General features: G+C 38.8%; 38 protein-coding genes and 1 tRNA gene (2 of these 39 only partly in view). 18 read left to right on the plus strand and 21 right to left on the minus strand.

Annotation, left to right across the window (positions count from 1 at the left end):
* A protein-coding gene (locus OGI71_RS08400; protein ID WP_282254944.1) for a multidrug efflux SMR transporter crosses the window boundary here: on the plus strand, nucleotides 1-71 show its 3' end. 262 nt of this gene lie to the left of the window's left edge; 71 of the gene's 333 nt are visible here — the last part of the coding sequence; the start codon falls outside the window, past its left edge; the stop codon is at nucleotides 69-71.
* A gap of 53 nt (nucleotides 72-124) precedes the next feature.
* Nucleotides 125-1,420: a DEAD/DEAH box helicase gene (locus OGI71_RS08405; protein WP_282254945.1), complete on the plus strand. Its 1,296-nt coding sequence runs from the start codon at nucleotides 125-127 to the stop codon at nucleotides 1,418-1,420.
* 156 nt (nucleotides 1,421-1,576) lie between these two features.
* On the opposite strand, the gene OGI71_RS08410 is transcribed toward OGI71_RS08405, so the two are convergent.
* From OGI71_RS08410 to recQ, 3 genes are all read right to left on the minus strand, one after another.
* Nucleotides 1,577-2,671: an SGNH/GDSL hydrolase family protein gene (locus OGI71_RS08410; RefSeq protein ID WP_282254946.1), complete on the minus strand. Its 1,095-nt coding sequence runs from the start codon at nucleotides 2,669-2,671 to the stop codon at nucleotides 1,577-1,579.
* A gap of 80 nt (nucleotides 2,672-2,751) precedes the next feature.
* The gene (kdsA, locus tag OGI71_RS08415) at nucleotides 2,752-3,567 is read right to left on the minus strand and encodes a 3-deoxy-8-phosphooctulonate synthase (protein WP_046672855.1); all 816 of its coding nucleotides are present in this window, start codon (nucleotides 3,565-3,567) and stop codon (nucleotides 2,752-2,754) included.
* A gap of 18 nt (nucleotides 3,568-3,585) precedes the next feature.
* On the minus strand, nucleotides 3,586-5,775 hold the full coding sequence (gene recQ, locus OGI71_RS08420; RefSeq protein ID WP_282254947.1) for a DNA helicase RecQ: 2,190 nt from the start codon (nucleotides 5,773-5,775) through the stop codon (nucleotides 3,586-3,588).
* A 101-nt stretch (nucleotides 5,776-5,876) separates the two neighbouring features.
* Between recQ and OGI71_RS08425 the strand changes: the two genes are divergently transcribed.
* The 4 genes from OGI71_RS08425 (at nucleotide 5,877) to OGI71_RS08440 (ending at nucleotide 9,067) form a co-directional block, all read left to right on the plus strand.
* On the plus strand, nucleotides 5,877-6,842 hold the full coding sequence (locus OGI71_RS08425) for a KpsF/GutQ family sugar-phosphate isomerase (RefSeq protein WP_282254948.1): 966 nt from the start codon (nucleotides 5,877-5,879) through the stop codon (nucleotides 6,840-6,842).
* A 98-nt stretch (nucleotides 6,843-6,940) separates the two neighbouring features.
* The gene (locus tag OGI71_RS08430; RefSeq protein ID WP_077434338.1) at nucleotides 6,941-7,315 is read left to right on the plus strand and encodes a DUF1573 domain-containing protein; all 375 of its coding nucleotides are present in this window, start codon (nucleotides 6,941-6,943) and stop codon (nucleotides 7,313-7,315) included.
* A gap of 96 nt (nucleotides 7,316-7,411) precedes the next feature.
* Nucleotides 7,412-8,611, plus strand: a complete 1,200-nt coding sequence (locus OGI71_RS08435) for a pyridoxal phosphate-dependent aminotransferase (RefSeq protein ID WP_282254949.1) — start codon at nucleotides 7,412-7,414, stop codon at nucleotides 8,609-8,611.
* Nucleotides 8,612-8,773: 162 nt separating this feature from the next.
* Nucleotides 8,774-9,067, plus strand: coding sequence for a hypothetical protein (locus OGI71_RS08440; RefSeq protein WP_282254951.1), 294 nt, complete (start codon nucleotides 8,774-8,776; stop codon nucleotides 9,065-9,067).
* 59 nt (nucleotides 9,068-9,126) lie between these two features.
* On the opposite strand, the gene cmk is transcribed toward OGI71_RS08440, so the two are convergent.
* The 3 genes from cmk to topA are packed head-to-tail and all read right to left on the minus strand — an operon-like array spanning nucleotide 9,127 to nucleotide 12,637.
* On the minus strand, nucleotides 9,127-9,822 hold the full coding sequence (gene cmk / locus OGI71_RS08445) for a (d)CMP kinase (protein ID WP_282254952.1): 696 nt from the start codon (nucleotides 9,820-9,822) through the stop codon (nucleotides 9,127-9,129).
* The gene (locus tag OGI71_RS08450; RefSeq protein WP_282254953.1) at nucleotides 9,822-10,235 is read right to left on the minus strand and encodes a hypothetical protein; all 414 of its coding nucleotides are present in this window, start codon (nucleotides 10,233-10,235) and stop codon (nucleotides 9,822-9,824) included. The genes cmk and OGI71_RS08450 overlap by 1 nt, the downstream gene beginning before the upstream one ends.
* Nucleotides 10,236-10,237: 2 nt before the next feature.
* Nucleotides 10,238-12,637 (minus strand): type I DNA topoisomerase, encoded by a 2,400-nt coding sequence (topA, locus tag OGI71_RS08455; protein WP_282254954.1) that lies wholly within the window; start codon nucleotides 12,635-12,637, stop codon nucleotides 10,238-10,240.
* Between the two features lie 308 nt (nucleotides 12,638-12,945).
* Between topA and OGI71_RS08460 the strand changes: the two genes are divergently transcribed.
* On the plus strand, nucleotides 12,946-13,857 hold the full coding sequence (locus tag OGI71_RS08460; RefSeq protein ID WP_282254955.1) for a glycerophosphodiester phosphodiesterase family protein: 912 nt from the start codon (nucleotides 12,946-12,948) through the stop codon (nucleotides 13,855-13,857).
* 93 nt (nucleotides 13,858-13,950) lie between these two features.
* Here the strand turns inward: OGI71_RS08460 and OGI71_RS08465 are convergent, their stop codons facing one another.
* Nucleotides 13,951-14,766 carry a patatin-like phospholipase family protein gene (locus tag OGI71_RS08465; protein ID WP_282254956.1) on the minus strand — a complete coding sequence of 272 codons (816 nt, stop codon included), beginning with the start codon at nucleotides 14,764-14,766 and terminating at the stop codon, nucleotides 13,951-13,953.
* Nucleotides 14,767-14,876: 110 nt separating this feature from the next.
* On the opposite strand from OGI71_RS08465, the gene OGI71_RS08470 reads away from it, so the two are divergent.
* From OGI71_RS08470 to ppk2, 4 genes are all read left to right on the plus strand, one after another.
* Nucleotides 14,877-15,581 (plus strand): DsbA family oxidoreductase, encoded by a 705-nt coding sequence (locus tag OGI71_RS08470; RefSeq protein ID WP_282254957.1) that lies wholly within the window; start codon nucleotides 14,877-14,879, stop codon nucleotides 15,579-15,581.
* A 69-nt stretch (nucleotides 15,582-15,650) separates the two neighbouring features.
* A complete protein-coding gene (gene smc / locus OGI71_RS08475) occupies nucleotides 15,651-19,193 on the plus strand; it encodes a chromosome segregation protein SMC (protein WP_282254958.1) in 3,543 nt (1,180 codons plus the stop codon).
* 174 nt (nucleotides 19,194-19,367) lie between these two features.
* The gene (locus tag OGI71_RS08480; protein WP_282254959.1) at nucleotides 19,368-19,661 is read left to right on the plus strand and encodes a hypothetical protein; all 294 of its coding nucleotides are present in this window, start codon (nucleotides 19,368-19,370) and stop codon (nucleotides 19,659-19,661) included.
* Nucleotides 19,662-20,461: 800 nt separating this feature from the next.
* Nucleotides 20,462-21,271, plus strand: coding sequence for a polyphosphate kinase 2 (gene ppk2, locus OGI71_RS08485; RefSeq protein ID WP_282254960.1), 810 nt, complete (start codon nucleotides 20,462-20,464; stop codon nucleotides 21,269-21,271).
* Nucleotides 21,272-21,360: 89 nt separating this feature from the next.
* Here ppk2 and pckA read toward each other — a convergent pair whose 3' ends face one another.
* Nucleotides 21,361-22,977 (minus strand): phosphoenolpyruvate carboxykinase (ATP), encoded by a 1,617-nt coding sequence (gene pckA / locus OGI71_RS08490; RefSeq protein ID WP_282254961.1) that lies wholly within the window; start codon nucleotides 22,975-22,977, stop codon nucleotides 21,361-21,363.
* Nucleotides 22,978-23,222: 245 nt separating this feature from the next.
* On the opposite strand from pckA, the gene OGI71_RS08495 reads away from it, so the two are divergent.
* Complete coding sequence (locus OGI71_RS08495) at nucleotides 23,223-24,059, plus strand: MBL fold metallo-hydrolase (protein WP_282254962.1); 837 nt, start codon at nucleotides 23,223-23,225, stop codon at nucleotides 24,057-24,059.
* Between the two features lie 106 nt (nucleotides 24,060-24,165).
* Here the strand turns inward: OGI71_RS08495 and OGI71_RS08500 are convergent, their stop codons facing one another.
* From OGI71_RS08500 to rpe, 4 genes are all read right to left on the minus strand, one after another.
* Nucleotides 24,166-25,038 carry a hypothetical protein gene (locus OGI71_RS08500; RefSeq protein ID WP_282254963.1) on the minus strand — a complete coding sequence of 291 codons (873 nt, stop codon included), beginning with the start codon at nucleotides 25,036-25,038 and terminating at the stop codon, nucleotides 24,166-24,168.
* Between the two features lie 176 nt (nucleotides 25,039-25,214).
* Nucleotides 25,215-27,482, minus strand: a complete 2,268-nt coding sequence (locus OGI71_RS08505; RefSeq protein WP_282254964.1) for an aconitate hydratase — start codon at nucleotides 27,480-27,482, stop codon at nucleotides 25,215-25,217.
* A 51-nt stretch (nucleotides 27,483-27,533) separates the two neighbouring features.
* Nucleotides 27,534-30,296, minus strand: a complete 2,763-nt coding sequence (locus OGI71_RS08510; RefSeq protein WP_282254965.1) for a bifunctional aconitate hydratase 2/2-methylisocitrate dehydratase — start codon at nucleotides 30,294-30,296, stop codon at nucleotides 27,534-27,536.
* A gap of 364 nt (nucleotides 30,297-30,660) precedes the next feature.
* Nucleotides 30,661-31,341 carry a ribulose-phosphate 3-epimerase gene (gene rpe, locus OGI71_RS08515; protein ID WP_282254966.1) on the minus strand — a complete coding sequence of 227 codons (681 nt, stop codon included), beginning with the start codon at nucleotides 31,339-31,341 and terminating at the stop codon, nucleotides 30,661-30,663.
* 152 nt (nucleotides 31,342-31,493) lie between these two features.
* On the opposite strand from rpe, the gene OGI71_RS08520 reads away from it, so the two are divergent.
* The 5 genes from OGI71_RS08520 (at nucleotide 31,494) to OGI71_RS08540 (ending at nucleotide 37,664) form a co-directional block, all read left to right on the plus strand.
* Nucleotides 31,494-33,611 carry an HDIG domain-containing metalloprotein gene (locus OGI71_RS08520; RefSeq protein ID WP_282254967.1) on the plus strand — a complete coding sequence of 706 codons (2,118 nt, stop codon included), beginning with the start codon at nucleotides 31,494-31,496 and terminating at the stop codon, nucleotides 33,609-33,611.
* Between the two features lie 127 nt (nucleotides 33,612-33,738).
* Nucleotides 33,739-33,825 (plus strand) — tRNA-Ser (locus OGI71_RS08525).
* Nucleotides 33,826-33,930: 105 nt separating this feature from the next.
* Nucleotides 33,931-35,136, plus strand: a complete 1,206-nt coding sequence (locus tag OGI71_RS08530; RefSeq protein ID WP_282254969.1) for a tyrosine-type recombinase/integrase — start codon at nucleotides 33,931-33,933, stop codon at nucleotides 35,134-35,136.
* Nucleotides 35,137-36,229: 1,093 nt separating this feature from the next.
* Nucleotides 36,230-36,652, plus strand: coding sequence for a hypothetical protein (locus OGI71_RS08535; RefSeq protein ID WP_282254970.1), 423 nt, complete (start codon nucleotides 36,230-36,232; stop codon nucleotides 36,650-36,652).
* A 439-nt stretch (nucleotides 36,653-37,091) separates the two neighbouring features.
* A complete protein-coding gene (locus OGI71_RS08540) occupies nucleotides 37,092-37,664 on the plus strand; it encodes a hypothetical protein (protein WP_282254972.1) in 573 nt (190 codons plus the stop codon).
* Nucleotides 37,665-37,865: 201 nt separating this feature from the next.
* Here the strand turns inward: OGI71_RS08540 and OGI71_RS08545 are convergent, their stop codons facing one another.
* A complete protein-coding gene (locus OGI71_RS08545) occupies nucleotides 37,866-39,320 on the minus strand; it encodes a hypothetical protein (protein WP_282254973.1) in 1,455 nt (484 codons plus the stop codon).
* 154 nt (nucleotides 39,321-39,474) lie between these two features.
* Between OGI71_RS08545 and OGI71_RS08550 the strand changes: the two genes are divergently transcribed.
* Nucleotides 39,475-39,627 (plus strand): hypothetical protein, encoded by a 153-nt coding sequence (locus tag OGI71_RS08550; protein WP_282254974.1) that lies wholly within the window; start codon nucleotides 39,475-39,477, stop codon nucleotides 39,625-39,627.
* Between the two features lie 986 nt (nucleotides 39,628-40,613).
* Here OGI71_RS08550 and OGI71_RS08555 read toward each other — a convergent pair.
* The 8 genes from OGI71_RS08555 to OGI71_RS08590 form a co-directional block, all read right to left on the minus strand.
* On the minus strand, nucleotides 40,614-44,708 hold the full coding sequence (locus OGI71_RS08555) for a two-component regulator propeller domain-containing protein (RefSeq protein ID WP_282254975.1): 4,095 nt from the start codon (nucleotides 44,706-44,708) through the stop codon (nucleotides 40,614-40,616).
* Nucleotides 44,709-45,470: 762 nt separating this feature from the next.
* Nucleotides 45,471-47,669, minus strand: a complete 2,199-nt coding sequence (locus OGI71_RS08560) for a glycoside hydrolase family 3 N-terminal domain-containing protein (RefSeq protein ID WP_282254976.1) — start codon at nucleotides 47,667-47,669, stop codon at nucleotides 45,471-45,473.
* A 622-nt stretch (nucleotides 47,670-48,291) separates the two neighbouring features.
* A complete protein-coding gene (locus OGI71_RS08565; RefSeq protein ID WP_282254978.1) occupies nucleotides 48,292-51,153 on the minus strand; it encodes a sugar-binding domain-containing protein in 2,862 nt (953 codons plus the stop codon).
* 34 nt (nucleotides 51,154-51,187) lie between these two features.
* On the minus strand, nucleotides 51,188-52,285 hold the full coding sequence (locus OGI71_RS08570; RefSeq protein WP_282254980.1) for a hypothetical protein: 1,098 nt from the start codon (nucleotides 52,283-52,285) through the stop codon (nucleotides 51,188-51,190).
* A gap of 47 nt (nucleotides 52,286-52,332) precedes the next feature.
* Nucleotides 52,333-53,475, minus strand: coding sequence for a M43 family zinc metalloprotease (locus tag OGI71_RS08575; RefSeq protein ID WP_282254981.1), 1,143 nt, complete (start codon nucleotides 53,473-53,475; stop codon nucleotides 52,333-52,335).
* A gap of 87 nt (nucleotides 53,476-53,562) precedes the next feature.
* Nucleotides 53,563-55,236 carry a DUF1735 domain-containing protein gene (locus OGI71_RS08580; protein ID WP_282254982.1) on the minus strand — a complete coding sequence of 558 codons (1,674 nt, stop codon included), beginning with the start codon at nucleotides 55,234-55,236 and terminating at the stop codon, nucleotides 53,563-53,565.
* Between the two features lie 11 nt (nucleotides 55,237-55,247).
* Nucleotides 55,248-57,065, minus strand: a complete 1,818-nt coding sequence (locus OGI71_RS08585; RefSeq protein ID WP_282254983.1) for a RagB/SusD family nutrient uptake outer membrane protein — start codon at nucleotides 57,063-57,065, stop codon at nucleotides 55,248-55,250.
* Between the two features lie 41 nt (nucleotides 57,066-57,106).
* Nucleotides 57,107-57,671, minus strand: the end of a protein-coding gene (locus OGI71_RS08590; RefSeq protein WP_282254984.1) for a TonB-dependent receptor. The gene runs 2,585 nt beyond the window's last position; the window shows 565 of its 3,150 coding nt (coding positions 2,586-3,150); its start codon lies beyond the right edge, outside the window — the gene reads right to left on this strand; its stop codon occupies nucleotides 57,107-57,109.

The raw sequence follows: 57,671 nt of genomic DNA on the forward strand, positions 1-57,671 counted from the left end.
TGATCGGAATGATATTGATCGTCGCTGGGGTAATTATTATCAATGTCTTTTCAAAAATGGGTGCACATTAGCTGATCTAAAAACTAAATGTGTATTTTTGCAACTTACATAAACTAAAGGATACGTGTCGTTAGAGAAACTAAAACTAAGCAAAAGATTGACTGCTACGATGACCGAGCTCGGTTATTTGGCTCCAAAGGAAGTTCAGAGTAGGTGTATTTCCAGAATTCTTGGCGGACAGGATGTTATTGCGATTGCTCCTGAAGGAGCGGGCAAGACCACAACTTATGTATTATTTACCTTGATGAAATTAAAATTCACGGATGATGAGGCACCTAAGTTTTTAATCTTGGCTCCCAATGAAGAACGCATCGACGAGATCGTTGAAAAATTTTACCAACTAAGCAAAAATAGAGATCTTCGTATTATTGGATTACGTGCAGGGGGAAGTATGGAAGAAGAAATAGAAGAATTAGTTGCTGGAAAGGACATTGTAGTTGCAACACCGAACCGTGCACGGGCAATCTATCTCAAATTAGCCCTCAATCTAAACCGTATCCAAACATTAATTATAGATGATGCAGAAGAAATCATCAAACAGGGCATGCAAAATCCTGTAAGAGAATTAGCAGAAAGTTGTGGTAAAGTACAACACCTGGTCTTCAGCACTGTTGAACATCAGAAGCTGTATGACATGATTGACAAGCATTTAAATGAGGATTATGCTTTGATCGAAGTGGATGAATTGGAGAATAAAACCATTGACACTTTAGATCTTTTATTGTACCATCTTCCCAATTTCACCACAAAAATCAATCTACTGAATTACCTTCTACAAGATAAAGAGGTTTTTCAAAAAGTGATTGTTTTTGTAAATTCAAAGCTTACAGCACAAAAGCTTGCTACTAGCCTATTTCAACAAGGGAAAGAGGAAATCGCTATTCTAAATCCACTATTTTATGATGATTTTGGCTTTGAAACAACAGCAGACTTTATAGAAAGTGAGCAAACTCGTGTTTTGATTATTGCCCGGGAAAATACCAATGCAGTTGATGTCGCAAATATTCCTTTTATTTTTCAATTTGAATTGCCAAATGAAAAAGAGGAATTTTTAAACCATTTAGTCAAAAATGACGAAAATGAGGACTCCGTGGTATTGACATTTACGACCGATCTGGAACTCCCTATGGTCAGAAAAATAGAACAGGCTGTGGGTAAGCGAATGGATGTACTGGATCTTCCGGAGGATCTGCAGATTTACAATCCTACAAGTGATAAAAAGAAAAAATCAACCAAGGAGGAACAAGAAGATAGTTCCCGTGGTGGAGCTTTTCACCAAAAGAAGGAAAGTAACGCCAAAACTTTCAATTATGGAGGTGGTGAAAAAGCAAAAATGACGATGAAATTGAAAAAGAAATAAATAAAAAAAGGGAAGTTTAAACTTCCCTTTTTTTATTAAAATGTCTGCTTTTTATTGATTCCGTAACATGTCAGTGATCTCACTACGCTCAGTTTATTGGCAAAAAAACTCCAGCCAATTTTCAAAGCTAGGCGCTTGTGAGAAAGTATAATAGCTCTATTTCAGCACCTTTTTTAACAACTTGATATACGCATTTGCGATATGTTCCATCCCCTGATCATTTGGGTGTGCATAATCTACTGTTGAGTTTAAGTCCAGCCCCAGTTCCCCACTCGATAGCATAAAAATCTGCCGAACCCCTTTTGACTGTAATTTCTCGTAGGTTGTTTTCAATACCCGGCTACTTTGCTGATATTCTTTATTTTTGTCTTCGTTAAATACGGTATTGATATTTCCAGAACTATGCTGTGTCAATATGATCGGTGTTGTCGGGTGTTCTTTTCTTAAAAATGTAACCGCATTGACCAATAGCGAATCCAATTGTTTTTCGCTGAGTGATTTAGTAATCGCAAGATTCGGAATACAATCCAAAATATAGCATGCTGCGTCCACCTGATTCATTACATTTAGGATAGGCTGTTCAAGACGACCGTTACCTGAAAAACATAAATTCAGAATCTCGTTATTAACAGCTCTACCTACCTGGCTTGTCCAAACAAGACCTGGCCGGCTGGTACATGCCCCTTGTCCTATAGAAGTACCATAGACCACAATAGGTTTCAGGGTAGCGGTATGTGTATATGTTAACTTCGCATCATTAGGCACACCAATACTCAACCATTTAACCGCGTTATACAAAGGAAGATACAAACGATAGTTAAAGTTATTATTCTTACCTATATGCTTCCAGGTATAAGAAATCGTGTCTGAAAAATCATAACTACCGTAAGCCCATTTCCAAACTTTATGTGTTGTATCATAGCCATAAAGATCCAGTCCACTGACACCGGTAGTAGGCATATGGGGCATATTCAATCCACCTGCAACTTGATATTGAACTGTAATTTCCGAAGCTGATGTCTGAAAATCGATATAGAGTCCAGCAGAATTTTGTCCCAGTTCCCAAACCGGTTTGCGCACCTGCTTTTCCAGCTCATCCGGTAGTCGACCAAAGGCTGTAAGCTTCTGATTGTCGAGCCGGCCTTCTACATGTTTATCGTCAAGGGGCGAAAACCAGGTATAATTTTGCTGTCCTTTGACAATCGAAAGTGAGAACAGCATCAGTGCCATGAGAGAAACTTTTGAAAACATACGATACTTTAGGTTTGAATTTGAATTGATTAAAAAAAGGAGCCTAATTGGCTCCTTTTTATTACGATTTATTTATTATACTATAAAATAGCTTGTCTTACACGTACTAGTTTTTCCATCAATCCTTCAAGCAGATCAAGGTGCAACATATTTGCGCCATCAGATTTTGCATTTGCAGGATCAGGATGGGTTTCGATAAATAGACCATCGGCCCCAACAGCAATCGCCGCTTTGGCTATTGTTTCGATCAGTGCAGGCTTTCCACCTGTTACTCCTGAAGTCTGATTTGGTTGCTGAAGTGAATGTGTACAATCCATCACAGTCGGTACATTAAAGGAACGCATTTCGGGAATCCCTCGATAGTCAACGATCAGATCCTGGTAGCCAAATGTATTACCACGATCGGTCAAAAATACCTTTTCATTACCAGACTCGACAATCTTATCTACTGCAAACTTCATGGATCCTGCACTTAAAAACTGTCCTTTTTTTACGTTAACGACTTTATTAGTTTTTGCTGCAGCGACCAATAAATCCGTTTGTCTACATAAAAATGCTGGAATTTGAAGAACATCTACATAAGCTGCGGCCATTTCCGCTTCATGGCTTTCATGTATATCTGTTACCGTAGGAACGCCGAAGGTCTTCCCTACTTTTTCCAAAATTTTCAGCGCTTTTTCATCCCCTATACCCATAAAAGAATCCAAACGAGATCGGTTGGCCTTACGGTATGAACCTTTAAAAATATAAGGGATATTGAGTTTATCTGTAATAGTAACAATCTTTTCAGCAATCCGCAAAGCGATTTCTTCTCCCTCAATTGCACATGGCCCTGCCATTAAAAAGAAATTCTGCGAAGTTCCATTCTTTATTTCAGGAATGTATTTGTTGATCATATGAATTATATAAAAATTTTAATTACCCAATTCCGATAAAAATTTGATACGCATCAATTGAAGGTCTTCAAAACTATAATCGTCACCTCCTAATTCCTTAAGCGCGTCGTTGATCGAGTCAGTTTCAGCTGTTTTAAAGTAATCGTACACTTCGTCCTGACGATCTTCATCAATAATTTCGTCAATAAAATAATTGATATTTATCTTGGTACCGGCATTAACGATCGTTTCAATTTCCTTTAATATTTCCTCGTAGGTAATCCCCTTCGCTGCTGCAATATCATCCAGCGCAATCTTGCGGTCAATATTTTGGATGATAGCCACCTTCAGCGCAGATTTATTTGCTGTACTTTTGATGACCAGATCTACAGGCCTGTCGATTTCATTTTCCTCCACATAGTCCTTGATCAGCGCAATAAAGGAAGCACCAAATTTAATCGCCTTACCATTCCCTACCCCTTGAATCTGTTTTAATTCGTCGATATTAACTGGATAATGTGTACACATTTCCTCTAAGGAAGGATCTTGGAAGATCACAAATGGTGGCAATGACTTACTCTTAGCGATCTTTTTACGCAAATCTTTAAGCATACCCAGCAAGGTCGTGTCGAGTGCTCCAGTTCCATGACCAGCCTCGTCTCCAGCAGTACTTTCTGCACTTTCGATAGGACGGTTTAAAACAAATTTTAACTGGTAAGGATTGTCTATATAATTCCGACCAATATCCGTTAATTTCAGCAAACCATAGTGATCAATATCTTTCTCAACAAAGTTGTCCAATACGGCTTGGCGTAACAGCGATTTCCAATAGATGGTACCTTTTTCCTTCCCTGAACCAAATAGACGGTGCTCGTCATGTTTATAGGAAGATACAGGTTGATTGTTCTGCCCGATCATCACGTTAATCACATGGTGATCGTCAAATTTTTCACCCTGTTCTTTAATAAAGCCCAGTACATCTTTTAGGGATTCCTCGGCTTCAAAATATTCTTTTTCCGAACGGCAATTATCGCACATATTACTACAGCCCTGTTCGTCAAAGTTTTCCCCAAAATAATGAAGAATCTGCTTACGACGACAGACTGCAGATTCGGAATAATCGATGACTTCTTTCAGTATCTGTGTACCGATCTCGCGTTCGGCCACAGGTTTGTCTTTCATGAATTTTGTCAGCTTTTCAACATCTTTCTCCGAATAGAAAGCCAAACAATAACCATCGCCCCCATCACGGCCAGCACGCCCAGTTTCCTGGTAGTAGCCTTCCATGGATTTCGGAATATCATGGTGGATAACATAACGGACATCCGGTTTGTCAATCCCCATACCAAACGCGATTGTCGCGACAATCACTTCTACATCCTCCATCAAAAATTTATCTTGCGTATCAGCCCTTGTTTTAGCATCAAGGCCTGCATGGTAGGGCAGCGCTTGAATACCGTTCAGGTTCAACACCTCGCTTATTTCTTCAACTTTCTTTCTGCTCAAGCAATAGACAATACCAGTTTTACCTGGTTTTGTCTTGATAAAGCGCACAATTTCTTTGACCACGTCTTTTTTGGGACGTACCTCATAGTATAAATTGCTCCGATTGAATGATGATTTGAATAGCACGGCATCATTCATCTGTAAGTTTTTACGGATATCAGATTGCACTTTTGGCGTCGCTGTTGCTGTCAACGCAATAATTGGAATATTAGCGCCTATCTCATTGATAACTTGACGTATTTTACGGTATTCCGGTCTAAAATCATGTCCCCATTCTGAAATACAATGTGCTTCATCTACGGCAACAAAAGACACTGTAATCTGATGCAGGAACTCCACATTATCTTGCTTAGCAAGTGATTCTGGAGCTACATAGAGTAACTTGGTCTTTCCTGCAAGCACATCTTCCTTTACACGGGTGATTTCACTCTTGTTCAGTGAGGAGTTTAAAAAATGAGCGATACTATCTTCGCCGCCGAACGCGCGAAGTTGATCTACTTGATTTTTCATTAAAGCAATCAACGGGGAAATTACAATTGCGGTTCCCTCACTCATGAGTGCTGGCAGTTGATAACAAATTGATTTCCCTCCCCCGGTTGGCATAATAACAAACGTATCCTTCTTTTGAAGAATGCTGGTTATAATAGCCTCTTGATCTCCTTTAAAAGTATCAAAACCAAAAAAATCCTGTAAATTGTCGAAAAGTGATTTTTCTATTTCCATTGCGCCTTGGGCAAAAATAAGATAGATAAATGAAGAAATAATCCTGAAAAATAATCTATTTTTGCAATCTATTCTAATACATAAAAGTAAGAGTATTTTTTGTGAAAAACAACTACGAAATAAAAAATATAGCTATTCAAGCTATTCAAGAAGAAGCCAAAGCAGTAGCTGCTCTGGCTCAATATATTGATGATGATTTTGTTACCGTAATAAATAAAATCCTGCATCTTCAGGGACGGGTAATCGTCACAGGTATCGGAAAAAGTGCCATTATTGCGCAAAAGATTGTTGCAACATTAAATTCGACAGGGACACCGTCAATATTTATGCATGCAGCTGATGCCATCCATGGGGATCTGGGTATTATCCAACAGCATGATTTAATTATTGCCATATCCAAAAGCGGCAATACACCTGAAATTAAAGTTTTGGTCCCATTTCTAAAACAAACCAAAAATACTTTGGTGGCTTTGGTTGGCAACACAGCGTCCTACTTGGCAAAAAATGCAGACCACATACTGAACACCACTGTTGAGAAAGAAGCTTGTCCAAATAATTTGGCACCAACCTCAAGCACGACAGCGCAACTAGCCATGGGCGATGCACTAGCTGTCGCGCTACAGGAATGTCGTGATTTTACGGACCAGGATTTTGCCAAGTACCACCCTGGTGGTGCCCTGGGCAAAAAGCTCTACTTAAAAGTGGCTGACTTATCCGATCAAAATGGTAAACCTAGCGTGCAATTGGATGCCAACGTCAGAGATATCATCATCACAATCACACATTTCAGACTGGGAGCAGTAGCAGTCTTAAACGGCACACAAATCCAGGGTATTATCACCGATGGGGATATCCGTCGCATGCTCGAAAGACACACTGACCTTGCTGCGATCAATGCCGCAGAAATTATGGGCAAATCACCAAAGGTGATCGATAAAAATGAACTTGCAGCGAATGCTCTCCATATCATGCGGGAAAACAACATCACGCAGTTATTGGTATCAGATCAAGGGAACTACGATGGGGTTATCCATATACAGGATCTGCTTAAAGAGGGTATAATCTAACTGTAATAAAGTTGTTAGATGTGTAATAAATTGACAATAAATATTACATTTGGCATATCAGTTGTACTAGTTTAATCACAAAGTAATATCTTAGAAGCATGAAAAAGTATATAACAATTTTAGCAGTGATCATTTCCTTTATCGGTTTTTCGTCTATGCAAGCTGGACAAGGGGAATTTAAATTTGAAAAAGAAACACATGATTTCGGCAAGATTCCGGCTGGAACACCTGTATCGTATAATTTTAAATTTTCAAACACAGGCAGTGAGCCTATTATCATTTCGAACGTAGTCCCTACTTGTGGCTGTTCGGTGGCCGAGTTCACTAAAACCCCCATAAAACCGGGAGAAACAGGAACAATCAAGGTAACGTATAACGCTGCGGCTAAGGCACCATTTACCAAAAGTTTTACGGTACAATCGAATACGAAAACACCTGTAAAGACACTTTATATTAAAGGGATTGTGGAATAAAAATCCGACAGATAAAACGAAAAAAGCCACATCCTGATGTGGCTTTTTTCGTTTTATTTTGGTTAGCTTTGCACAACTAATTTTAAAAAAACTATAATGCCAGTAATATCAGAAAAAGGGCTAAATATGCCTGCGTCACCCATCAGAAAACTGACGCCTTATGCTGATCAAGCAAAAAAAGAAGGTAAAAAAATATACCACTTAAATATCGGGCAACCAGATATCCAAACACCTGAAATTATGCTTAATGCTTTGAAAAATATTGATTTCAAAGTATGGGCTTATACACCTTCTGAAGGTACCGCCTCCTACCGAAAAAAATTAGCCGAGTATTATAATAAGCTAAACTACAATATTGAACCTACTGACATCCTGGTAACCAATGGTGGCTCAGAGGCAATCACAATCACCATGCAAGCCTGCTTAAATGAAGGTGAGGAAGTGATTATCCCGGAACCGTTTTATGCAAACTACAATGGTTTTGCCTGTTCATCGGACATTGTGATCAAACCGATCATGTCTTACATTGAAAGTGGATTTGCACTACCTTCTATTGCTGAATTTGAGAAAGTAATTACCGAGAAAACCAAAGCAATCTGCATCTGTAATCCCAACAATCCGACAGGCTATCTTTATTCGAGAGGAGAACTAGAAGCATTAAGGGAGCTTTGTCTGAAATATGATCTCTATCTGTTCTCTGATGAGGCTTATCGCGAATTTTGCTATGATGGTAGAGAGTTTATATCTCCAATGCACCTAGAAGGCCTCGAGAATAATGTTGTTATCTTTGATACAGTTTCAAAACGTTATTCAGCATGTGGTGCCCGTATCGGGTGTATTATTACCAAAAACAAAGAATTATATCAGACGGCATTGAAATTTGCGCAGGCGCGCTTAAGTCCATCTTTGGAGGGACAAATTGCCGGCGAAGCTGCTGTTGATACACCGGATAGCTACTTTGAAGCAGTATCTAAAGAATATACAGCCAGAAGAGATACATTGGTCAATGGGTTAAATGCTATTGACGGCGTATATTCCCCTAATCCAGGAGGTGCTTTTTATGTGGTTGCGAAGTTACCAATCGATAACGCGGATAAATTCTGCCAATGGATATTGGAGGAGTTTTCCTACAATAACGAAACGGTCATGATGGCTCCGGCAACTGGCTTCTATAGCACAGAAGGTGCTGGAACAAATGAGGTTCGCCTTGCTTATGTGCTGAATCAAAATGATCTTAAAAGTGCATTGACCTGTTTGGAGAAAGCACTAGAAGTATATCCAGGAAGAACGAATTAAAAAACAACGATTATACGTTACCAAAGCCGGCCCCAAAAAGGGTTTGGCTTTTTTTGTGCCCCAATGATATCTCCAGGCCAGTTTTCTTACCAATTTTAAAAAAAACAAAACAAACTTTCGAGCGACATTGTTCTTATTACAGTATAACTAAAGATATTGCATATGGATAAATTGAAGAAATTCCAATTGATGGAAAAAATAGCGAGAGAATTAGAAGATGTCAGAAATAGCCAACAGGCTGTTTTAGAAAAGATAGGCAAAATTGAAGTTGATAACATCGAACTCGGTGATAAGAATATTGAAAAGACAATTCCCGAAATCTATCAACGTACAGCGGATAATTCAGACGCTATTAAAGCGCTTCTGGAATCTTTTCAAGAACAGACAGCAGAGTTTGGTGAGAAAAACAATGTAGAAAAGTTATTGGAGCAACAACAAATCAATAGTATAAAATAGTTGTCTTCAAAATACAAAAAATGCCGATTTTTCAATCGGCATTTTTTGTTATATCGCGTTTATGCTTGGATTCTTGATGCTTTGACTTTTAAATATTCCTCTTCAACAAAATGTAGCTGCTGCTCTGGAGTCAAATTTGAGTTATCCAATACGATAGCATCTTCGGCTTGTCGCAATGGACTCTCAGCGCGGGTACTATCAATACGATCCCGATTGGCAAGATTTTCAACAACCTCTTCGAGTGTGACATCCTCCCCTTTCTCCGTCAATTCCAGGTATCTTCTGGCCGCCCTAACTTTCGGATCTGCGGTCATAAAGATCTTCAAATCCGCATCAGGGAAAACGGTAGTACCAATGTCACGGCCGTCCATAATAATATTTCTCCGGCTACCCAATTTTTGCTGCTGTGTCACCATAGCGGTTCGCACCGCTTTAATTGCACTTACATCACTGACCTTATCAGAAATATACATCTGACGGATTTCTTCAGAAATATCTTCATCGTTGAGGTGAATCTCCGTTTTGACAGCATTTGGGATAAAATCAATATGGATATCATTTAATGCATTATCAATCGCATCTTGATCATCCAGAGCAATATTATGACGAATAAAGTAGAGTGTTACTGCTCTATACATCGCGCCGCTGTCAATAAAGGCAAATTTCAGCTTTTTAGCTAAAGCTTTGGCAAGCGTACTTTTTCCACAAGAGGAAAAGCCATCTATGGCGATAATAAAATTGTGTCTTCCACTCATTATTCGTTTCCTCCTATGATGACACCGGGTTTATTGACCAAGGGAACCTTAGTTAGGTTACCATCCACGATGCTTTCTGGTAAAAAGATATATTTTTTATCGTAAATAATATTGTCAATATAAAAGCTCAACCAATATTCATTGGTCAGACCAAACACCTGCTCATCGATCGCTTCAACCCGATCAAAGGATTTGGGCTCTATATTTCCGATGAAATGCCGTAATGTTGTGGTGGTAACCTGTCTTCCTTCCTTTTCACCATACCCTTTTGAACTGATAAGCACATTCTGTATCGCAATATTCTTATCGTTAATAACGTACACGGTCCAGTTTTTAGTCTCCACGGTCTCGCCCTCCAAAACCACAGCAATCATGATATCTTTTACTATATTTTCTGGCAAATCTGCTTTCATCCCTATTTAGACTTTGTCGTTTTCTTAGCTGGAGCTTTCTTTACTGTTGCTTTTTTAGCAACTGTTTTCTTTTCGGCAGTTTTTGTTTTAACGGCTTTACCCTTAGGAGCATCTGCTGCTGCCCACTTCAACACATCTTCGTAACTGATCTTTTCAATTTCTGTTCCTTTCGGAATTTTCAAATTCTGCTTGCCAAAACGAATAAATGGTCCCCAACGGCCTTGTTCAATTTGCGCATCCGGATTTTCATCGAATACGCGGATCACTTTTTCAATATCTTTCTGACGTTTTTCTTGAATGATCTGAATGCATTCCTCTTCGGTTACATCCAAAGGATCTACTCCTTTTGGCAAGGAATAGAAAGCCGAGTTATGACGGATATAAGGCCCAAATCGACCGATAGCAACTGTCATTTCCTTATCTTCAAATACACCAACTTTTTTGGGCAATTTGAATAACTCCATCGCATCCTCAAAGGTGATTGTTTCAATCATCTGCCCTTTGCGTAGGGATGCAAATCGAGGTTTTTCTTCGTCATCAGGCGAACCGATCTGAACCAAGGGACCAAATTTTCCAATACGTACAGAGACAGGCTTGCCTGAAACTGGATCTACACCTAGCTCACGCTCATTGTTGGCGCGATCAGCATTCTCCAATGTATCTTCTACTTCAGAGTGAAACGGCCCATAGAAATCGTGCAACATCTTTGTCCATTCGGTCAGTCCATGTGCAATATCGTCAAACTCTTTCTCGACATTCGCTGTAAAGTGGAAGTCTACAATACCGTTGAAATGCTCTACAAGGAAATCATTCACAACAATACCGATATCAGTTGGGAACATTTTCCCTTTTTCTGCTCCTGTTATTTCCGTCTTAGTGACAGCTTTCAATTCAGTATTCTCAAGCGTCAATACACGATAATCACGTGATCTTCCCTCTCTTTCTTCTTTCACAACATAGCCACGATTTTGGATGGTAGAAATTGTTGGTGCATAAGTCGAAGGTCTACCGATACCCAGTTCCTCTAATTTCTTCACCAATGCGGCCTCAGTATAACGTGCCGGAGGTCTTGTAAAACGTTCCGTTGCAGACATACTTTTTAAGGTCAGTTGTAATCCAACTGTCAACGGCGGAAGGATCGCATTATCACTGTCTTCATCAAGGGTTGTCTCCTGATCATCATCAACAGATTCCATATAAACTTTCAGAAAACCGTCAAATTTCATCACCTCTCCGGAAGCGTTTAGATCTTCTGAACGCGTGGAAATCGAAATTTTCGCTAGGGTCCGCTCAAATTCAGCTTCACTCATCTGGGAAGCAATTGCTCTCTTCCAGATCAGTTCATACAATCGCTTTTCAGCAGAATCGCCTTCAATTGTATGTTCAGAAAAATAAGTAGGACGTATAGCCTCGTGCGCTTCTTGTGCGCCCGAAGTTTTTGTTTTATATCTTCTTACTTTATGGTATTGGTTACCATATGCCGATTTAATTTCTTTTTCAGCTGCGTCTATTGCAGTATCACTCAAATTGACAGAGTCGGTACGCATATAGGTGATACGTCCGGACTCGTATAAACGTTGGGCAACTTGCATTGTACGTGCCACAGAGAATCCTAGCTTTCTACTCGCCTCCTGTTGCAAGGTAGAAGTTGTAAATGGAGCCGCTGGTGAACGTTTCGATGGTTTTGTCTCTAAATTTTTAACGGAGAACAAAGCCGCCTTACAGTCTTCCAAAAATTGAGTAGCCTCAGCTTCTGTCGCAAATCGTTGTGGAAGCTCAGCTTTAAAACTATCTTTTACTTTGCCTGTATGAAAGAAAGCAACTATCTTAAATGCCGCCTCAGGTTCAAACTTGTTAATCTCACGCTCCCTGTCGACGATCAATCTCACGGCAACAGATTGTACACGACCCGCGGATAAAGATGGTTTCACCTTTTTCCATAAAACGGGTGACAACTCAAAGCCCACCAATCGATCTAATACGCGTCTCGCCTGTTGTGCGTTAACGAGATTATAATCTATTTTACGGGGATTGTCAATGGCTTTTAGTATTGCCGGTTTCGTGATCTCATGAAACACAATACGTTTAGTACTTTCATCTTTCAGTCCCAATGTCTCAAATAAATGCCAAGAGATAGCTTCCCCCTCACGGTCCTCATCGGATGCGAGCCATACAGTTTCTGCTGCCTTAGCTAATTTTTTCAGCTCGCTTACGACTGCCTTTTTATCAGAGGGAACTTCGTACTTCTGTTCGAAATTATTCTCTGTATTAATTGCATCATCGGTTTTTACCAGGTCACGGATATGTCCATAACTTGACTTTACCAAAAAATCACTTCCTAAATATCCTTCTATCGTTTTTGCTTTCGCTGGAGACTCAACTATCAATAAATTTTTCGCCATCTAATTTGAGATTTGTGCAAATAAAGGGAATTCTAAAAGGAATGACAATAATTTCTTGCAAAAAAGACAAAAAAAATAGATTTCGCCTTGACATATAAGTGTATTGTTCTATTTTCAATCCTGTTGTAATCGTCCCAGAAAGGCTTTCTTCTTGTAAAGAATGATATTTAACAAACCTGTAAAACTTCATTTTTCTTCACTTCAATAATTCCGATAGTTCATTTCAGTTTGTTCTGTTTCGAAAACACTGTATATTCGCCTATTCATAGCGGGGTCATTCACCCTTATTTTGTTTAAATATAATAATAATGAAAAGAAGTCTTCTTAGAATAGCCTTTTTTGGTCTGATATTATCATCTGTGTCTTGTTCAGTTATGAAAGATTCCGCAAAAACAACCAACAGCTTCCCTAAACTAAGTTTAGAAGCGCATCGTGGCGGACGTGGCGTGTACCCCGAAGAATCCATTGCAGCAATGAAAAATGCAATTGACCTGCCCCAAGTAACAACTCTGGAAATGGATTGTCACATTACAAAAGACCGAAAGGTCGTTGTTTTTCACGACGATTATCTCAATCCCAAATTTGTGTTAAAACCAGATGGCACTGAGATTCCCGAAAAAGATAAATCGTTGAAAATATATGCTATGAACTATAAAGAACTGTTCAAGTACGATATTGGTTCCAAATTTTATAAGGAGTTTCCCGAACAGAAAAAACAAATTACACGTATTGCAAAACTCGCCGACCTCATCGATAGTACAGAGGCCTATGCCCTCCAAAAGAGAACTGCGCCTATGTTTTATAATATTGAGGTGAAAAGTAAAGAGGATAAAGACGGTATCTATCATCCCAGAGTGGAAGAATTCGTTGATTTAATGGTACAGGTTATCACAGAGAAAAAAATTGCAGCACGCACCATCATTCAATCCTTTGATATTCGAGCAGTCAAGTATCTAAACAAAGCCTACCCACAATTAAAAGTTTCTTACCTTATTGATGCCAACTATACAAAAAATGCACAGGAGACAATCGCAGCATTAGGTTTTACACCTTTCATCATCAGCCCGCACTATAAGCTGGTGACCAGCGAATTTGTCAAACAATACCACAAAGCGAATGTTAAGGTAATTCCATGGACGGTAAATAGTAAAACAGAGATTGAGCAATTGAAGGCGCTGAAAGTAGATGGAATTATCAGTGACTATCCCAATCTGTTTTAATCCTTGATTTCTTGACAACGATCAAAGGTCACTTTGTTCAACTAAAGGTGATCTAAACCTGAAAGACCAAAATAAAGTAGCTTGCGCTGTCCACTACTCTATTTTGGTCTTACTTTTAAGGGCTTTATCAATATACTCCCTACCTTTTTGAACTAAAAACTCTGCACGGTGGTAGTCCCACAAATTACAGATGTTGTAGGGGATATTTACAACGACATCCGGCCGATAGAGATCAATAATCATACGGCTCATTTTTCTACGCATCACATAATAGGAAGCTTGTAGAATATCCAGAGAATTTGAGGTTCTTGTATCCAATTTTTTGATAACAGAATACTGTTTATCTGGTTTTGACTCCAGATTGACCGCTATAATTAAATTTTCTTTTCGTGTGACATGGTTGATGGGTAATGGATTGAGCACACCCCCATCTACATAAACATGAGTATCTTCCTCTATTGCTGTAAAAACAGCTGGTATCGCGATAGAAGCCCGAATTGCATCATACATACTTCCAAAATCGAGTACGACTTCTTCTTCATAATTCAGATCGGTAGCAACAGCCTTGAATAAAATAGGAAACGTTTCGATATTCGCATCGGGAATAACCGATTTCAAGGCATTGAAGACTTTAATCCCCTTCATCATTCCTAGACCCTTCCAGCTGAAATCCATCATATTGAAAACTGATTTCTTTGTTAGATTATGCATCCAGTCCTCCAGCACATCCATCTTTCCCTGGGCATAAATTCCACCGACCAATGCGCCAATGGAACAACCCACAATTTCATCGATCTCAAACCCCATTTCCTCTAGTTTACGGATAATACCGATATGTACCAATCCTCTCGCTCCCCCGCCCCCGAGGACGAGTGTTACTTTACGATTCAAAAAATCTTTCTCTGACATATACTTAGACCTGCAATATAATGATGTTGACATTGACCCAACAATGTAATCCGATAATCACCGTTATTATATGTATTTTTGATTACAATATACGGAGTAAAATAAGAAATATGAAAATAGAAATTTGGTCGGACATCATTTGTCCGTTTTGTTATATTGGTTTGACAAAGCTTGAGTTGGCCCTACAGGAAGTTGAGCAGGAAGTACAAGCCGAGATTACCTGGAAATCCTATCAGCTCAATCCAGAATTTCCCGAAGACGCTCCGGGAATGCCAACTTACGATTACCTTGTGCGTACAAAAGGGATGAGCATGGATGATGTCGTGGCAATGACGGCACAGCTCAGTGCACAAGGCAAAGAACTTGGTATCACATTGAACTTTGATAAAGCAATTGTCGTAAATACCAAAAAAGCACATCGTCTCCTTCATTTTGCGCAGGCCCATCAAAAAGGAACTGCTTTGAAAAAATCATTGTTCAAAGCTCATTTTACAGACGGTTTAGATGTCAACGATAATGCAACCCTTGTTAAACTAGCAAATCAAGTAGGCCTCCCTGTTCAAGCGGCACAGGAACTTTTAGACTCCGATAAATATGCTTACGATGTCAGTCAGGACATTCAGGAAGGTGTCAACCTCGGTCTTCGTGGTGTACCATTCTTTGTCTTTGACCGGAAGTACGCGATTCCCGGCGCACAACCCATGGAAGTTTTTCACAATACGATCAAAGAATGTTTGGCAGGACAATCCGCCCCATTACAACAAAGAGGTGAAGAAGGGCCTTCTTGCGATCCTGAAACAGGAAAATGTGAGTAAAGAAAGAAAAAAGTTTTATTTTAATTTACTATTTTCGCAAGCTTATAACGACAAACAATTTTGGTATAAATGCAGTTAACCAAACTAGAAATAAAGGGATTTAAGAGTTTCGGAGACAAGATCACGATCAACTTCAATGACGGTGTTACCGCGATTGTCGGGCCAAATGGATGTGGGAAATCCAATGTGGTGGACGCAATACGCTGGGTACTTGGTGAACAAAGTACAAAGATGCTACGTTCTGATAAAATGGAAAATATTATTTTTAACGGAACAAAGAACAGAAAACCAGCTAATCTTGCGGAAGTTTCCTTGACCTTCAATAATAACAATAATATCCTCCCAACAGAATTCTCTACTGTTACGGTGACACGTAAACTATTCCGAAATGGGGATAGTGAGTATCGTTTGAATGATGTAAAATGTCGTTTAAAAGATATCACAGATTTATTTTTGGATACCGGGGTCGGTGCCGATAGTTATTCCATCATCGAATTGAAAATGATCGATGAGATCATCAACAATAAAGACAATTCGCGTAGAAATCTTTTTGAGGAAGCATCCGGTATTTCAAAATACAAGGTGCGCAAAAAACAGACGCTAACAAAATTAAAAGATACTGAAGCTGACCTCAGCCGTGTGGACGATTTACTGTATGAGATCACAAAAAATCTTAAATCGCTAGAAAACCAAGCAAAAAAAGCAGAGAAATATACCCTACTCAAGCAGGAATATCGCCAAAGTAGCATTGACCTCGCTTACTATAGAATTGCTGATTTCTCGACTGAACTTGATCGACTTCAAACGCAGGAGTCTAAAGTTCAAAAGGATGCCGCAAATTCCCAGCAATTGATTCTCAATGCGGAGACTGAACTTCAATCATTGCGTCAGGTAAATTTGGAGCAGGAGAAGAACCTTTCTGTACAACAAAAGGCTACACAGGAATTTGTCAACAAAATCCGTGGCTATGAGTCGGAAAAGAAGATCAAAAATGAGAAAGTAAAAAATCTTCAGGATAAAGAAAATCGATTAAACCTTGATGTCAATAGCGACAAGCAACAACTGAATCACGTCCTTTATACCATTAAAAGACTGAATGAGGAGCTATTTGATGAGCAAAATAAACTTGACTCACTCAAAGACAACCTGGAATCCAATAAATCTGAGGTAGATGCTCTGAGGGGTCAACAACAATCTGCCAAGGGGAAATTGGACATCTTCAACAAAAGCAATGCTGAACTACAGGCTAAAATCTATAAACTTGAGAAGGATCTCGCCGTTTTTAATATCCAAAAAGAAGCCCTTCTTCAGGAAGCTGTCCGAAACAGTGTAGATACAGAATCAAAAGAAGCAGAATTACTGCAATTTAACAGTGCTGTAGCGGAATTGGAAGGCCGTATAGAAGCGCAGCAATTGCAGTATGATTCGGCCAATCAACTCGAGGAGGAACTGCAAACACAGATCCTTCAATGCCAGACAAATTTAGAGGAGTTTAAAGCACAACTTGCGAAAGACCTTAGATTGGTCGATGCCAAACAGAACGAATATAATTTGACAAAATCCCTTATTGACAATTTAGAGGGGTTCCCAGATTCCATTCGATTCTTGAAGAAAAATGCGGGTTGGAAAAAACAGCCACCTCTCTTCTCCGATGTACTATTTTGCCAGGAAAACTATCGTGTTGCGATTGAAAACTACCTGGAACCGATCATGAATCATTATGTTGTCGAGACACAACAAGATGCCGTTCAGGCCATCCAGTTATTGAGCGACGCCGCAAAAGGTCGTGCCAATTTCTTTGTTTTGGATGCTATAGATACAGCTGTCAAGAAGCCCGTTCCTCCACACGATAATCTCATGTCCGCGTTGGAAGTGATCACTGTGGATGAAAAATATAAAGCGCTTTGTACCTTACTCCTTCAGCATGTGTATATTTTAAAGCAGGAAGGCGAAAAGGAAATGGAGCAGAAGCTTCCCGAAGTAGGCCAGGTTATCTTACAGAAGAATGGTCGCTACGCCAAACATCATTTGGGCCTTTCTGGTGGATCTGTTGGATTATTCGAAGGGAAACGTATCGGTAGAGCGAAAAACCTGGAGGTTCTCTCTCAGGAAATTAAAGCGCTTAATCTGGAGATTGCTAAACTTGAAGACAAAATAACGGCTGAAACAGCACGTGTGGAAGCCTTACGTAGCAACTCACAAAAAGAACTTATTGATGAACTACGTTTTCAACTGAATAGACTCAACAATGAGTTGATTACGGTAAAAACCAAACAGGAGCAATATCAAGCTTTCATCAACAATTCGCAAATACGGAAAAAAGATATCCAGGAAAAAATTGCGACTATCGAGTCCGATCTTACGGTTGCCGAACCTCAGCTTCAGGAATTACGTATAGAAAAAGATCAAAGTGTAACCGAACTTTCCGAATTGCAAGATCAATTTCATGAAATTTCAGAGATATTAAACGAAAAATCCATCGCCTATAACCAGGAAAATATCAGTTATCATCAACAACTGAATAAAGTCGCTAATATTAGCAAGGATCTCGAATTCAGAGAGACTCAAAAAGATGATCATGAAATCCGTATCCAGCGAAATAGTATTGAACTCGTTGAAGTACAGGAAGCATTGCGAACTACGATCCCATTTGAGGACGAAGAAGATGCAGATCTTATTGCTATGTATGAGCAGAAGATTTCATTGGAAGAGGGCCTAAAAGAGTTAGAGGAAACGTATTATGCGGACAAGCAACAGATCAATAATCTGGAAGATTCACTGACTCAGCAACGCCGCTCAAAAGAACAGAGTGACTTTCTTGTCGGTGAGATTAAAGATAAGAAAACTGCCTTACAAATTGATCTCAATGCGCTCAAAGAACGTCTGTCGGTAGAATTTAATATCGAATTGAAAGATCTAATTGAACGTGAGGATGTACCGGAAATAGCAGAAGATCAATCCAGTTTAGCGACAAAATGCAGCAAGCTCAAAAAGCAGCTCGATGAGTTTGGGACGATCAATTTAATGGCTAAAGAGGCCTTTGATGAGATGAATGAGCGTTATGACTTTATCAATAAGGAAAAAGCAGATCTGATCGAAGCAAAAGGCTCATTAATGGCAACAATCAAAGAAATAGATGATACTGCTAAGGTACAGTTTATGTTTACCTTTAATGCTGTACGGGACAATTTTGTTAAGGTATTCCGTTCATTATTCAATGAAGAAGACAGCTGTGACCTGGTTTTGACTGATCCGAGTAATCCATTGGATTCGGATATTGATATCATTGCTCAACCAAAAGGAAAACGCCCATTGTCAATCAACCAGCTATCGGGTGGTGAGAAAACCTTGACCTCAACGGCATTGTTATTTTCATTGTATCTGTCAAAGCCGGCACCTTTCTGTATTTTTGATGAGGTCGATGCTCCACTGGATGATACCAATATTGATAAATTCAACAATATCATTCGTGATTTCTCCAAAAATTCACAGTTTATCGTTGTATCCCACAATAAGAAAACAATCGCAAGCACAGATATTATCTATGGTGTGACTATGGTCGAACAGGGCGTCTCACGTGTAGTAGCGGTAGATTTAAGAGAAGTAGCTTAGCATTATATTTTACGTAAAAGAATAGTAAAGCCCTACAAGCAAAATTGTAGGGCTTTTTTATGCCTGATAATGTTCCTGCCTTCAAATGAGGCTTTTTAAGTAACCTGAATAAGTAAATTATTAGGATAAATGAACTTTATTTTCTAATTTCTGACAATTATCAACGATTAAATTGTGAAATTATTAGCTGGGCTATTAACCTGCGCAATCTTACAGTCTTGCCAGGTAAACAACCTAGGTAAAAAAGATAAACACACATTGTATGTAAATGCAGTGATCCCAGCACATAAATTCTTAAAGATTTCAACAGAGAACGCGAGCACGTTTTCTGTCGATGCCGTCAATAAATCGAGCAATACGATAGGGTTAGCGACTGATACCATTGAAATCATCATGAAAAAAGGCAAAGAATACTCCCTGAACATAGGTCAGAAAGGAAGTGTGTCCATCAAAAACCCCTCCGGGTAGGAAGTTGGCGTAAAGCTGAAAGTCTATAATCACTCTTCGAAAATTATCCAGTATACGGATAACCTATAAACAGATAATGTATAATAGGCGTGAATTCATATTTTTAATTTTTAGGGGTCATTTATCCTTCACCACTAGACGTTTCTGATTAATCAAAAGATAAAAAGCCCAGAGTGGGGAACTCTGAGCTTTCGTTAGCCATATATTAACCTATTTTATGAAAAGTATTTGAAATTAAAACGCCACTTGTTTCAATTAATTATATGATTACCATTCCTTTAACATTTTTTAACATTTAAATAATAACTCTCCTATCTTCATACTTTTAGGAGAGCGCACGAACCAAAGTTGTTCGCTGGAAGGTCAAGCCGGATATTCGAAAACAATATATGATCTTCACCCTTGTATAATTATAAGTAGCTGCGAGTCGAAGACGTTTGCTGAAGAGCAAATTGGGTACCTGAAAACGATTCAACAATATACGCCCCTACCCTATGGTATATTCGTAGTCAGATGCAAGTTAAAGTCTTTCACTGGAGAGCCAATTGGATACCCGAAAAACTTTACTGCATAAAAACAAAAAGCCCGAAGTTGAGAACTCCGGGCTAACCTAACCAATTATTAACCTAAATTTATGAAAAGTCTAATTCTTAATCAAAGCATCCTTTTGCATTGCTTTTCCTTATAACGTTAGCTTCCCAATCAATATTACATGTGCTGGTCTGATTTATTTCAATTTTGACATTTTTTAACAATTCAATAAGTAACTTTAGGTGAACGAACTTGAAAAACCAACTATTATGGCAGAATACGATTTAAAAGAGCTTGAAAAAATCCGTCAAAACAAAGATGTCCTTGACTATTTGGAGCAACATGGGGTTTTGGAAATCAAAAAATTTAACGATGTCTATGACTATGAAAAAGAGCTCTATGATCTACAGGTTACCTTGCTCAAATTACAATATGATATTATTGAAAAAGGAAAACGTGTTGTCATTATATTCGAGGGAAGAGATGCCGCTGGAAAGGGAGGTACAATTGGTCGGGTGACCGAGCATTTAAATCCCAAAAAGGTACGTGTTGTGGCATTACCCAAGCCAACTGTTGAGGAGAATGGTCAGTGGTACTTTCAACGGTATATCAAGCATCTACCCAATGCCGGTGAAATGGTCATTTTCGACCGTAGTTATTATAACCGTGCTGTGGTAGAGCCTGTATTTGATTTTTGTACGAAGGAGCAGCATGAATTATTCATGCAACAGGTACCGGAATTTGAAAAGCAATTGATTGATGATGGTATCATCCTAATCAAGCTGTTTCTGAGCATTAGTAAAGAAGAGCAGGCGGAGCGATTGAAAGAGCGGCAAGAAGATATTCTAAAGCACTGGAAGGTTGGGGTTTTGGATCAACAGGCACAGGAAAAATGGGATGTTTATACGGGTTATATTGAAAAACTCTTTAAAACGACTGCCACCAAAAAGTCGCCTTGGTTTGAAATCGACAAAGACAATAAAAAGAAAGCCCGCTTAGCAGCTTTTCGGATAATTATCAATGCAATTGCCGGAAATGAACAGGAGAAATTGGATGATTTTGTGAACAAACACAATTAAAATGCGTCTTTAAAAAATGCCTCCAAAAGACCGTATCTTTTTGGAGGCATAACTCGTTAATTCATAACTCGCTAAGTAATGCTATACTTTTAAACGAGTATTGTCGTAGCGATCCGAGGGCCAGCCATTTGTACCGAAGCTGGCATTGAATGATCAAATTTTTCAAAATTTCCAATAAACAATTTTGCCAATCGTTTGGCTTGCACGTCATAGGCTTCATTATTGTTCCATAATCCCCTAGCGTCTAGAATCTGTTCGGGAACATATTCGCCACAGCTGGTCGGATAATCCAATCCAAAAATCTCATGCTTATTAAATTGAGCCTCCAATAGTGATCCATCCATTGCAGCACGAATTAGTGCCCGTGTATAGTTCAGTTTAATACGACGTCCGATACCATAAGGCCCTGCAATCCAACCTGTATTAACCAACCATACTTTGATATTGGGATTTTGCTCCAGTTTGGCCCGTAGTAACGCAGCATACTTCGCTGGGTGTAAAGGTAAGAATGCTTGACCAAAACATGTTGAGAAGGCTGCAGTAGGTTCCTTCACCCCTACTTCGGTACCGGCTACTTTTGCGGTATACCCACTCACAAAATGATAGACTGCCTGATCTACCGTTAACAATGAAATCGGGGGCAATACACCAAAGGCATCGGCAGTCAGAAAGAAAATATTTTCAGGAGCATTACCTATTCCCGTCATCTCAGCATTTTCCATGAAATCGATCGGATAGGAAACCCGCGTATTTTCGGTTTTACTGATATTGTCATAGTCTGGTCGATCAAACTCATCCAGGACAACATTCTCAAGCAACGAGCCAAAACGGATGGCATGGTAAATCTCAGGTTCTTTTTCCTCTGTAAGTCCTACACATTTTGCATAACAACCACCTTCAAAGTTGAAAATCCCCTTCTCGCTCCAACCATGCTCGTCATCACCGATCAATTTCCTGTTTTTATCAGCCGATAATGTGGTCTTACCCGTTCCGGAAAGTCCGAAGAATAAGGCCGTTTTACCATCTTTGGAGGTATTCGCCGAGCAGTGCATCGATAATACATTATGTTCATGCGGCAAAATAAAATTCAAGATGGAAAAGATACTTTTCTTGATTTCACCAGTATATCCAGTCCCCGCAATCAGCACCATTTTTTTCGTAAAATCAATGGCTACAAAATTCTCGTTTCGAATGCCATAGTGTTGCGGATCCTCGATAAGTAATGTCGGCGCAGCTAATATTGACCATTGCGGTTGACTATCAATATCACCCACAGATCTCAAAAACAGATTGTTAGCAAAAATACTTTGATAAGCTGTTTCTGTGATAACACGAATAGATAATTGATATGCTGGGTCCGCTCCTGCCGCACAATCCCGGACGTAAATTGTTCTGTTACTCAAATGTGCAGCAACCTTTGAAAATAATGCATCAAAATTGGCCGGGGTCATCGGCTGGTTGATTTCACCCCACCATACTGCATCCTTAGTCAAGGAGTCCTCGACCAAAAAACGGTCTTTGGGGGATCTTCCAGTAAATTTTCCTGTATCAGCGGCTAATGCTCCAGTGTCAGACAGTCTTCCCTCTTGATTCGCTAAAGCATGTTCGACCAACTCTGAAACAGGTAATTGATAAAATACATTTCCTGTATAATCAATTTTCAAATATTTCAAATCAGGCGCGTTTCCAATGTTACCCTTTTTCATATTTTTTGTTTGTTTTAAAATGTGCCCAAAGTTAAAGGCAAATTTCGCTAAAAACAAAACTTAATTATCTAAAAATCAGGCTTATTGTATAAAAAACACAAAAACAACAATCTAACTATCAATTAGTTATGAAGGTAAAATAAATTAAACTTTTTAGCATATTTTTTTAGCACAATCCCTTCATGTACCGTCCATATATTTTATATTTTTCGTAAATTGTTCCAAGCTTTACAAATATTAATAAGATGAAATTACATGCGATAGAAACAGGCTTCTTTAAATTGGACGGCGGTGCCATGTTTGGAGTGGTTCCCAAAAGTATCTGGAACAAAACAAACCCGGCTGATTCCAACAATATGTGCACATGGGGCAATCGTTTACTCCTCATAGAGGAAGGTAATAAATTAATGCTGGTGGACACAGGCCTTGGCGATAAACAAAACGAAAAATTCTTCAGTTATTACTATTTACACGGTGATGCCACATTAGATAAATCGCTTAAAAATATTGGCTTTGACAGAAACGATATTACAGATGTCATCCTGACACATTTGCATTTTGATCATTGTGGTGGTGCCATTATCCGTGAAGGGGAAAAATTATCTCCTGCTTTCAAAAATGCAGACTTTTGGAGCAATAGTGACCATTGGGCCTGGGCTACAGCCCCCAATCCGAGAGAGAAAGCATCGTTTCTAAAAGAGAATATCCTTCCTATTCAAGAAAGTGGCCGATTGAAATTCGTTGAAGATAGCAAGGATCCATTTGGCAAGGACATCAGCATTCGCTATGCCAACGGCCATACCGAAGCGATGATGTTGCCACAGATTCAATATAAGGGAAAGACAGTGCTCTATATGGCAGATCTGTTGCCCTCTGTCGGTCATATTCCGATCCCATATGTCATGGGCTATGACGTGAGGCCATTAGTCACCATGGAAGAGCGCAACAACTATTGGAATGAAATCGTCGAAAATGAATACATTCTCTTCTTTGAACATGATCCGGTTAATGAATGCTGTACCTTACAACATACGGAAAAAGGAATCCGGGTAAAAGATATCTTTAAATTAAGTGATATTTAGGAAAACATCAGTTAGCTTATGAAATGATTCTGTTTCCTGATGAAGCTACCATAAGAAAGGGGATGTTTTGACATCCCCTTTCTTATGGTAGTATAGATTGAAATCGTTAGAATCTAAAGCCCAAAGCCCAATAGTTTTCAAAAAACCAGATCTGTTGTGTGGCTTTGTCGACGCCTCTTCTACCCGTTGTGCGGATATTGTACAAATCAGTCCAACCTGTTTTAAAGTTTCCTTGCAAATAAAGTCCTTTATAAAAACGGTAGTGTAAACCAACTTTTGCAGATGCACCGTATCCAGCAATATTCCAAAAGTGATTAGCCCCCTCACCAAAAAGGCGGACATCAGATCGTGGTATCAAAAGTCCTACATCTACACCAGATTCCATCGTGAGTACCTGTTGACCTTTACGATTGTTGATGATATCATCGTATCGCTCCAACCCTACAGAGGCGAAATTGTATCCATCCGTATGTTCAAAAGTCAACATCGCAGAATCCACCGTAATCTTTTCGCCATTATATTGTCCTGCACGATTGCCGGTTGGTATGCCAGGGTTTGAGATTTCATCACCAATATAACCTGTGATCTTGACCTGTTGTGGAATATCCACAACATATTTCATATGATCCCAACCTAAGGAAATGGAGTAATTGTCCTTGATATAATAACCGAAGTGCAGATTAAATTGTGGAATAGTCAAACGACCGGGGTCAAAATAAGTCGACCCAAATTTCGTCGGGCGGTCACCCGCTTTTACATCGTGGAGGATGAAATCATAATTTGGACCTGTAAAATGTATATCGGATTTTGCGTAAGAAGAAAAGTTATACCCCCAAAAAAAGAAAAACTTCCCTTTATTACTTTCTGTCCTTAAATTCCTTGGTTTAAAAATGCTTTTTCCTATTTCTGGATTTTCCTGTGCAAATAAACTCGAAACACTTAATGCAAGTGCTCCAATTGTCAAAAATATTTTTCTCATATCGGCGCTAAAAACGTTGGGCAAAAGTACCCTCATTCTATTTTATAACCAAATAAATTGCGTGGAAATTAGTAAAATATGACGAAGATCACAGAAATGTTTTACCATTTGAACTTGCATAAAAAAAGCTGCTTTCGGATGAAAGCAGCTTTTAACTAAATTTTTATGGAATCAATTTATTTCACTTGATTCTTACGGATGATATTCAAAGCACCACCGGCTTTAAACCATTCAATCTGTTGTGCATTGTAGGTGTGGTTTGCCAAGATCTCCTCTTGAGTTCCATCCGCATGGTGCAACACAAGAGTCAATGGTTTTCCAGGAGCGAACTCCGTCAAACCAAGGATATCAATCGTATCATTTTCTTGGATTTTGTTATAGTCGTCTTTGTTAGCGAAAGTTAAACCCAACATACCTTGTTTTTTCAGGTTCGTCTCGTGAATACGAGCAAAAGATTTAACCAATACTGCGCGGACACCCAAATGACGTGGTTCCATCGCGGCATGCTCACGGGAAGACCCTTCACCATAGTTCTCATCCCCTACCACAATTGATCCGATGTTATGTGCTTTATAGTCACGTTGCGTTGCCGGAACAGGACCATATTCACCTGTCAATTGATTCTTCACGTTATCGGTTTTCTCATTGAAAAAGTTAACCGCACCGATCAGCATATTATTTGAGATATTATCTAAGTGACCACGGTATTTCAACCAAGGACCAGCCATAGAAATATGATCCGTCGTACATTTACCTTTTGCTTTGATCAATAGTTTCAACCCTTTTAAGTCTGTACCTTCCCAGGCTGCAAAAGGTTCCAACAATTGGAGACGGTCTGATGTCGGTGCTACGTCAACAACGATAGCACTACCATCCGCTGCAGGAGCCTGATATCCCGGATCATCAACAGCAAATCCTTTTGTTGGTAATTCATCTCCCACAGGAGGATCCAACTTCACTTGCTCACCTTTATTGTTCGTTAGTGTATCCGTAACAGGATTAAAGCCCAAATCACCGGAAATTGCAATTGCAGCAACCAGTTCTGGCGAAGCAACAAATGCATAGGTATTTGGATTACCATCCGCACGTTTTGCAAAGTTACGGTTGAACGAGTGAACAATCGTGTTTTTCTCTTGCTTGTCCGCACCCACACGATCCCACATACCGATACATGGACCACAAGCGTTGGTGAATATAGTTGCGTTAAGATCTTCGAATGTTTTTAATAAACCATCACGATCCGCTGTAAAACGAACCTGCTCAGAGCCCGGGTTGATACCAAATTCAGCTTTAGTGATCAATCCTTTGTCAACAGCTTGTTTGGCAATAGAAGCGGCACGCGACAAATCCTCATACGAAGAGTTTGTACAAGATCCGATCAATCCCCACTCCACTTTCAAAGGCCAGCCATTCTTATCAGCCTCTTCACGCATGCGCGAAACTGGCGTATACAAATCTGGCGTGAATGGACCATTTAATGAAGGTTCGAGTTCCGAAAGATTAATTTCGATCAATTGATCAAAATATTGTTCAGGATTAGCATAGACTTCAGCATCAGCTGTCAAGTGTTGTTTGATGGCATTGGCGGCATCCGCAACTTCAGCACGGCCTGTCGCACGAAGGTAACGCTCCATGGACTCATCGTAACCAAATGTTGAGGTCGTGGCACCAATTTCAGCGCCCATATTACAGATTGTACCTTTACCTGTACAAGATAGAGACTCTGCACCTTCGCCAAAATATTCAACGATTGCGCCAGTTCCTCCTTTTACAGTCAAGATTCCCGCAACTTTTAGGATAACGTCTTTTGCTGCAGCCCAACCACTCAATTTACCGGTTAATTTAACACCGATCAATTTTGGAAATTTTAGCTCCCAAGGTAAACCTGCCATCACGTCACAGGCATCAGCACCACCTACACCAATTGCAACCATACCTAGACCACCGGCATTTACAGTATGTGAATCCGTACCGATCATCATACCACCTGGGAATGCATAGTTTTCCAGTACAACTTGGTGGATAATACCTGCACCTGGTTTCCAGAAACCTATACCATATTTATTTGAAACAGAGCTCAAGAAGTTAAATACTTCCGAACTTTCGTTTTTAGCACGAGCTAAATCTTTATCTGCGCCTTCTTTCGCCTGGATCAAGTGATCACAGTGAACGGTAGAAGGAACCGCGACCTTTGGACGTCCAGCCTGCATAAATTGCAACAAAGCCATTTGTGCAGTTGCATCTTGCATCGCTACACGATCAGGGGCAAAATCAACGTAAGAAACGCCGCGCTTATAATCTTCTGTCGCATTACTATCCCAAAGGTGGGCATATAAAATTTTCTCAGATAAAGTCAAAGGTTTGTTCACCACCTGACGAGCCGCAGCAATGCGCTCATCATAACGGCTATACACCTTTTTAATCATATCTACATCAAAAGCCATATCTCTCTTATTTATGTTATTTAATTAAGTTACTGAAACCCTGATAGCTTTTTACTTTGTCGGAATAGGCGCAAATTTAGTTAAGTTAATGCCTTCGACAGCAGCTTTGTATTCTTCAATATTAGGAATACGGCCTAAAATAGCTGAAAGTACAACAACAGGTGTAGATGCCAATAGGGATTCTCCTTTTTTACCATCTCTGTCTTCTACTACACGGCCTTGAAACAACCGTGTTGAAGTAGCCATCACCGTATCACCTTTGGCAGCTTTCTCTTGGTTACCCATGCAAAGGTTACAACCAGGACGCTCTAGGTACATGATATTTTCGTATTCTGTACGGGCAGTGCTTTTTGGCAATGCATCACTGAACTCAAATCCAGAGTATTTTTGCAAGAATTCCCAATCGCCTTCTGCTTTCAACTCATCAATGATATTATAAGTCGGAGCTGCAACAACCAATGGTGCCTCAAAAGTAACAACACCTTTTTGCTGTTCAATATTCCGCAACATTTTCGAAACGATTTTCAAATCGTCCTTATGCACCATACATGAACCTACGAAACCTAAATCCACCTTTTTGTTTCCACCATAGTAAGAAAGATCACGAATGGTGTCATGTGTATAACGCTTAGAAACGTCTGCGTTATTTACATCTGGATCCGCAATCATTGGCTCTTCAATAAGATCCAAATCAACGACAACCTCAGCATAGTATTTCGCATTGTTATCTGGCGTCAACGCAGGTTTCGCTCCAGATCTGATTTCTTCGATACGTTTGTTCGCTTTATCGATCAAACCTTGCAAAACGTTGTTTTTATTTTCCATACCCTTATCAATCATGATTTGGATACGATTTTTAGCGATTTCTAAAGATTCAATTAATGTATCATCCTGCGAAATACAGATGGATGCTTTCGCTTTCATCTCCGCCGTCCAGTCCGTAAAAGTAAAGGCCTGATCGGCAAGTAATGTACCGATATGAACCTCAATAATTCTACCTTGGAAAACGTTTTCCCCAGCGAATTGCTGTAACATCTGCGCCTGAGTGGCATGTACAACATCACGGAAATCCATGTGTTCTTTCATGCTGCCCTTGAAAGTAACTTTTACAGATTCCGGAATCGGCATCGAAGCTTCACCCGTAGCCAATGCCAATGCAACAGTACCCGAGTCAGCTCCAAAAGCAACACCTTTAGACATACGTGTATGGGAGTCACCACCAATGATGATCGCCCATTCGTCAATCGTAATATCATTTAATACTTTGTGGATCACGTCTGTCATGGAGTGATAAACGCCTTTTGGATCGCGTGCTGTGATCAAACCAAAATCGTTCATAAATTTCATCAATTTTGGAATGTTCGCTTGCGCTTTCTTATCCCAAACAGATGCTGTATGACAACCTGATTGATAAGCACCATCAACCGTAGGAGCAATTACTGTAGCAGCCATTGCCTCCAACTCCTGAGCAGTCATTAAACCTGTCGTATCTTGAGATCCAACAATATTCACTTTCACGCGCACGTCAGAACCAGCATGCAATACTTTGCCTGGTGTTACACCTACCGCATTTTTGTTGAAGATTTTCTCTACAGCAGTTAAGCCTTGACCTTCAATGGTAATTTCTTTTGAAGGAGCAAATACTGTAGGTGCTTGGATACCTAAAGTTTGTGCTGCGAAAGTTTGGATTTTTTTACCAAATACGATAGCATAAGAACCACCCGCTTTGATAAACTCCATTTTTTGTGGTGTCAATGCCTTTGAAATATCAATTAGCTCCTGCTCACCATTATATAATTTTTTTGTCTTGGTATTGATGGTTAATACAGTACCTGTAGCAACAGAATAAACCTCCTCTAAAATAGGCTCATTTTTATCATTGCGAACAACGTTTCCGTTTTCATCGACTTTCTTCACCCAGTTTTTAAGATCGATACCGATACCACCTGTAACATCTACTGTCGTCAAGAAAATTGGAGAAATGCCATTCGTACCACCTACAATGGGCGCGATGTTTACAAAAGGAACATAAGGACTAGCTTGTTTACCGGTCCATAAGGCCACATTATTTACACCTGACATCCGTGAGGATCCCACACCCATTGTACCTCTTTCGGCGATCAACATCACACTTTTACCTGGATGCTGTGCCTGTAGATCTTGGATTTGTTGTTGTGCTTCTGGCGTGATCATACATTTACCGTGCAATTCACGATCAGAACGCGAGTGTGCCTGGTTACCAGGAGATAGTAAATCTGTAGAGATATCACCTTCACCTGCGATAAAAGTAACTACCTGAATTTCCTCCGTTACTTCCGGAAGTTTCGTAAAAAATTCAGCCTTTGCGTAGCTTTCCAAGATATCTTTTGCGATAGCATTGCCTTGTTCATAAGCGTCCTTCAAACGAGCAGTATCGGCATCATATAAGAAAACCTGTGTTTTAAGTACTTCCGCAGCTTGACTTGCGATCGCAGCATCAGCACCTAAAGCAAGATCCAATAATACGTTGATAGAAGGTCCACCCTTCATATGAGACAATAGCTCAAAAGCAAAATCAGGTGTGATCTCAGCAACAACTGATTCACCCAGAATAATTTCTTTTAAGAACTGCGCTTTAACACCAGCTGCAGGCGTTGTCCCCGGCAAGGTATTATAGATAAACAATCTTAAAGATTCTGCTCTATTTTCATTGTTTAAATCTTTAATCTGAGCAATTACTTCACTTAGTAATTCTGCTCCGTCAATAGGCTTAGGATGTAATCCTTGGCCTTCTCGTTCTACAACCTCTTGTACGTAATCGTTGTAAATACTCATAGATATCAATCTTTCTATTTTAAGGGTAGTTCAGCAGATATACTCTTATCTTCCTACACTACCGTGTCTGTAATATAATTAAGCGAATATATAACCTGTGTAGCCTTCCTACATTAAATTATAAATGCCCGTTCAGTTCGCATTTTCAAGTTGATTCATTTACCGTAAATCAACTATTATGACTAAATACAAAAATAGTGAAAATCCAACTTTAAACGCATGCATTCCATTTATTTAAATCAATTTGGAATTGTTCTAAACAGAACTTATGCAATCCAGCCATTTTTTTTTGAAACTATTTTTTTCGTCCTATCCATCTAAAAAAAAGAGGTGATTTATTTTACTAAATCACCTCTTCCTATCTTTATATATTTTCTATATTTATATCTATATCTTTCAGCGATTTAATGGTATCCATAGGCGCTGCGGCATTGAACACAAAAGAACCTGCGACCAATACATCTGCGCCAGCTTTTAACAGTTGAGCAGCATTGGCGGTAGTAACTCCCCCATCAATTTCGATCAGTAATCCATCGTTGACACCCTTAGCCATTGCACGAAGCTCCTGTACTTTGGCATATGTATTTGCAATAAACTTCTGTCCGCCAAACCCAGGATTGACAGACATCAGGCACACAAGATCCAGATCTGCCAAAACATCTTTCAAAAGTGCTACAGGAGTATGTGGGTTCAATGCAACCCCTGCTTTACACCCCAATTCTTTAATAGCTGCCAATGTACGGTGCAGATGCGTACAAGCCTCGTAATGTACGGTAATTATTTCTGCTCCAGAATCCTTACAGACTTGTAAATAACGATCAGGATCAACAATCATCAAATGTACATCCAATGGTTTAGTGGCGTGTTTCGCAATAGCTTGCATAACGGGAAATCCAAATGAAATATTGGGTACAAATACGCCGTCCATAATATCGATATGAAACCAATCAGCCTCACTATTGTTTACCATGATGATATCATCGTATAATTTTGCGAAGTCTGCAGCAAGAACGGATGGTGCAATTAGATGTGATTTTGTTGACATGTTGTGTTTTTTTTGCAAAGATAACAAGTATTTTCCGTTCAACACAGCATTCCTAACATTTAACATGATTCAAATAGCACTCAGCAGAATCCACAAAAAATAAATTATAACTACATTTGTATATTAACTTTATATAAAAAACATCGTTCACTGTGGGAAGATTAAAAATAAAATATAAAAGAGAATTAAACACGTCAGAAAATCTCATCCGAAAAATTGGACTAATATTGATCACGATCGTTCTGATCTGTATTTTTCTTCCCAAACAACCACGATTCCGTTATGAGTTCCAAAAAGGAAAAGTCTGGAATCATGAAAATTTAATATCACCCTACAATTTTGCGATCCTCAAGACGCAGGAGGAGCTTAATGCAGACAAAAAAGGTATATTGAATACAATCCAGCCAATTTATAACGCCAATACAACAACAAGCAAAGAGCAAATTGATCAGTTCAATACCGATTTATCCGAAAAATGGCAGAGCAGCAAACTCGACACGACACACGAAAATATAAACGATTACCGCAGTGCCGGAAATGCGATATTAAACCACCTTTATGGAAAAGGGATACTCTCGTTGAATAATCGGTTTCAAAACCGCAACAACGAAAAATCACCGGCTTCAAAACATTACAATTTTACGTTAATACAAGATAAAGTTGCCTCACAAAAAAACACAGCTGATTGCTATACGATCGAAAGCTCCTATGGCTATATGGATGAATTAATGCCCAAGCTGACTAAAATCAAGCAAAAAGGCTGGCTAGAGGAAACGTTAAAAAACTATATCACGATTAACTATATTTATAACGACCAGCAGACCGAAGCACTGGAACAAAATGCCATCGCCAATATATCCGCTACCCGAGGTGTTGTACAAAAAGGTGAACTGATCGCTGAAAAAGAAAAGATTATATCCAATGAGACCTACCAAAAACTAGAATCATTACGTAAGGTATATGAAGACGAAGGAAAAATAAGTGGAAATCAAAACTATGTAACCCTAGGGCAATTTCTCATTATATCCCTCGCGCTTTCCATACTCATGGTATTTCTGTTTCTTTTCCGTAAAGACATCTATTTCAACAACAGGTTATTGATGATTATCATGATCGTCATCATCGGCATGCTTGCTGTGCTTTCATGGGCTATCAAGATAAAAATACCAAATCTGTACTATATTCCATTTTGTGCGGTACCCATTATCATCCGCATCTTATTCGACACAAGGGTCGCACTGAACATCCACCTATTAATGGTCCTTTTGGCGGGACTATTTGTACCGAATAGTTTCGAGTTTGTCTTTTTACAATTTATGGCGGGCATCGTCGCGATATACAGTATCAAGACATTGGTAAAACGTGAACAATTGTTTGTTTCTTCGGCTATCATCTTAGGTACATATTGGGTCGCTTACATCGGATTAGTGATCACAAGAAATGGCTCTATTGACACCATTTACTGGACAGACCTCCTTCCCTTCCTGGTTAGTGTAATGATCACGCTGCTTGCCTATCCGATGATCTATGCCTTCGAGAAACTTTTTGGAATTGTTTCCGATTTAACCTTGATGGAACTCACCAATAGTAATTCCAAATTATTGCGGGAACTTTCCTTTAAAGCTCCGGGCACTTTTCAGCACTCCCTACAGGTAGCCAATCTGGCGGAGGCCGCAATTTATAAAATTGGGGGTAATCCCCTGTTGGTCCGTGCCGGTGCCTTGTACCATGACATTGGTAAATTGACCAATCCGCAATTTTTTATTGAGAACCAAAAAACAGAGAAAAATCCGCATGACGAACTCTCTCCGGAGCAAAGTGCGCAGATCATCATCTCCCATGTCATCAAAGGTGTTGATGTCGCCAAGAAACATCAGCTTCCCGAGGTTATCCTTGACTTTATCCGAACACATCACGGTACCACCCGTGTGGACTACTTTTACAATTTATTTGTTAAAAACAATCCAGACAAACTCGTGGACGAATCTCTGTTCACCTACCCCGGCCCAATCCCTTTCTCTAAAGAAACAGCGGTACTGATGATGGCCGACTCTGTTGAAGCTGCATCCAGAGCGTTAAAAGAACCCTCGGAGGAGTCCATCAATAATCTGGTTGATAAAATAATTGAACACAAATTGATGCGCGGACAGTTCAACAATAGTAACATTACATTGAAAGATATCACCGAATCGGCCGTTATTTTCAAGGCTATGCTCAAAAGCATCTACCATGTTCGCGTGGATTATGATTTAAGCAAAAAAACAATGTAATTTTAATTGCTAAACAACAAATTGAAATTCAAACGCTTATTGCAACGTTACATTTTTTTTGCATTTTTTTTGATATTTAGGCTTTGCAGATTCAAATAATTGCCTTATGTTTGCAATGTCAAAACACGGAAGGGTGCCTGAGTGGCCGAAAGGAACAGTTTGCTAAACTGTCGTACTGGAAACGGTACCGCGGGTTCGAATCCCGCCTCTTCCGCAGACAAAAGCGCTTTCAGAGGAATCAGAAAGCGCTTTTTTTGTTTCTGGCGCAAAGGCAGCACCAAAAACAGCACCAAGTTTAAAATCCAGCAGAAAGCGGTTCATGAGGACAAGACAGTTCAAGAACGCGCGGATCGTCAGGGCAACAAACGGAGACTGGAGAGTGGTCTATGAATACCAGATCCCCGGCCAGGCGGGAAAATTCAGAAAATTCTATGTCAGGGACGGTATCAACTACATCCATGATCCTGAGGAAAAAGAACTGGCCGCGCAGCAGCTCAGGGAAGACATAGATTACGCTCTGGCTTTCGGATTCAACCCTTTCCTGCCACAAGAGATCCTTTGCCAGCAGATCGCTGAACAGGAAAGCATTTTAAGCCTCCAGAACGAACGCAAAAAGCAAAAGTCCTGGTCCGTTCCCCTAGCCGCAGAAAAATTCCTTGAATATGGCCGAAAATGCGGATTGAGCGAAAATACGACCCGGACTTACGTATCATTTCTGAACAACCTGAAAAAATATGTGGAATCCATGGATAATCCCGATATCCCCTGCTCGGCACTTCACGATGGACATATCCAGGATTTTCTGGACTACTATTTTTTTGAAGAAGAATGGACTCCTAGGACTTATAACAATCACGCGAAATTCATGAGCCAGTTCTTCACAAGAGTTGCCAAACTTGAAAGGAAACAGAACCGGTCTATAAAATACGAAATCGATCTCTCTGACCTCATCATCAAGAAAGACAGGGCAGAAAAAAATAAATATTACTCACCAATCGTAGCGGAAAAAGTAAAATCTGAACTTCAAAAAGATCCCGAGATTTATAATTATTCAAGGTGGATTTTTTATTCCTGCATGCGTCCAAAGGAAATCCGTCATCTAAAAGTGCAGGACATTGACCTCCTCTCGCGTCAGATCAAGGTTCCAGGACCAAATGGAAAAACAGGAGACCGGCTTGTCCCTATCTGTGACGAACTTCACGAACTTATCCTGGAAATGGGAATTGACAAAGCCGACCTGAATTACTTTATTTTTGGAAAAGGCCAGACAATCTCACCTGAGCAAGTATATGAAGATTATTTTAGAAGAAGGTACCAAAAGATTAAGGAGCAACTTGAATTAGACAATAATTATACGTTATACTCATGGAAACATACACGTGTAGTTTCATTAATTACAGCAGGTTTTGATGACAATCAGGTAATGACACTTACCGGTCACAGGGACAGAGCAGCATTTGAAGCCTATAAAAGGGACCTGATCATCGACAACACAGTTATGAAGAAAAAAACAATTAATTTTTAGATTCTAACTGTTTCCCGCCGTCGATTATATACGTTTATAGAAACAAACATATAGATTTAGGTTGTGCGATCTTAAATCCTTTACACCTTGAACTTATGAAAGAAACTAACAGTGAAAAAGTATGCTAAGGTGCCGGTCAGCATACTTTTTTCACATTATTTTGAGCAGGATTTAATAAAAGACCTTTCCGTAACCTTCAAATATGACTTGATAAAAATTTTACACCTCTTTGAAATTGACATAGGCATATCTTTTTTGATAAAGCAAGGTACCGAAAGTTATACCTGATTGTAATGCATTCAATTTGAGTCATTCCATCGTCAGGTCAGATATGAAAACGATTTGTCCATTCCTACCTTCAAGATACCCCCCTGAACTTTGGGGCCATCATTTTCTCCTGCATCAATTTCCCAATCCTTTCTATTTTTTTTATTGTGTTTTTTCGACTGGTAAAGTCTCTTTCCAAATGTGACAGATCCATGTTATATGACTTTCCCATCACAGGTATATGGAAAATTGGGGAATAATTTAATTTTGTATGGAGATAACCAGCGGAATCAATAGTCTAGTTCTTGTTCGGCCTGGGAAACTCTAAACATCATTTTTTGTTTTTTTCAAACGGTTTTACTAGTCGTTTCATTTTAGAAAAGTGAAATGGCGCAATGATTTCATCAGTCTTAGCTGAGATTTTGCTAAGTAAAAGTGCTATTGAAAACTTATACCGATTTGAGAATTTTTGTCCATTGACACAAATCACTTATTAACGAAAGTAGTTCTCTACCTGAGTCAGTCACTGTATATTTTATCTGCAAGGGAATTCTATCAGGTATTTCGTGTCTTATTACCAATTTTTGTTTGCATAGCGTTTTTACTCGGGCTGCTAAAACATGCTCTGAAATCTCAGGGACACTTTTTTTTAAAGAGGAGTATTGATTGTTACCCAATGAAATTTCATATAAAACGGTCATCATCCACCTTTTTCCTATTAGAGCTAGCGTATCATTTACTCCGCATCTATCGGATAATAATTTTCTGTTAGCTTGATTAGTCGAAGATTCTTTTATGGTGTGTGTCATTTGTTACTAATAAAAAAATGAGTTATTGCACAATTCTATTGATCGGAATAGCTTTGATGCATATTTTAAAAATTAAAGTTATGCAAATAAAAACAGTTCTGCTGCCTATAGTTACCGAATCATTTGATGAAGCCGTGGAGTTTTATAAAAAAATAACCGGTAAAAATGTTTCGTCGTCTGCATCACACGATAGTTATAAGTTAAGTTTAGTTGACCGATTTGTCATTCTGACCGCCATTGACGATTCTAAAGCGTTGGAAATTCCCCGTCTTGTCAATGCCATATTTGTAGTGGATAACCTGGAAGAATATTGGAAAATACTAAAGGATGAAGCTAAGAGAATTATTATCCCTGTTAATAAAGTAAGTACAGGTATGCGATTTATTGTTGAACAGCCTGATGGAAAAGTGATAGAATATCTACAGTTAAATGAGAGCTAATTTGACATAAGTTTTAGACATTTATGAAACAGCGTTAGATTTAATTTAAATTGACTACTCGGTGATCTCCAAATGTATATACCAGATCAGCGATCGAAAATCAAATTAACCGAATTTCTGAAAGCAAGATTCAGCAGCTTAAGAACAAAAGATAGGACCAAAAAGTCGTCTGAAAAATTGAAACGACTTTTTGTCTTTTTTCTTATTCAGATTATTTTTACCAGCCAGGTTTGAATAAATCCAAAAATGCCGGAGCAGATAAATTTAAGAAGTCCACTATAAAATTTAAAATTCGATCAATATCTGCAAGAAATTGGTTCGAAGATAATCCTGTCGAGGTCACTAGACGGACATTTGAAGAAAATATAGGAAACTAAAAGAACGCTCGCCCACTCTTCCATAATTTATGTAAAATTTTGAGCCATACAAAGTTTACATTATGGAAGCAGTATCAAAACAAGATCTTGAAATGTTCAGAATTAGAATATTATCGAATTTTCAACAATTATTACAAGATAACCAAGTGCTAATTAAAGACGATTTTGACTGGTTACGAAGTAAAGCAATCAGAAAAATGATGGACATATCCCCTGCCACCTTGCAGAATTTAAGGATCAGCGGAAAATACGGCACAAAAAAGTCATGGGTTCATATTATTACAATAAAACTGATTTACTTAAAATGTTTGACGATGAAAACTGATGTTGCAAAAAAAGGATTGATATACCTTGATAATGTGTGTCATGATTCACGTCTTAATGTCTGGCATATCTGTCTGCTACTTGCAATTGCCCGCCTAGCATTCCGTCAAAATGAAAGTACAATTATACGGGTAAGCAGAAGTAAACTAATGACTATGTCGCATATCAATACGACCCCGACCTATCATAAATATTTTAAGGAATTACAGAATTACGGATACATAAAGTATACACCTTCCTATCATCAAGGATATCGTAGTACAATAGAAATATTACACTTGTACCAAATAGAGGATTCCCTTTCAAATTGAGATATTTAATTGTCGTCGGTAAAATCAAAAAATATTCTTTCCGCTAAAACGCCAATAATATTAAAAATGAAAGTATTTCTATCGTTGTCAATTCAGATTAATGAGGAACATTTCTCCAATATAATTGACTGCTCTTCAAGGGACTGAAACACCAATAGGATGATCACGTTACAAATTTAAATGTATATATTTTTGTTAATTTTAGTGTATATATCTTAAAAAAAACCAATCCGTTGTTGAAATGATTTTATCCTTATTTCTTGCCTGTATCTTATACCGATGAACTTGTCCGCCGGCACCATCAAAAGTTACGGCATTGGACTTGGTTTTACCACTTATATATGGATAAAAATTAGTTCCCTCGTTAAAACTAAGATGACTATTTCCAGGGCCGGAACCGTATTCAATAATTACCTCATATTCTGTTGCACTAGCTATAGGTGTCCATGAGATTTTGGTATTGCGAGGATATTGCTCTAAAACGGCATAGTTTTTAGGTTCAAGAATTTGAGGCACATCTGCACTATCATTTTTTTGGTTAACTTTATTTTGTTTTGTTATTTTACTCTCACCTCTCTCTTTTGATGTCACGAAATTTGCTATAGAGCCTGAACTTCCTTCAATAGGACTTAATGACATTATTTGACCATTCTTCAAAAATCTCACTCCATAACCAGAAGAGCCAATTTGAGCCTCTCCAACAATATATACATCATTATCCGATACAGCTATGGAAGTAGGGCGATAGATAAAATAATCTGTTCCTTTCAGCTCCGCAAGTAATTGTCCGTTTTTCCAACATTTACCCACATCACCATCGTCTTTGTATCCACTTCCATTGCTATCATCAACCCCTGCTACATATACATCGCTGCCAGATACAGCTATGCACATAGCTAAGCCATCCATGGACGATAGGCTTACGGTATGACCATTATTCCAATATGCTGCTTGCCCAGCGCGTGTTTTACCTACGGCATAAACATTGCCCTGCAACTGTGCAATGGCAGATACATTTTTTAATTCATTGATTGTCTCGACTAGTTGGCCGTTCTTCCAGTATAGCTGCTTCAAACCATACCCTATAATATATATATCATCATCTACATTAGCTATGTAAGTTGCAGCGCTATGGATGTAATTCATAGGTGCAGGCAATTTTACAGGCTGCCCGTTTTTCCAGTACATCGCTAAATCGTGGAAGACCATTTTGTTATCATTATAATCTCTATAGAATCCGGCAACATATACATCTCCTTTCAAAATTGCAATAGAATATGCGACATTGGAATCTCCTTCATCTTTTCTAAACCTTGTCTCCTGCCCATTTTTCCAATACACGACCTGTCCACCAACACTCCCCAATACATATATATCATCACCTACCACAGCTATTGAGGTCGCTTCTGCGTCAACATGTCCGTCAGTAAGCGCTACTGGCCTCCCGTTTTTCCAGTACACAGCAGTGTTACGTTTTGTAGTTTCGTTGTAGCATGCCCCTGCAACATATATATCCGCTTGATTTTGGATTTTCTTACTATTCCCAGAATTCTGCTTTGAAACTGAAGACTTAGAATGTTGAGCATAAGAGGTAAAACTAAAAAGTAAACTAAGAAGTGCACAGCATCGTAATGCATGCAAAATAGGTCTTTTCATGGTAATATTTTTATACTACTAAATTTAAGGAAAATTTTGGCTACAATTCCAAATAATTATTATTAAAATTGAACAATAAATCTTACAAAATAACTTATCAACCTATTAATTTTCAGAAAGTTGTGTTTTTACTAATACTAAAATATTAACCATTATGAAAACTCTAATAATAACCATTGTATTGTTTTTGATTTGCATAAAATCATTGACCCAGACCCCTTACGACACATCAGCGCCAAAAGAGCATATAAGAAAAGTTGATCTTGCCCATGCCAAAGCTATTTTTGATTATAATACAGCTGCGTAAATAGTCCGTACAGTGAATACTACAGAAAGGGTTTTGGGCTTCCGTAGTATTTAGCGGGTACTTACACTTCTTCATAAGCCAGAATCGTGGCAATATTTTGAATATGCTTAAAATTGGAATTTTGTACTATTTTTAAAAGTACAGTTCTGATATGTGTAGAATCTGAGTAACTAGCCACATCATAATCATTCAGCCAACATTTTCTTCTACAGGCGGTATGAATAAAAGGCACATTTAGCAATAACTCAAAGTAAAATAATAGAAGTTTGAACATACTCATAATTCATAATTAAAAATCTTTGTCAAATTTCTTAAATAGAGTAACTTTGCTTCAGTTATTATCAGTTTGTTTGAGAATGGTGGCCAAATGTCCTCTAAAATTGTTAAGAACCTATATATCAAGCAGGTTCATGTTCTGTATTGACAAATTGTCTATCGGAATAAATTATAAGATTGATGTATAAAAACTCTGCAATTTCGGGCAACAACTCTCCTCTACCCTTGTGCAGATAAATCTTATCGAGTGCTGCATAAAAATACAATTGTCTCAATTTATTTCTAATTGGCTTAAAGTCCTCAAAAAAATCCATAGTTCAATTTTAGCTAGAAACTGCTTTCTAAGAAACTAATACTTTTAATAAAACCTCATTCAACAAGAACAACACCCCAATTCTCTATTTTGGTTTTACTTTGTTCAAATGTCAACACTTCTGATCCTTAGTAGACTCTGTAAGCTCAGACTTGACACGCGCTTGGAGAGGTAACTTAATTACGATCTACTTATTTCATCAAAATGTATGATTAAAATTTGGCATTAATAAATATAAGATTAAAAATCCAAATAAGGAATGCAATAAAGGGAAGTTAGAATTCAAGCAGTCTGATTTTTCTTTTATTTAAATTTTCACATCATTTTGAGCGAGATCTAAAGAAATTATTAGAGGCACCGAGTTGAAAAATTTATAAATTTCTGAAATAATAGTCTATCACATTTTAACGTAATCCGTCGGTAGCATGCCAAATTGTTTCGAAAAACATTTTGTGAAATATGAAGGTGAACCAAATCCAACGAGATAACCGATCTCTGTCACACGATACTTACCTTCTTTTAATAATTTACATGCTTCCTTCAGTCTTGTCACTTTAATAAAGTCATTGGGCGTCATTCCCGTGATAGCCTTAACTTTCGAAAATAAGGAGGTACGGCTCATAGCCATTTCTGACGCTAGTTTTTCTATTGAAAACCCCGAGTCATCAAGATTCTCATTGATAATAGCCAAACAACGCTCAATAAATTCTTCATCCATTTTATTATGTGTCGTAACCTTCGCTTCTAAATTTGGCGTAGATGCATACCTTTTCTTTAATTCCTCCCGCTTTTCAAGCAGATTCTTAAGTTGTGCTTTAAGCTGGAAAGGAGAAAAAGGCTTTTCTACATAAGCATCGGTACCAATCTCCAATCCTTCTAATTTGGTTTCAATATCATGTTTGGCTGAAAGCAATACAATAGGAATATGCGATATATCGATATCACGTTTGATCTGACGGCATAGCTTAAGCCCATCCATATCTTCCATCATAATATCACTAACGATCAGATCGACTGTCTGCTCTTTGAGTATCTCTAACGCTCTTAATCCATTCAATGCAGTAATTACAAAATACTCCTCTGTCAAGATCTTGCTAAGAAACTCAAGCACTTCAATATTATCATCCACAACAAGCACGGTTTTCTTGTCGTTGACAATGGTCATGTCATGTGCTTCATAATATCCCTCAATATTCCTGATGACCTCTTGGGGTTCCACAGACTGTAAATCTAAAGGTATTGCTATATCGAGTTTTTGATCCCATTGCTCTCTTCTGGTTGGAATCTTCACCAAAAAATTTGTACCCTGTTTTTGCTCCTCTCTGTCCAGAACAGCAATCTCCCCCCCTAACATTTCGATTAAGCTTTTTGTTAAATGCAGACCGACTCCTATTCCACTATTAAACATACTCCCGTTCTCACTCACTTGATAAAAAGCCTTAAAAATGTTTTCCCGCTCAGCATGTCCAATCCCCCTTCCATCATCTTCGATTGAAATAACAGTCCAATCGTTTTCCTCATAAGCAGATAACGTCACATTTTCATGTGCAAATTTCAGTGCATTGGATATCAAATTACTTAATATCTTAATTAAAGCTTCCTTATCTGAATATAAATGCAAATGGTCGCTTGCCATACAAGTTTCAAATTTTATGTTACTTTGAACCGCCGCGATTTTAAACATTGATCGAACTTCATCTATCAATTGTGTCAAATCGATAAAAGAATAAGTAAGCCGGTAATTGCCTGTATCAACCTTTCGAAAATCCAGTAATTGGGTAATTAAAGAATAGAGTCTTCTGTAATTGAGCTGGACAATGGAAAGATATTCGCCATAATTATCTTTGATTTCCTTCGATTTTGAAATATATTCTATAGGGCCTATAATCAAACTTAATGGTGTTCTAATCTCATGGGCTATATTTGTAAAAAACTCAAGCTTGGAATCATAAATCTGCCGCTCTGCATCTAATTCAACTTTTTTAATCTGTTCATGATGTCTTTCTTCAGACCTATTCAGCAGATATCTGATAAGGAAAATAATCAGCGCTATCAATACAATACAATATATGATGATTGCCGGTTTTGACTTTAGAAAATGAGGATTAACTTTAATGTCAAGTTGAAGACTATGATCTGACCATAAATGGTCACTATTGGTATTTTTCAGTAAAAGTTTATACTTACCGGCAGGAAGATTGGTAAATGTAATGGAATTTGCGTCCCTGCTCACCTCATGCCACTCCTCATCAAATCCTTCCAATTTGTATTTGTACATGGTCTGTGAAGGATCTACATAACTAAGGGAGGCAAATTCTACTGAAATCGTGGACTGGTTGTAATTAAGATTTAAAGAGCTAGTTAACTCAATAGGTTTACTTATTGGACTGCCAGGTAATTGTGGTGAAACCACTTTATTATTTATGGACAAACTCGTAATTACGACTGGCGGAACATATTTATTTTCAACGAGTTTGTTTGGGGAAAATTGACAAAATCCATTAGCCGTTCCAAACATAAGCCTCCCTGTACTCGATAAACAGAAAGCCTGAGGAGTAAATTGTTCATTAAATAAACCATTTGATTTTGTATATAATTTGATATTCTTTCCATTATTATCCATAGATACTAACCCCTTATTCGTCGCCACCCAAAACATATTACCATCCGGTACAATAGACGATATAATCTGATTAGGAAGATTCAGCTGTTCAAATCGAATAAAACTATCACTTTTCTTGTCATATCTACAAAGTCCGTAACCGTTTGATCCAACCCATATATTTCCATTTGCATCCGATGTTAATGATGTCAATGTATTCCGTATTAAACTTGACTTATTTGCAGGATTATATTCGTATTTCTTATAGGTTTTCTCTTTTACATTATATTTGTATAGCCCCTTATTATTTGTAGCAATCCAAATATTATTTTCAGCATCCTCTGCAAAAGCTAAAACTAGGAATTTTGGTTCTAAACGCACAAAATTATCCTGTTCCCGATTATAATAACATACCCCGCTTCCAGTACCGATATAAATCCTCCCATTGCTACTTTTGAACAATGAGAATATACGGGATGAGGGGATCGAACTAGGATCATTTGGATCATGAAGATAAGACTTTACCGCTTTAGTATTCAGATCAATAACTTCCAGACCTCGTTCATAAGTAGCGGTAAAAAGCTTATCACCTTCCTGCAATAAATCATGGATACAATAATAGGTGGCATTTATATCGCTTGCAGAACGGAACGGTACGATCTTTCCTGTTTTTGAATCAAAAGTATGAATTCCATTGTCATCTGTACCGACAAGAAACTGTCCGTTATCCAATTCCAAAATACTATTGACAACTTTTCCTAAACCATGAGAATTTTTTAGTTCATAATGTTTAAAATTATTCTGAGCTGGCGGAAAATAGGCCAACCCATCGAAGTAGGATCCCAACCACAGTCCTCCTTCACGGTCTTTAAATATGTCATAAACAAACTTATTATTTGAAAAAGAAAAGTCGGAAGTATTTAAATTTGAATATTGGAGATTTCCTTCAATATTATCATATATACCGACGCCATTATCCGAACTCACGATAAGTTTTCCAGGCTGGTATTCGCGCATGCCCTGAATATGGTATAATAGTGTATTCTGTCCAGATGGAGGAAAATGTAAAAAGGTCGAAGTAGACTTATCAAAACGATCAATTCCTTGCTGAAAAGTACCAATCCACAAGTAGCCATAACTGTCTTCAAAAATTTTTTGAATTGAATTATCAGAAATACTTGTCGGTGATGCTGTTTTCTTAAAATGAGTAAAGCTATTGGTCTTTTTTGAGTATCGACTTAACCCTTGACTATAGGTTCCTATCCAGATATTTCGTTCACTATCTTCACACAGAGCGATAATACGATCTTCAAGAACAGTATTATTATTTAAGTTATTATGCGTATATCTGAGAAGTTTTTTCTTTTTTGATAAATAACGAAATAAACCGTCTGTGGATGTACCTATCCAGATATCTCCTGATTTATCCTGAATAATTGTCAATACACGCCCGTTGATTGCTTCCCCTTTAGCAGTCTTCAAAACAAACTTTTTAAAAGTATCCGAATAGGGATCATAGATATCAACACCGTTGTCCAGGGCAATCCATAGTTTTTGATCAGCGGCAATAAGGAGATCCATTACACTGTTACTGGAAATACAATTGGAGGACTTGCTGTCATACCTAAAACTTCTAAATCGCGTTCCGTCGAATCTATTAAGGCCATCGTTGGTTCCAATCCAGATAAAACCTATCGAATCCTGTACAATGCTGTATATCCTATTAGACGACAGACCTTGATCCATTGTATAACTGCGCTTGTTAACTTGACTCCTAGGCTGAGCTAAAACATCGGTAAGAAGAAAGATATTTACTAGAATTCCAAAGAGAAAAACAATCTTTAAATATTTCATTACATCATCACCCAATTTAAACATCGTATTCTTCATCTTTTAAATTCTCTACACTAAGCAATATTTAGTTTAACATCAGTCTATATTTCAAATCTAAAATATAACTACAGCCCAAACTACTAGGATGTAATTATATGAATCAGATATTAATTGCACCATTGGAAAGCTACAATTGTTCTTTTTTTACCTTTATAATTTACGGCTTAAAATACAATAATCCGCATTTTAACAGCTCACAACTAACAAAATCGTACAAAAAAATCACAATTCTGTACAAACTATCAATTTACCACTTCAATATTTCTACTGAAAATACAATCTCAATCACATTGTCAAAATTTTAAATTGAACGATCCTTATAAAGATTTGTACGATTGTACTAAATCCGTATGAACTGGAAATTTTTTCCATCAAAAGAGGCTGTTTAAAAAGGTTGGATAGCCCCCTTTTTATTGATATTTTAACGTATACCTTATTCAGGAACTTTTCAAATATCCAATTCTCAGAGAGTTTGTTTTTACTTTTTTGACACCCTCTATTTTTATTCGATTAAATGAATCTCTTTACATGTCGTTTTAACTATTTGACTGTAAAAAGAGGTATTTAGATATTGTTGACCTAGATTTGTTAATAGCCAATCCGTTTTTTGACGGTAATCTTCTTCATAACATTCTATTATCAATATTAAAAGCCAATTATTTCTATTTGATAAATGTTTCATTGCTCAAAACTTGACAAAAACCGTACTCCTTCGATTCTTAATTTATTTGTTTCGCTTCATTTTAGCTCAATTTTCTATTATTTTAAACTAAATAGCATCTTGTCTAGATTTTCACTATCTCCGCCAACCATAATCGTAAAATCTCCCTTTTCGACAATAAAATTTATATTATTATCATAGAAACCAAGTTCCTCATCCCTTATATCAAAAATGACGGTTTGCGTCATTCCCTTTTTCAAATTTATTTTTTGGAATCCTTTCAGTTCTTTCACCGGTCTTGTAACTGAAGCAGCCTCATCCCGGATATAAAGTTGGACGACTTCTTCTCCATCATATTGACCTATGTTTGTTACATCAACTGATACCTTGGCGTGAACACCTTTACCAAGATTGTCCGATATCAATTTAAGATTTGAATATTTAAAAGAGGTATAACTTTGTCCATAACCAAAAGGATAAGCTGGTTCAACTGGGGAGTCGATATATTTTGCCGCCCAATCACCAGGATAGGGACGTCCAGTGCTTTTATATTGGTAGTTTATGGGAACTTGCCCCATATTTCGAGGAAAAGTCATTGGAAGTTTGCCCGAAGGGTTATAATCACCCCACAGAACATTACAAATGGCTGGGCCAGCTTCGCTTCCCAGCCACCATGTCAATAAAATATTAGGTGCTTGATCCCGCACTTCATTGAATATAACGGGACGTCCACACATAAGCAAAACTACAACAGGTTTTCCTGTTTTTATTAATCTAGAAACCAACTCTTGTTGCTGCGCAGCAATCGAAATATCTGTTTTGGAACGCATCTCTCCCGACTCACTTGCTCTTTCGCCTATAGCTACAACGACGACATCTGATTTCTCAACCGCCAATAATGTACTATCGTAGTTCACAATCTTATTATTTCCCAGATCATAACCTTCAGCATAATTGACCTGTACTCCCCTATTTTTCATGGCTTCATGCAAAGTAATCACGTTATTAACATTAGCAGTAGACCAAGCTCCGCACATATCTTTTTTCGATTTGGCCAGTGGTCCGATCAATGCTATGCTTTTTAGATCTTTTTGAAAAGGAAGTATATTGTCACTCTTTTTTAACAGCACGATGGAACGTTCAGATATTGATCGGGCGATGTCACGTGAACTTGCAGATTCCACAGTTTCTTTTTCACGATTTTCATCGCAATACCGAAAGGGATCTTCAAATAACCCTAGCTCAAATTTCTTATATAGAATTCTTTGCACGGCATCATCCACAACTTCTATTGAAACCTTTTTCTCTTTTACCAGATCCACTAGATTTTCGAAATAGCAATTAGAAACCATCTCCATATCCAGACCCGCTGAAATAGCTTTGATGGCAGCTTCTTTTTTATCAGCTGCAACACGATGGTTCATTAACTCACCAACAGATCCCCAATCCGAAACGACAAAGCCTTTAAAATGCCATTTCTCTTTCAATAGGTTTCTCAGCAAAAAGGGGTTAGCGGTGGAAGGTATATTATTAAAATCATTGAAAGCACTCATAAATGTCGCAGCACCAGCCTCTGCTGCTGCCTTATATGGAGGCATATAGAAGTTTGCAAAATGACCCATTGACATATCAACACTATTATAATCTTTTCCTGCAATCGGAGCGCCATAACCTGCAAAGTGTTTAACACAGGCCATAATAGTGTTTGTATTTGAAAGGTTATCGCCTTGTAGTCCCCTGACACGTGCTACAGCTACCTGAGAACCGTAAAACGGATCTTCACCTGCTCCTTCCAAAACACGGCCCCAGCGGGCATCCCAACTAATGTCGACCATAGGCGCAAATGTCCAGTTCAATCCCGCCGCAGCAGCGGCAGTTCCTGTCCAATGGGCTCCTTTTTGGATCAAATCCAGATCAAAGCTAGCCGCTTCACCTAAGGGAATAGGAAAGCCTGTGCGAAAGCCGTGAATAACATCCATACCAAATACTAGCGGTATTTTTAACCGCGATTGCATCGCAGCCTCTTGATACTTGCGGATATTCTTTACGCCACTGACATTAAGCACTGAGCCAATTCTTCCCTGAGCAATGACTTTTAAACTCCCAATATTACTCCCATTCGGTCCAGTCGCAAATCCTCCTGCAACCTGCCATAGTTGCCCGACTTTCTCCTCGAGCGTCATTTTTTTCATCAAACCGGAAACAAAACGCTCTTTCTCTCTTTCTTTAGATTTAATATTTTGCGCGACTATTAAATTAGAATATAAAATACAGCACAAAAAAATCATTTTTTTCATTATCTTTTTTTTAAATTAAGGTGTATAAAGGTATACATTGGAAATATGAACTATCTTCTCTTTATTCATATAGTTACCGTTTCATATAATTTGCATTGTTACTCTTTTTTTGATTCGTATTTCATATAATATTCAATCTTCGAAATTAATCTCCCACATTGAATGTCATAATAGTCCCCGGTCCCCTGATATCTATAATTTTTTAGTGTTGGGACTGTTCCATCCCGCCAGCGTAACATTAGATTTGTCCTTCCACTAACCGATTTAACCTTTTTCCCAAATAAAACACGGTCATCGTTTCCCGTTGCCACAGGTGGTTTGGTTGATCTATCATTCATCAGATCGATACAATCTGCTGCCACAAGGCGGAACCAACTGTGTTTTTCATAAGCAAATGGTGTTATAATTAGGTATTGAAATTTCTACCAAATATCAGCCCATACGCTTATTTTTGTTAACAAAATAGTCCCAAAAAACAGTAAAATCGTACAAATACCGATTTTCCAGAGTGTTTAAAGTTTATTCTTGACATTTTCTACTGTTATTAAAATAAATGACCAAAATGAATTACTTCATTTTGGTCATTACACTTCTATTCGTGTTCAAAAACTCAATCTCTCACCTAGTCCTCATACGAAATGTTTTTCACTTCTTTAATATCTTTTGAAGTGATATCGGCTGTAAATAGTTCTTGTAGCGATTTTTGGCTTATCTTATTTGCTGGTTTAAAATCTTCAGAAGACATATATTCGATTATGCTATTATATAGCTGGCGGGTTTCTGGCTTATCCATCGACGCTTCCAGGTCGGACATACAAACCAATAGCTTGCCTTCGCCAACTTTAAATTCAAAAATAAGCCCTAAACGGTGGTTACGTTCAACATTATCGATCACCTGAACAATGGGTTTATAGCCAGATGGCATACGGTCCATAATCAGCGGATAGCTCTTTTTAATGATTGGATACCACTGCCAATTGGTATGCGCATCAGTTGGAAAAGATTTAAACAGTGGATGTTGTGGATCGGCTAGAATTCCCAAAGTTCCCGGCGATGCCGGTTTACCAATACGATCACATATACCTTTAAACATTCGGTAATTCCAATAATCTGTCTGGAACAATCCTCCAACAGTATGTCCGGGATAATCTTCCTTCTGTGGAAACCATAATACACGTTGACCTTTTTCCAATGCAGACATCATCTTTTCGTCCAGCTTTTTATGGACTTTTATTCCTTTTTGTTCAGTGGAAACAATGTCTTTATCGGGATATAACCAGAGTGAATAGCTATTTTTATATTCGGTTCCCTCGATCGATAAGCTTAAAGTCAACTCCACTGCATTCTGGAGTTCAGAAACATTCGGCCTAATGTTTCCCAATGCTAATAATCCCCTTGAATCGCTCGATATCAATACCTGTCCATTGTCAACCTTTTGACCATTTTTCGTTTTCAACGTCCAGATCAGATTCCGATTTTTGAGTGCTATGTTCGAATAATTTGCAATTTTTAAAATACCATTAAGCCCTTCTTTATTAGTCCAACAGAATTTCTCTGCAACGAATAAAGGTACTGCGTCATTACAGAATTCCCGCCACTCTTCGGCCTTTATTAATCCTTTGCTCTCCATAAATGCATCAAGGATTCCGACATAGGCCGAACCTTGCCCAGGATAATCCTGTATGTCCAAAAGCTGAAAACCACCGAAATCTTTTGTACGTAGATCCATTTCAATATCGGCTTTATACAACAAAGCCGCCCAACGGCCAGACGCTTTGAAAAAATCGGCTGCCTGATCTCCCATTCCCGCCTGTTCCAGTCTTTTACGGAATATGGATAAATTATCTGCCCGAAGAACGCCAGTGTATTTGCCGATCTCCGTATAATTGGGATAAACCTGAAACTGTCCCGTTTCGTGGCTGATCACGGGAACCGTGATAGCAGAAATCGCCGCTGAAAAATCTACCGTGGAATTTGGATAGGTATTATTTATAATGCCGCCTTCAGGCGCATCAGCAAATGAAAAAGATCCTCTAGTATGTGTTTCGTACATTTTTCCACCACCAATTCTACAGGTAACCAAATAGTCTTCTCCCGGTACTTGCCCTTTAAAACCCAAAAAGTTATTTGAACCTAGAGCATACACATGTCGATTATCCACTTTCCTGAATTTTTCGACAAATTCCTGCATCAGATCGAGATCTCCAGAAAGCTCATTGCCTAAGGCAAACATTACAAATGAGGCGTGGTTACCATATTCCTTTTGGATCGAGATGCCCTCTTTCGCTAAAAATCTAGTTAAATATTCTTCGCTTCGCTTTAGGCCTCCCCAAAATGGTAATTCGGGCTGTAGATATATACCTGCAATGTCTGCTGCTTCAAAACACGCCTTAGGTGGGCACCAGGAATGAAATCGAACATGATTGATTCCATATTCCTTACAAATCCGGAAATAGCGCTGCCAAGAAGCCAAGTCCATAGGGACGTGCCCGGTGAGGGGAAAAACGCAAGCATCGTGTTTTCCTCTTAAAAAAGTAGTCTGCCCATTGATAGCAAATTGGGTACCTGAAGTTTTAAAATCCCGAAGCCCAAAACTCTCAATTTGTTTGTCATGGCCTTTGATCTTTGCCTCCATTGCATACAGTACGGGTGTAAATTCACTCCATAACAAGGCGTCTTTTCCCAAATGATATATTACAGTGTAAATTCCTTTTCCTTTTTCTAAAGCGATTTTAAGTAAAGGAGCTTCATGTGAACGTCTTGTGTTCCAAGCCTTCGCATGCAACTCTAGCTGCATTCCTTTTCTTAACTTCTCCGGATCCGATATTTCAACTGTGATCTCCGCCTTTTTCTGAAGTGCATCAGGAGCGATATGTAAAGACTGAATATGGATCTGATCCTTGGCTTCTAAAAACAAATCCCCAATAATCCCATTCCAGTTCGTCTGTGTAGCTTCCGTATAGGCATGGGAGCTTGAAAGAAGTTGCTTGGGAACACTCTGACCGTTGTCTACCATAATTGTGATATCATGTACTCCGGGAGATAAAAAAGCTGAAAGATCATATACCTGTGCGGTAGAGATATTATCGCTGCCGCCAACTAATTTATCATCTACCCATACCTGTGTAGGCTTAGTACGCTCCAAAGTCATTGTGACCACCTTTTTATCCCAAGATTTCGGAATAGTCACAGATTTCCGGTACCAGGCTTTGCCCATATATTTATAATTCCTTGATAACTGGGAGGTTTCAGTTGTCAGGTTATTCTCTTTTCCTTTTTTGTTGGTATCTGTTGTTCCAGGAAGTGTAATCTGTTCCGACAACCCTGCAGCTTTATTATTGCTAGTTTTCGACTTCGATGGTTCCTCAAACTGAAATTGCCAGGTACCACTGAGATCGATTCTTGATCGTTCTTCCTTTTTTTGACCAAAGGCAAAAAAACTGTTGGCAAAGAGCACAAAGAAAATTATTGGTGTATATTTCATCTGACTGATTTAATTGCATGTATATTATTTCTATCTAAAATTCTATAGTCGCTTCATGTATTTTACCACCTTTTAGCTTGGTTATCTGCGTTTGCCAGTCTGGTATCCAAATATATTTCTTTTGCCCTTTATATTCGGCTTCAACAATAAAACTAAACCAATATCCATAAGGGAATTCATCATTGGGTGGTATTCCGATATCGCCACGATCGGGATGATATAATTTATAAACATCCTTGATCTCCACTTGGCCGGCCTTATCTGTTGAAAATGTACGGAATGGCTTAGGATAAACATCCCTATTATTCTTTTTACCTCCAGCCCTCGTGCCGTAAAAATTAATCTTTACATTCTTTTTGCTTTTTCCCTTGACTAAAACCTTGACCCGAAGCATATCGGGAAAGATCTTTTTATTTAAGTCTTTTTCCAATTGTTTCTGATGAGCCGTGTAATTGAATAATGCCGAACAATATTCATCCCAAACATGATCCTGAGCATAGCGCATCACACTATGCGGCGGAGTCAGATCAATATGATTTATAGAATTATCTTTTGCTTTTATAATATATTGATACAGGTCGGTTGCACCACGAAAATGTCCATATTCATGGCCAAGATCTCCATAGACGCCATGTTCAGGTGGCCTTTTAGAAAAAATATCGCCATTCTTTTGCTGCTCTGCCAAAGTTTTAAAGCAGGCGACAACAGCCTGCCTACTTCTACCACTGCCACACCACATCCCATTACTCTTCGCATTCAGCGCAAAAAACACAACAAAATCAAATTTCACAGTATCTATTATTCCCGAGGCTTCTTTTATGTTTTTATCATAATTGTCCTGATCCCCCATATTATCGAAAATTTTCACTTCCGTTGGGACGAATCGAAAATAATAATCGAACGAGTTGGGGCTTTCATTCCAGAAAGAAGTTGTATGGGCGAACATTTCTTGAAGGTTCCTCTTAAAAGTTTCTTCCCCGCCATATCTTGCCAGATCTTCCTTTTCCACCCAAACTTGCGCCCTATAAGTAATTGTATCTTTTTTAACTCGGCTGTTTACTGGAGCGGCCATGGAACTATTGACACAAAAACAGTAAACTAAAAAAAGATATAATAAGATATTTCTATACATCACATAAATTTAATATGGCTCGCAGCACCATAGCGAGCCATGAATGTTTAAAAAGCTATATTAACCGTATACGTATCCTTCCCGTCAAAGAAAGGCATCTGAACTTCATACTCCGGTAACCATACGTATTTTTTTGCGCTGCCTGATGATACTTCTACCAGAAAACCAAACCATCGCCCATAAGGTAGATCTTGTGGAAGATTTGGATATTGATTTCGATCAGGAATAAATAGTTTTTTCGTATCACGCATAATATATTTTCCATCACTGCCCGTCTGTCCAGAAAGAAATGGCGTGGGATAAATATCCCTGTTGCGGCCACTGCCGCCAGCCCTGGAACCATAAACTTTCACATCGAGTCCTCTTTTTGCTGCCCCTGCTACAGTCACATTAATCTCTATATTTTTAGGATACATACTCCCAAAGAAATCTGGAAAATCTTTTCCCAATTGCTTCGATGCACCAGCACGGTTAATGCACCCAGCAGCATAATCGCTCCATACCGCCGAAGAGGCATCATTCATAATACAAACTGGTGCATCAAACTTCTGCTGGCTTACCGGATTATCATTTGTTGCTATAATATATTGATAGAGATCGGTAACCCCACGATAATGGCCAAGTTCATGCGTAAGTGTACGATAAGTATTATCGTTGAAAATATCCTTTTTCTCCGTAGCATTTGCAAACACAGTTACCACGGATCGGTTGTCACTACCTCCACCATGTGCAGCACCGCCATTCCCAGTCTCACCATTATCCTGTATGGCATCAAAAAATACGGTGACATCATATTTGCTAAAATCAATCGGATCGTTATAAATCTCTTTGCGTAACGCCGCACTCTGCGATGATCCTTCATATACCTTTAAGTCGGCAAAAGTGTAGCGGTATTTATTTTTTAATTTTCCTTTTGAACTTTCATTCCAATAATTGCTCACTTTGCGAAAAAGTTCAGCCATCCTTGAACTGACGATACGTTCACTCCCTCCCAAATGCCCCTCGATACTAGGCTTGTCTACATATACCAATACCTTAAATTCTAACTCATCTGAAGGTGTCACAACCGGAGGATCCGGATCAGGTTTGGGATCCGATGCTATAGGCGATGATTTCCCACAACCATATATTGAGAACAATGTAAATAATCCTACGGAAAATAGGATCGCTTTTTTTCTAATTGTAACCATTACTTAATTCATTTTAATTTTCGGAATTATAAAGTATACCTCTTGCGCTACATTGTCGCACAAGAGGATATACATACATCAATTAGGCTAACGTTGACTTACAAAAACCTGATTCAAACAGACTACTTTACCAGTAGACTGATAATGACCTTCAAACAGGGAAATCCTGATAAAACGCTTGGTTTGCGCGCCCAGATCAAACCAATGGACAATCCCCTCGTAGTGATTGTTAAAGTCCCCTGTACTGCCTTTCAATTCGGCTTCGGTAAACGCATCCCACTTTCCGGTCGTTCCCGCGTTCGGACCAAGAGTCGTCCAACTGCTCTTATCATCGCTGACCTCGATCTTAACGACTTTAGGTGCGGGTTGAGTCCATTGTAACCGTGGCATCAGCCCTATAGAGTTGTAAGAACGGTGGCCATCGCCCATATCAAATGTTAATACAAAAGGAGTTGTTCCATCTGTTCTATTGTTAAATTCAACATATGAATTAGCATTTTCACTGGAATTAGCTGGCCATGAACCGTCATATAATCGTCCAAGCTGGCTGCTTACTACAGCCACATTACTACTATAGTCCGGGATACTCCATAAATTCCTGTTAAGCAATGTTCCATAACCGGGAGCACATTGCCTGATCTTGATCGTCTTGGTCAGTTTCGTTTCTTTGTCCAGAACGGTAACAGTGGCGACGCGTTCCCGATGGTTGACTGGATTGACCTGATTCACGTTCAAATAAATATTGCCATCTGCCTTTTTAGTCACAGCAGCCCAGGACTGATCTGATGATACTTCAACATCAACCCCCTCTGCCATAGCGATCATTTTATCATTGAGTACCTGCGAAGGAATAATAATTTCATTTTGTTGAAAATATTCACCGGTCCATTTGATATCATCGAGTGTGCCTTTGGAAATGGTTACTTTTATATAAGCTGACTCATCAACTTTCACCTTCGTATTTGTAGAAGACAGGCGAACAGGAATTACCCAACTCCCCCGGGGCATTTTAGCGACATCAAGGGTCAGAAAGTTTTCTATAAACTGCTCTCCTGATGGAATAGTTAGATCAGCCTTAAAGTTATAGAATTTTGTATCGAGCGCCTTCTCTCCTTCAGATAATAAGCTAAGATCTGTCTTGTATGACACATTTAGGTCTGTCGGTGATTTGACATCTAGCCTCGCTGTCAGATCCAGTTCGTATGTTGCCGGCGGGTTCGTCGAAAAATCAAGTGAAAATGCACCCTTTTTCTCGCTATCAATGTTCAGTACGGGCTGTTTTAAAGTGATAGCTAAAATGAGATTGGATTTTTCCACACTAACTGTCCCGCCTTCTGTCTTACTGTTTACATGTAAAGGAACATAATATGTTCCGTAGCCCAGATCCTTAACAATACCGGCAATTTTTAGTGTTAATGGTACAGAGGTCTCGTTGACACCTGCCGCTATCTCAAAATCTTTTTCCAGTGTAAAATACTTTTCACTGAGCATTTCATAATCTGTATTATGGGACTCGTTATATGTTTTGAGATATATAGCATCCAATGATAAGTTCCCATCAAATTTCCCCTGAAAGTAGCCGGCCTTATGGATCCAGATCTTGTGGATATAATCATCTTCATTCATGACTGTAATTGTCCCTGTTTGCAGATCACTCTTCGGTAAATAGATCGAATCGGGGATCATATCGTCAAACCTCGTATCCTTGCATGCCGTAAGAGATAATGTGGCCGTAAAAAATAATATAAAATACTTTTTCATTTTTGTCGCTTTTACCATTTGTAATTTTGAACCAGAGCAAAGTTCTTGTTAAGATCACTTTGCGGAATAGGATATAAGTAATAACTCGGCGTAAAAATCCGCTTCTCAAGGACAGTACGTTTGAAAAAATCAGCAGGGTAACTATTTGATCCTCGTGTTCCGGTTGCCTTAACGTTCATACCGTGAATAGCACCTCTTTCGGTCTGTTCAGCAATCAGCCATCTGCGGGTATCGTAAAAACTCATCCCCTCAAAAGCAAATTCTATCCGGCGTTCTCTCCGTAGCAATTCGATCAGCTTCTGTTTATTTCCTGCTGCCTCTGGATAAGCCTGTTCAATATTAGGTAAGCCAGCACGCTCCCTAACCATATTCCAGTATGTAAATAAATTCGTGTTGGAAAGATCGCCCATTTCAATACTTGCCTCGACATAATTCAAAAGAATTTCAGCATAACGCATGTAAGGAACCTCCCGCTTGATATTTTTAGTGGGATTAGCCTCGTATTCAGGCATAGCTAATTTTGCCATATTATACCCGGTAGAAAAGTAGTTATGGGAAGCATCAGGCCCATTGTTACCATTTTTGAACATCTCGAGATAAATTTTCTCCGAAGACTTGTTGGCAACAAACCAGGAAATACCGCCATAAAGTACCGAAACATAAAATCGGGGTTCCCGGTTGACAAACATGTTAAAAGTACTGCGCTGTACTTTTTCGATCGGATGGGTAAAATTTGTAAATCCAGTCTCACTATAGCCCGCTTGCGCGTCAATGTCCGGTGAATTACGATCTGCGTCAAGGTATCCCTTTATTGGATATCTTCCATTATTCATCGCATACAGATCCACCATTTCCTGTGTCGGATTATAACCGCCGCCCCAGCCGCCATTGCTATTCGGGGCGAGCCTTTTATCGACATATCCATCATCCTCCAGATAGGAGAAAATCATCTCTTTATTTTGCGCTGTGGTGAAAACAGCTTTGTAAGAAGCGTAAGGATCAATTGTTCCATTGGTTCCATTGACTTTAACAAGATTGTAGTATCCAAGCTTGATGACGTCTTCCGCTGCTTCACGTGCCAACTTCCATTTATTGGGATCCTTGGTTGCTGGAAACAATGCTTTTCCATCTGAGTTTTTGATTCCGGTATACATTGGGTTTCCATTGAATTGGTCACTTGCCGACTGCAACAAAATTCGGGCACGGTAGGCCAGGGCAATAGCTTGGCTCATACGGGCATAATTGTTTCCTTCTTGTACAACAGGGAGGTAACTATTATTAGCCATGGCAGAAAATTCAGACGTTACCCATTGTACACATTCGTCCCAGCTGTTGCGCGGACGCTGCATATCAACTGCGGTAAAATCAGGGAGCTCATCCCCTAAGAGAATAACTGGGCCGTACATCCGCATGAGCTGCGCATAATAATAGGCACGGAGCGTACGCACTTCCGCACGCCATTGTTCACGCATATCTGAAGCCAGCTCGCTCTCGGGGCACTTGTCCAGGTTTTGCAAAAAGTAGTTTGCTTCCCTGATTGCCTGATAAAACGTATTCCACTTGTCATAAGGCGCAGCCGAAGCAGTCCACGTACCCATATCAAACGTAGTGACATTGGTATAAACAACATCCACATCGCTTGTCGAAACGGTCGATGGCATCGCCATCGGATTATATTTTCGGATATATGAATAGACACCGAACATCGCATTTTGTGTTGACGTGTAGGTCGAAAAAATCTGTTCAGGTGAACGCAGATCCTCCGGTGTCGTATCCAGAAAGGAATTACATGACCACATCATACAAGACGCTGTCAGTAGTAAAATCATTCTTTTAATATATTTAGTTATCATCTGATTCGGTATTTGAATTATAAGCCAATATTAAGTCCGATATTAAATATTCTGGAAGGTGGATACTTTTGTCCATCTGTAGTGCCCAGTTCAGGATCAAAAAGTCGCATATCGGGCGCCCAGGTCAATAGGTTTACCCCCGAAGCATATATTCTGAGATTTTGAAGATGAACACGTTTGCTCCAGGTTTTTGGTAGGGTATAACCTACCTCAATATTCCGCAAACGGATAAACGATGCATCTCTGGTCCAGAAAGAAGATCTTTTTGTATTGTTATTATTGGCATAATCAATAAAACTCAATCTTGGATAGCGCGCATCGGGATTCGGATTATTTTCAGACCAGTGATTTTCCACTACATCTCTGTTAAAATTATTCTGATAGGCATAAGGGTTTGTAAAGGCATTTAAGCTATAACCTTCTTCTTGTGCGGTGACACTGGCAGTTCCTTGGAAAAATATGGAGAAATCAATACCTTTCCAACCAATGGAACCACCAAAACCGTAGGTTATTTCTGGAATATCGGTCATTCCGATTGGAATCTTGTCAAAATCATTGATCACGCCGTCTCCATTTATATCC

The organism is Sphingobacterium sp. ML3W (assembly GCF_029542085.1).
GTDB lineage: Bacteria > Bacteroidota > Bacteroidia > Sphingobacteriales > Sphingobacteriaceae > Sphingobacterium.

Excerpts from the sequence above, each read along its gene's own strand:
- OGI71_RS08410 (WP_282254946.1), bottom strand. The coding sequence starts at position 2,671 with ATGTTTTCAAAAGTTTCTCTCATGGCACTGATGCTGTTCTCACTTTCG.
- kdsA (WP_046672855.1), bottom strand. The coding sequence starts at position 3,567 with ATGATCAACAAATACATTCCTGAAATAAAGAATGGAACTTCGCAGAAT.
- recQ (WP_282254947.1), bottom strand. The coding sequence starts at position 5,775 with ATGGAAATAGAAAAATCACTTTTCGACAATTTACAGGATTTTTTTGGT.
- OGI71_RS08430 (WP_077434338.1), top strand. The coding sequence starts at position 6,941 with ATGAAAAAGTATATAACAATTTTAGCAGTGATCATTTCCTTTATCGGT.
- OGI71_RS08435 (WP_282254949.1), top strand. The coding sequence starts at position 7,412 with ATGCCAGTAATATCAGAAAAAGGGCTAAATATGCCTGCGTCACCCATC.
- OGI71_RS08440 (WP_282254951.1), top strand. The coding sequence starts at position 8,774 with ATGGATAAATTGAAGAAATTCCAATTGATGGAAAAAATAGCGAGAGAA.
- cmk (WP_282254952.1), bottom strand. The coding sequence starts at position 9,822 with ATGAGTGGAAGACACAATTTTATTATCGCCATAGATGGCTTTTCCTCT.
- OGI71_RS08450 (WP_282254953.1), bottom strand. The coding sequence starts at position 10,235 with ATGAAAGCAGATTTGCCAGAAAATATAGTAAAAGATATCATGATTGCT.
- topA (WP_282254954.1), bottom strand. The coding sequence starts at position 12,637 with ATGGCGAAAAATTTATTGATAGTTGAGTCTCCAGCGAAAGCAAAAACG.
- OGI71_RS08460 (WP_282254955.1), top strand. The coding sequence starts at position 12,946 with ATGAAAAGAAGTCTTCTTAGAATAGCCTTTTTTGGTCTGATATTATCA.
- OGI71_RS08465 (WP_282254956.1), bottom strand. The coding sequence starts at position 14,766 with ATGTCAGAGAAAGATTTTTTGAATCGTAAAGTAACACTCGTCCTCGGG.
- OGI71_RS08470 (WP_282254957.1), top strand. The coding sequence starts at position 14,877 with ATGAAAATAGAAATTTGGTCGGACATCATTTGTCCGTTTTGTTATATT.
- smc (WP_282254958.1), top strand. The coding sequence starts at position 15,651 with ATGCAGTTAACCAAACTAGAAATAAAGGGATTTAAGAGTTTCGGAGAC.
- ppk2 (WP_282254960.1), top strand. The coding sequence starts at position 20,462 with ATGGCAGAATACGATTTAAAAGAGCTTGAAAAAATCCGTCAAAACAAA.
- pckA (WP_282254961.1), bottom strand. The coding sequence starts at position 22,977 with ATGAAAAAGGGTAACATTGGAAACGCGCCTGATTTGAAATATTTGAAA.
- OGI71_RS08495 (WP_282254962.1), top strand. The coding sequence starts at position 23,223 with ATGAAATTACATGCGATAGAAACAGGCTTCTTTAAATTGGACGGCGGT.
- OGI71_RS08500 (WP_282254963.1), bottom strand. The coding sequence starts at position 25,038 with ATGAGAAAAATATTTTTGACAATTGGAGCACTTGCATTAAGTGTTTCG.
- OGI71_RS08505 (WP_282254964.1), bottom strand. The coding sequence starts at position 27,482 with ATGGCTTTTGATGTAGATATGATTAAAAAGGTGTATAGCCGTTATGAT.
- OGI71_RS08510 (WP_282254965.1), bottom strand. The coding sequence starts at position 30,296 with ATGAGTATTTACAACGATTACGTACAAGAGGTTGTAGAACGAGAAGGC.
- rpe (WP_282254966.1), bottom strand. The coding sequence starts at position 31,341 with ATGTCAACAAAATCACATCTAATTGCACCATCCGTTCTTGCTGCAGAC.
- OGI71_RS08530 (WP_282254969.1), top strand. The coding sequence starts at position 33,931 with ATGAGGACAAGACAGTTCAAGAACGCGCGGATCGTCAGGGCAACAAAC.
- OGI71_RS08535 (WP_282254970.1), top strand. The coding sequence starts at position 36,230 with ATGAGTTATTGCACAATTCTATTGATCGGAATAGCTTTGATGCATATT.
- OGI71_RS08540 (WP_282254972.1), top strand. The coding sequence starts at position 37,092 with ATGGAAGCAGTATCAAAACAAGATCTTGAAATGTTCAGAATTAGAATA.
- OGI71_RS08545 (WP_282254973.1), bottom strand. The coding sequence starts at position 39,320 with ATGAAAAGACCTATTTTGCATGCATTACGATGCTGTGCACTTCTTAGT.
- OGI71_RS08550 (WP_282254974.1), top strand. The coding sequence starts at position 39,475 with ATGAAAACTCTAATAATAACCATTGTATTGTTTTTGATTTGCATAAAA.
- OGI71_RS08555 (WP_282254975.1), bottom strand. The coding sequence starts at position 44,708 with ATGAAGAATACGATGTTTAAATTGGGTGATGATGTAATGAAATATTTA.
- OGI71_RS08560 (WP_282254976.1), bottom strand. The coding sequence starts at position 47,669 with ATGAAAAAAATGATTTTTTTGTGCTGTATTTTATATTCTAATTTAATA.
- OGI71_RS08565 (WP_282254978.1), bottom strand. The coding sequence starts at position 51,153 with ATGAAATATACACCAATAATTTTCTTTGTGCTCTTTGCCAACAGTTTT.
- OGI71_RS08570 (WP_282254980.1), bottom strand. The coding sequence starts at position 52,285 with ATGTATAGAAATATCTTATTATATCTTTTTTTAGTTTACTGTTTTTGT.
- OGI71_RS08575 (WP_282254981.1), bottom strand. The coding sequence starts at position 53,475 with ATGGTTACAATTAGAAAAAAAGCGATCCTATTTTCCGTAGGATTATTT.
- OGI71_RS08580 (WP_282254982.1), bottom strand. The coding sequence starts at position 55,236 with ATGAAAAAGTATTTTATATTATTTTTTACGGCCACATTATCTCTTACG.
- OGI71_RS08585 (WP_282254983.1), bottom strand. The coding sequence starts at position 57,065 with ATGATTTTACTACTGACAGCGTCTTGTATGATGTGGTCATGTAATTCC.